We start from the raw sequence: 56,545 nt of genomic DNA, 5'->3' as shown, positions 1-56,545 counted from the left end.
GTGCCCACCGGTCGACGAGCGCGGCCGGGCACGCCTCGGCCCCGACGATCAGGGTACGCAGGTGCGGTGCGCCGCCGGTGTCCGCCGGGTCGGGCAGGGTGGCGAGGGCGGCCGGCGGTATGAGGGCGTGGGTGATGCGGTGCTCGTCCAGGACGGCGGCCAGTTCGTCGCCCAGCCAGGGCCCGTCCGGTGGCACGACCAGCAGGGCACCGGACAGGACGGAGACGCACAGCTCCAGTACGGAGGCGTCGAAGCTGGGTGAGGAGAACTGCAGCACGCGGTCGCCCGGGCCGACGGCGTACCGCTCGGCGGCGGCCGCGGCGAAGGCGCCGATGCCGCGATGGGTGACGGTGACGCCCTTGGGGGTGCCGGTGGAGCCGGAGGTGAAGATGACGTACGCCGCGTGGTCGGGGAGCACCAGTCTCCCGGGCGGGTCCGCCTCCTGGCCCCCGGCGCTCATCAGCGCGCGGACCCGGTCCGGGTCGTCCAGGACGACGGCCGGTGCGGCGTCGGCGAGCATCAGGGCACGCCGTTCGGCCGGATAGTCGGGGTCCACGGGGAGGAAGGCGGCACCGGCCAAGGCCACGGCCAGCTCGGCGGCGATCAGTTCCATCGAGCGCGGCAGGACCAGTGCCACCGTCCGCTCCGGTCCGGCGCCGCTGCCGACGAGGTGGGCGGCAAGGCGGCCGGCCCGCCGCGCGAGTTCTCCGTATGACCAGGTGCGTCGGCCGTCGGTCACCGCGGGGGCGTGCGGATCACGCGTCACCCACGCGGCGAACAGCTCACCGAGCGGGACGGGACGGGTGGCATGGTCCGCGCGGGCCGCCGGGCTCGTGTCGGCCGGGGCGGAAACGGGCGCGGCGGGGCGCTGGGCGTGCGGGTACGTCATCGGGGTGAAGTCCTTCAGCCGTGGGGCGACGCGCGGACCCGGCGCGCCGGTCTCGGGCAGCCCGCGGGCACACCGGAGCGGTGCGGGGATCCGGGCGTACGGGGCGGGTGCGTGACGCGGGCGGTCAGACGGTGCCGGTGCGGCGCGCGGTGCGCCCGGATATCTGCAGGCGGTCGATGGTCCCGGTGACGGGGTCGCGGTGGAAGCGGCCGCCGGGTTCGTGCCGGCCGGTTGCCGGGTCGACCAGATCGCAGGACAGGTCCGGGTAACACACCAGCGGTATGGGGTAGTCGCCGTCGACGGACAGGGTCGGCGTGCCGGCCCCGTCGAGCTTGACCGCGTACTCGGTGCCCCCGTTGCGGTAGGTGCCGGCGCATTCCGGCAGCGGTACGGCGTGGCCGCGGCGGGCGGTGACCGGGGAGGCCGGCACGCGTATGCCGGTGAGCCGGGTGAGGTCGGCGGCGAGGTCCCGCCACAGGGCGGTGGCGCCGCCGGCGTTGCCGGTGAAGGCGACGACGACACCGCTGTCCGGCTCGGCCCGCAGATGGCAGGAGGTGCCCTGGGCGTTGCCGTCGTGGCCGCACCACACGCGGCCGTCCTGCTGGAAGAGGGCGAGGCCCAGGCCCCAGGAGTCCGCCAGGGCACCGGGGTCGGCGGCCGGTTCGGAGCGGCGCATCCGGGCGGCGGCGGACGCGGGCAGGACGGTGGACCTGCCGATGACGGCCCTTCCCAGGGCCACCAGGTCCTCGGCGCTCGCCAGCAGGGCTCCGGCCGGAGCCTCCACCGGGGCGAGGTTCTGGTGGGCCGGGCGCACCAGGCCCGTGGCGGTGTTGAGGGCGTGGCCGGTGGCGACCGGCCGCGCGGGGGTGGCGTCGCCGAGGAGGGCGGGGACGATGCCGAGGGGTTCGAGGAGGAACGCTCGCAGCGCTTCCTGCCAGGTCATGCCCGTCACTTCGGACATGATCCGGCCGACGGCGACGTAGCCGGCGTTGGAGTAGGAGAAGCCGGTTCCCGGCGGGAACAGGGCGCTCTGCGCGGTGCAGACCGCGGAGAGGTAGCGCGTGGTGGTGGTGCCCGCGGCGCTGTCGGAGTCGGGCCCGGTGGGCAGGCCGGCGGTGTGACTGAGCAGGTGACGCACGGTCACCTCAGGCAATAACCTGAATTCGGGCAGCAGTTCGGCGGCGGGCTCGTCGAGGTCGAGGTCTCCGTCGTCGGCGAGGAGCAGTACGGCGGCGGCCGTGCCGAGCTTGGTGACGGAGCCCAGGGGTACGGCCGTGTCGGCGGTGAACGGGGTTCCCGTCAGGGCGTCGGCCGTTCCGGTGTGCACGCTGAGGGTGTGCGTGCCGGTGTGGACGGCCAGTTGGGCGCCGGGCACGCGGTGGACGCGCGCGAGGGAGTCGATGCGGCTCTGCAACTCCTGGCACAGCGGGGACGGGGTTCGGTCGGCGGCCGGAGCGGCGGCGGTGTACAGCATGAGCAGGGAACTCCTGGGGAGAGCGGGTGCGGGGAGGTGACACGGCCGGGCCCGAGGGTGAGCGGTGCGGGACCTGGGCGTGTCGACGCGCGTCACGGTCTGGTGACGGCGATCGGCAGATGGCGTACGCCGACGATGACGGCCGGGTTCTGGTACGTGACGTCGTCGTAGGAAGGGACCGTGAGGGCGGGGAAACGATCCATCAGCATGTGCAGCGCGATCCGTGCTTCCAGCCGGGCCAGCGGTGCGCCGAAGCAGAAGTGGATGCCGTGGCCGAAGGTCAGATGGGGATTCGGACTGCGGGCCACGTCGAAGACGTCCGGAGCGGTGAAGCGGGAGGGGTCACGGTTGGCGGCGCCCAGGTGCACCATCAGCAGGGTGTCGGCCGGGACCTCGTGGCCGCCGAGCACCACCGGCCGGGTGGTGCGCCGTCCCAGTTCGGGGAAGGGCGGCAGCCAGCGCAGTACCTCCTCGACGGCGTCCGGCAGCCGGCCGGGGTCCTCGCGCAGCGCGGCGAGGGTTCCGGGATGCCGGTCGAAGGTGACCACGGCGTTGCCGAGCAGCGCGGTGGTGGTGACGTGCCCGGCGACCAGCAGCAGGACGACGAATCCGACGATCTCCTCGTCCGCCAGACGCGCTCCGTCCACCTCGGCAGCGAGGAGTCTGCTGGTGAGGTCGTCCCCGGGGTGGGCGCGGCGGTGCCGGATGTGGTCCAGCACGTAGCCGTTCATCTCGCGCACGGTCGGGGCGATGGCCTCCAGAGCCCGTTCCAGGTCGGCCATGTCGAGGCTGTCGCCGAGCTGGTCGCCGCCGAAGAGGGTACCGGCCCACTCCTGGAACAGTCTGTGGTCGTCGGCGGGGATGCCGAGGAGCTCGGCGATCACGATGATCGGCAGGGGGTGGGCGAGGGTGTCGACCAGGTCGAACCGGTCCCGGTCGGCGACACCGTCGAGCAGGCTCGCGCACACGGCCTCGATGCGTGGTTCGAGCCCGTGGACCACTCTGGGAGTGAAGGCCTGGCTCACCAAGGTGCGGAGTTTGCGGTGTTCCGGCGGGTCCATGCCGACGAAGTTGCCCTGCCGGAAGGTCTCGAAGTCCTGCTGGGTGGGGGTGATCGGTGTGAGGTCGGACGAGTACGTCGCCGGGTCGGCGAGGACGGCGGAGACCCCTTGGTGGTCCACGACGCGCCACTGCTTCTGCCCTTCGTCGTAGGTCACGGGGCCCGCCTCGCGCAAGGACCGCCACCGGTCGGCCAACGCGTCCAGGGGCGATTCGGTCCCGGACAGTTGTGTGCTGGTCACCGTTCCTCCTTGGGTGAGGGCGTGCGGGCCCGGCGGTGGGTCACCGACGGCGCTGTGGGGCCGCCGGGCAGGGCGGGAAGCCGTGGCCGTCATGGGCGTGGTCAACGGGTATGGCACCGGTCGGCAGCCCTCGCTCCGCGCCGGGCGGCCGACTCGTGGTCAGGCTGGGCCGGCCGCCGCTCGGGGGCCACCCGCCCGTCCGCCCCCGCATGGAATGCGAGTGGCTTCCCGGGGCGTCAACAGACCTCGGGACAGGTTCCGTACGGCGGGGCGGCGGCTCCGAGCGGTCTGGACGTCCGCCGTGCGGCCGACAGGTCCGCACGCCCGCAGCCTGGTGACACGTGCGACGGGCACCCAACAGACATCACCGCATCCCCCCGACTTTCCTGCGCAGCGGCCCCGCGCAGAACTCCCCTGTTCCACGATTCAGTGCTTTTTTTCGTGTCAGAACACGCTTCGACCCGATACCTCCGGGCCGAATGCGCTCACAGTTTTCACGTTGGGTCACACAATGGCAACCCCCCGAAACCGGAGGGGAGATGCTCAGTCAGCGGCCCATCGCGAGGGGCGTGTACCCGTCGATCCACACTCAAACCCCTTGCACCAACGGAGAATTGACTTCCCTCGCGACAACCGGGTCAGGACCGCCGCCACCTGCACCATCCGCCTCGGACGCATGGTCACCCACCCTGTGGGTTTCGGCCAGATTCGGCAGCGGCATGTCTGAACGCCGCCCGTGCTGGGCCCCTCGGTGGGCGCCCGGCACACGGGAAACGACCCGGCGCACGAAGGAAGCCACCGGCGCTCGCGACCACCGTGCGTGCGCGGGCGTACACCAACCTGCTCGCTGCAGTACTACAAGCCCTTGCGAGCCGCGAACACGCCGCCCGTCATCGCCCGTCATCGCCCGTCATCGCCGGCGCACTCCGCGACGAGCCGCACGACGGTGCCCGGATGGTCCGCCAGGAAGAAGTGCTCCCCGGGGAGCGTTTTCAGCCGGAAACCGGCCGTGGTGTGACTCTTCCAGGCCGCGGCCTCCTCCGGTGCGACCTGCGGGTCCCGGTCCCCGGTCAGGCAGAGGACGGGCGTGTCCACCACGGCGTCGGGGACCGGCCGGTACCGGGTCACCGCCCGGTAGTCATTGCGTATGGCGGGCAGGAACAGGTCCATGAGATCCGGGCTGCGGACGATCTCCGGGTCGGTGCCGCCGAGACCGGCAAGGTGGTCGAGGATCTCCTGGTCGGAGTCGAAAGCCGGGCTCTCGCGCGGTACCGACGGGGCGGTCCGGCCGGAAACGACGAGACGGCAGTGTGCCGTCAACCGGTCGCGCCCGAGCCGGAGTACCGACTCGAAGGCAACGGACGCCCCCATGCTGTGGCCGACGAGCACGAGCGGCACGGGCTCCGCCGCCCATCGCCGCAGGGACGGCAGCAGCCGGTCGGCGAGTCCTTCGACGGTCGCCACGAACGGTTCGTCGAAGCGCTCCTGCCGCCCCGGGTACTGAACGGCCGCGATGTCGTACCCCTCGGGGAACCGCCGCGCGAACGGCGCGTAGAACGAGGCGGCGCCACCGGCGTGCGGAAAGAAGAGCACGCGCGCGCGAGGTGGCACGGCACCGCGCAGTGGTCTGATCCAGGGGTCCTTGCCCTCCATCGGAACTTCCCGCCCTTCTTCTCTTCCCTGCGGCCGGAGTCGCGCGCCCGGCAGGCCCGGTGTGACCATCGCCGACCGTACGGTGCCCGCGCGCCGACCGTCGAGGGGCACCTCACGGGGCGCGACCGCCAGGTACCCGATGCCGGGGGCGGCAGAGACCGGCCGGCCCACGGCAGGCCGACCACCAGGATCCACCTGGCGGCCGATGCCCGTTGCCGGCCCCCGCGTTCGTCCTCACCGCCGGACAGGTCGGCCGACCCCGGTCAGACCGGCCGGGCACCGGCGGCACGGCCCTCGGCGGAGGGCTGGACGACGATGACGTCGGCCTGGTCGCGGACGGCGAGGCAGGTGGAGACACGTACCGGCGCCACCGCGCGCAGGCGTCGGGTCCGGGCCGTGTGATCGACACCGGTCGCCTTGGGTCTGCCGCGGCAGCGGTCCCGGCACGACGATGCGGCACGGAACCGGTCCGGCCGCGGTTGCGCCCGCCGGCTCCTCGGTCGTCGCTCCGGTCGGCGTTGCGGACACGCCGCGCCCTTCCTCTCTCCGGTGAGATCCGCCCCGGTGGTTCGTCGAGGAGGCGACCGCGTGAGTTCCCCGACTCTCGGGTCGAGGCTCGTCCCGGCCTTCCCACCCGCCCCCGGGCAGTGGCCTGTCGGTATCCGCTCGCCGATCACAGTGGCGGGACCGCGTCGGCTTCACACCGGCTTCCTCGCTCCGCAGTCGCCCTGTCGCCGGCCTTCCTTCCACTCGGGGGGCGCCCGCACCACGGTGACCTCTGCCTCGCCCCGGGGTACGGTCCGGGGCAGGAGGGCCGGGTGCCTCACCCCCCTGCTCCGGACCGGGCGGTCATTCCGTTTCGGGGGCGTGCGGGCTGCTCACGGGAGGGTGGGCCGGGCGGTCGCGGCCGCCGTCGTGGCCGGACGCCACCACCGCGAGGAGACCGACGACGACGGCCGCGGCGGCGATCCTGCCCGCGGCCCGCAGGACCCAGCCCGGCAGGGAGCCGCTCCCGCGCCGGCCCGGCGCACCCAGCCGCTCCGCCCGTCGGGCCGGCCGCAGCAACCGGAGCAACAGCAGGACGGTGACCGGCAGTTGCAGCAGCCACAGCACGGTGCGTGGCCACTCGCCGTACCAGACGTTGGTGCCGTACAGCAGGGTGTGCCACACGCTCAGCACGTACACGACGATCACGAAGCGGTGCAGTCGGCGCCAGGCGTTCGCACCGATGCGGTGCCGGACGTAGAACAGCAGCCCCAGGGGGATCGCCAGGTACAGGGCGCCCTGCCCGAGGGGGATGGCGATGCGGCCGGTCCCGGAGTCGTACCAGCCGGGCACGAAGGCGTCCGCGAAGCCGACCCACAACCGCTTGGCCCACCCCACCTGATCTTCGTAGCGGACGAGTTCGGCCGCGAACATGAGCGCGTGCGCGAGCATCAGCGCCATCGTGGTCAGACTGGTGGTGCGGTGCCAGCGTTCCAGGACCTGCGGGGAGACCGTCAGCCGGGCCGGGCGCGGTCCCGACAGCAACAGCCCGAGCATGACCGTGCCCCACGCCCACAGCAGCCCCGACCAGCCGAACGCCTGGCTGAGCAGGTACATCCAGTACATACCGGCGTCGTCCATGAACGGCATGACCGCGACCGTCGCCGAATCGCCCGACTCCATGCGCGCCCAGAAGAACACGAACACGACCGCCGTGAGAACGACCGCCGCGGTCGCGTCGACCAGCGCGGCCCGCAGGTCGGCCCGCAGGGTGACGCGGGCCGCGGGGGGCCGGTCACGGGTGGGTGGCGCGGTCGTCCCGTCGTCCTCGGGCGTCGTCTCTGGCAGCATTTTCGGGCTCCCCGGCGCGGGCCACCGTTGAACGGTGTGCAGGTGTCGCGGAGGAACAAGTGTGGCCGGTGTGAAGGGGACTCACCGAGACGACATCCGGCCAGAGCGGTCACCGTGACCGGTGCTGTCACCTCGGGACATTTCCCGGCCACCCGTGGACCAACCGCATCGGGGCAACCGGCGGGACACCCCTGCCGCAGAATCCCGAGTTCCCCCTACGCTGATGCGTGCAGTCGGTTCGTGCCCCCTGCCCGACGGGACTTCCGGTGGCACGACGCAAAAGGGGCCCCAGTGGGAATCCGGGACTGTCCCGGAGCGGTGAGTGGGAACGAAAGCCGTCAACAGCACTGGACCCGTGTCTGCGGACGCAGAGCGGTTCCTCGCTGAGGGGGTCCACAACGGTGTTCGAGGTCTCCGTGCATCCGGACAACCCCGATGTCCCCACCGGCTCCTTCGCCGTGATCGGGACGTACGGGGAAGGATGAATGGTCCTGCGCGGGGACCGCCGGATCGAACGGGCCGGCGGAGACCCGGCGTGGCCGGGGCCGGCTTCGGGCCGGTCGGCGCGGGTGCGTCCGTCTCAGGTCGAGCCGTAGACCTCGCGCACGTTGTCGCGGGGTGCCGGCCGGGTCTTGGCGGCCGGTCCCTCCGCGAAGGCCCGGAGCAGGTTCTCGGTGGTGCGGGTCACGAAGGCCCCGGTGCGCGCGTCCATGCCGTGGTTGCGGCCGTTCTCCCCCGTCCCGGCCATGAGGCCCTCGACCCACCGCATCGTCCCGGACGCGAAGACGCCGGCCCCGCTCGGCACCGTGTAGTACGCCGAATCGGAGTGGCTCCTCCTGCCGTTGCAGACCAGGGGGGAGTGGGCGATGATCTCGATCGGCGCGTCCGGAAGCGACCCCGGGGTGACACGGTCGTACTCGACGCCGACGAGATGGGCGAAGGAGTCGCCTCGCTTGACTCCGGTGCCCGCGAAGAGCCAGTGCCCGGCGTTGCGGACGGCATAGGGGGCGTTCACGGGATAGCCCTCGTAGAGGACCCCCGTCAAGGACGATTCCGGGTCGGGATCGGGTGCCTGGCGGAAGTCGGTGGTCCCCAGGGCGCCGTGGCGGGGATACAGGGGATCGTGGCGGTAGTCGGTCTTGTAGCAGACCACGGTGCGGTCCCCGTCCTCGAGCCTGATCCGGCGGAAGCAGGTGTTGGCGCCGAGGAAGGCGAGGTTGGTTCCGGCGTCGCGGGCCCGGGTCATGGACTGCCGCTGCTGGGGTGTCCAGTATTCGTCGTGGCCGAGCGTGACCGCGGACACGGCACCCCGCAGCACCGCCGGGTCGCGGTGGATGTCGACGCCGGTGGTGTACGCCAGCGGTATGCCCAGCCGCTCCGCGAGGACGACCACGGCCCACTCGTACACCAGGAACTTCTCGGCTCCGTCGCTGTCGTAGGGCCGGGCGAAGGAGACGGCCAGGGAACGCATCCCGTACGATCCGTCGTCGCCCTCGTAAAGGCTGTAGCCGCCCCACAGGTTGTACGCCTGCCAGGTCGCCGGCGCATGGATCAGCAGGGTCCTCCCCCTGGCCGTCGCCGAGCGGACGATCAGGGGGACGTACCGCTGGTGGCCGCTCGAAGCGTCGAGACGGAGCAGGTAGGCGCCCTCCGGCCAGCCGTCGGTGGGGACGAGGACCGTACGCTTCCAGCCCGCCCGTACCGTGCGCGTCCTGGGAACCAGATCCGGCTTTCTCTGGACGCGCCCGGCCACCCTGTCGGAGCGCCAGACCAGGCGGGCCTGCGCGCCTCTGTACCAGCCCATCCGGTACGCCGAGACACGGAACCCCGGCGCAGTGGTGGACACGTACAGCCCGAAGTCCTCCCCCGGCAGGACGCTCACCTTGTCGGTGTAGCCGAGAACGGCCTCGGGCGGACCCTTTGAACGGATGCGCCAGCCGGAGTCGCCCGGACGGGAAGCCTCGGACGGGCCGGCCGGTGCGTCCGGGTCGCCGCCGGACGCCGTGTCGCAGCCGGTCAGCGCCGTGCCCGCGGTCCAGACGCCGGCCGCCGCGGTCACCCCGAGGAACCGCCTGCGGTCCAGGCCTGTCCCGTCTCCGCCGCTTCCGGAGCGTTCCCGCTCCGCGTCCATCGGACCATCCATCGAAACCGTCCCATGTGCCGAAGGTCTCGCGTGCTCTCGCCGCAATGGTGAGCGGGCATCACGTCTCCCGCCACCGGGGAGAGGCCGATGCGCGGCCGGTGGCGACGAAGGCGGTGTGAACGGAACCGCGCGGTGGGCGGCACAGGCATCCGGGGCGAGGAGACGGGCGCGGGCCTCCTGATCACGGCCTTGCCCGACCCGCCGTGCGCTGCTGGAACCGGTACGGCCCCTTGTCGAGGCGGAACCATGAGGGGACGGCCGCCAGACAGGCGTGCATGGATGTGGGAGGTCATGGTGGCGGAGCATCCGGTGATCGGTTATCTGGTCTGGGCGGTTCTGTTCGGCGCCCTGTTCGCCTGGGAGGGCGTCGGCCTGCTGCGGGCCGACGACGCGTTCCCCACCCTCAGTGACACACTGCGCGCGGTCATGCGCCATCCGGTGGGGCGGTGGGCCCTGTTCGCGCTGTGGCTGTGGTTCGGCTGGCACGCTTTCGTCCGCGGGTGGCACTTCCTGCTCCGGGACGGACACTGAGGGGTGTGAAGATCAGTCCCGCACCGGAGGGAGGGACCCGCCCTGATCCCTCTGCATCTGAACGTCGCCCTCATGCTGGCCGGCTATCTGCTGGTCATGGGGTACCTGGCCCTCGGCCTGCGGGTCCTGCGCCGAGACACGGTACGGCCCGTGCCCACCGGCAAGCGGGGCTGGCCCGGTCTGATCCGCAAGGTGGTCGGCACCGCTGTCGGCGGCTACGTGCTGCTGATGGGCGTGGTGGTCGGCTACTACCAAGGCGTGGCGCGGGTGGGCGGCCATTTCCTGGCGAGCGCGTTCACCGGCTGCGCGCTGCTGATCGGGGCGACTCTGCCGGTCTTCCTCACCGCCTCCTGGCTGGCCGAGCGGTGGCACGCGCGGCCTTCCGGACGCGTCGACCGCCGGGGCGCCAAAGGGTGAGGTGGACGTTGCCCGGCTTCCAGGCCGGGGGCAGGTGCTCATCGAGCCGGACAGGGCGGTGTTTGCCAGAAGCGGAGAGAGAACGCCTTCGCCGGCACTGCCTGCGCCCCCGTCCACTGCCGCAGACCAGGTGGGGGGCGTGCCGCGGTGAGCAACTGGCGGCGGCGTCACGGCTCCTTCCCCAGCGCGTCGGCGGCACGGACGTCGGCCCTCCGTCGTCCCTGGCCGAGGTCGGGCAATGGCTGCGGGAGAACGGCGAACTCGGCACCATCGGCGGGCCGGCCGTGCAGCGCTGCCAGGTGGAACAGCTCCTCGGGACGGGCCGGCTGCGGCACGTCGAGATCCAGGTCGTCCCGCCACGGCCGCGCGACAGCCGTCCAGGGGCCGTTCCTGCCCCCGGACAGTCACGTCGTGTGCGCCGCGAAAGCCCGTCGACCCGTCAGGCGAAGCGGCTGTCAGCCGGCGTACCCACTGGCCCGGGCCGCTCCGCTCCCGCTCCACTCGCCGTCCGCTTCCCGGTCGGCTCGGCGCAGACGCACCTCGACGTGCCCGTCGAGGACCCGGGTGTCGAAGGCGGGCTGCGGCGCGGTGGCCGGACCGCGGACGTTCCAGCCGTCCGAGAGCCGGAAGACACTGCCGTGCCACGGGCACCGGACACATCCGTCGGCGACCGTGCCCTCGGACAGCGGACCGGCGAGATGGCTGCACCGCTCGGCCAGTGCGTGGATCACCCCGCCGGACTCCCGGACCACCAGGACCGGCACATCGTCCACGACACGCCGCACGGGCTGCCCGGCCGGGAACCCGGCCACCGCACCGACCCGGTGCCAGCCCTCCCGGACCACGTGCGCCACCTCTTCCGCATGGTTGGCCCCGGACGCCTGCCGGTAGGCCAGGTGGCCGCCCAGCATGCCGCCGAGCCCCACCGCCGTCAGCCCCAGCAAGCCGTACACCCGGCCGGCCCCCGTGCGCCCCCTGAGCCGGCAGGCGAGCGAGGTCGCGTACAGGCCCACGGCCGCCCCGTTCGCCACGGCGTGCACCAGCCCCACCCGCGCCTGCTCGCGGTGCAGCTCCGCCCAGTCGACGGCGCCCGCCAGCGCGGCGGGCGCGGCCGCGGCCAGGCCGACCCCGACGAGCAGTCCCGCCTCGCGGGAGCGGCCGGGCACGGTGTCCAGCACCGCCGCGGACAGCCAGCTCCCGACCGGCACCTGCACCATCAGCGGATGGAGCGGGTGCCCCAGCCATCTGCCGTGCAGCACGTCCCGTCCACGCCCCAGCGGCAGGGAGCGGACCGCCGACCGAAGAGCGTCGATCGCCGGGTCCGCCCGGGACGCCCGTTCCAGGCGGTCCAGCAGCGACAGCACTCGGTTCTGCCGCATCCGGCGGCGACGTGGCTTTGCAGTCATGGGCTCCGGGTCCCCACCTGCGCACATGACAAACGCGGGCGGGTCCCGGTGCCCGAGGCATGAACGACGGCCCGCCGGGGCGGGTGCCTCGGCGGGCCGTCCGTGTTTCAGGGTTTCAGGGCCGCTGTCGTCCCGTCGGCCGGGATCACCTCCGTCAGCTTTTCGACCAGTTCAGTGACGAGGCGTCAAAAGCGAGTGGTTTCCAGGCAGATGACTCTTCCCGGCACGACGAAGCAAACGTGACCTGGTGGTCCGGACGGGGCACGCCGTCCCTACACTCACGATCATGACCTCTGAAGCCACCCTCTCCGGGGCACCGGCCGGCGACACCGCCGAACCGGCCCTCTTCGCGACCATGTCCACCATGCGGGCCATGCGGCGCCTGCGGCCCGACCCGGTGCCCGACGAGCTCCTGGACCGGCTGATACAGGCGGCCGTCTGGGGCCCCAGCGGCGGCAACATGCAGCGGTACGAGTACGTCGTCGTCACCGACCCCGCGGTCATGGCCGACCTCGCCCCGCTGTGGAAGCGGTGCGTGGACGCCTACCTGGCCACGACCGGCAAGTACGCCCCCGCCGGCATGGACGAGGCCGCGTACGGACGCATGGTCGCCGCCATCGAGTACCAGCGCGACCACTTCGCCGAGACCCCGGCACTGATCATCCCCTGCTACCGGTTCCCGGAGCCGAGGATCGAGGAGGAGGGCATGCGGCGCTACGCCGAGGAGCTCGGCGCCGAGGGAACGGCACGCATGGGGCGGATCCAGGAACGTTTCGCCGCCCTCGCGGAGGGTTCCTGTGTCTACCCGGGCGTGCAGAACCTGCTGCTCGCCGCGCGGGGCCTGGGCCTGGCCGCCAACATCACCATCTGGCACCTGATGCTGGAGGAGGAGTGGAAGGCGGCCCTCGGCATTCCCGAGGACATGAACACCTTCGCGGCGATCCCGGTGGGGTGGCCGCGCGGCAGGTTCGGTCCGGTGAGCCGCCGTCCGGTCGAAGAGGTCGTGCACCGCAACCGCTGGTAGGCCACGGACACCGGGCCGCCACCGGGCCGGTGGCACAAGGCGCTCCCGCACCGTCCGCTCCGGCACCCGGGGCGGACGGTGCGGGCGGGCGGTCGCCTCACGCGTCGGTTGCCTCGGCACGAAGGGCGGCGTGCGTCAGGCCCGGTCGGGCGGCACATACCGGCCCGGGAGCGCAACCGGTCGGCGCCCGACGTCACTCGCGGGACGGACAGATGTCCCGCACGCGGCGCAGGCCGTGTTTCGAAGACCGGCCGAAGGGTGACTCCGAGACTGATGTGGACACCACGGTTCCCTGGTGAGGGTGGCTGTCCACGCCCGAAGACCGTCTCCCAGCAGGCCCGCCCCCCTCCCCCCAGAGGCCCATGTCCACCTCAGCCGCCGGCGTGATCCGGACCCGCGACGCCGCCGTACCGGAGCCGTCCCCGGCGCGACTCGACGCGCTGCTGCGCGAGCTCTCGGAGCACCCGCCGGGACTGCGGCGTGCCGCCCTTCGGGACCACGTCATCCGCCTGCTGCTGCCGATGGCCCACCGCGTCACACTCCGCTTCCGACGCCAGGGGGAGGAATTCGACGATCTCCTCCAGGTCGCGTCCCTGGGACTGATCAAGGCCGTCGACGGCTACGACCCCACCCTGGGCCACGCCTTCCTGTCGTACGCGCTTCCCACGGTCACCGGTGAGCTCCGGCGGCACCTGCGCGACCGCACGACCGCCGTACGGCTGCCCCGGCCCCTCCAGGAGGCGAGCGGCCAGATCTTCCAGGCCGTCGAGGAGCTCGAACAGCGGCTCGGCGGCTGCTCGCCCACCCCGGAGCAGATCGCCGAGCACACCGGGCTCGAGCGAGGCCGCGTGCTGGCCACACTGCGGGCGGTGCACGAATGCCGTCCGCGTTCCCTCGACGAGCCCACCGGGCACGACCAGGAGGCCTCGCTCGCCTGCCTGGTCGGTGCCGAGGACCCGGCGCTCGACCGGGTCCTCGACACCGTGTCCCTGGCTTCCTTGGTGAAGCGACTGCCGGAGCGTGACCGCCGGGTCCTCTACCTGCGTTTCTACCGGGAGCGCACCCAGCAGCAGATCGCGGATGCCGTCGGCGTCTCCCAGATGCAGGTGTCGCGCATTCTGAGGCGCTGTTTCGACCGGCTCCGCGAGGCTCTCCTGGCGAGCGAGCCGGGTGCGGGAGACGGCGAGGAGACGTGGGTGCGGGTCACCGGCCGGGCGGACCGGCCGGCGCGCTCGTCGTGCGGTCCCCGTGGCGCGGCAGAGCCGGTACGGCCCACGGACTCCGCCGGTCCGGCACGTCCGGCTCCCTGTCCCGCGGCCTCCGCGTACCCGGCGGCGGGCCCGGCCCCGGGTGTCGCGGTCGGTGCGGGGCGCCCGCTCCCGCCCGGCGGTGGGCACCCGGTCCAGCGGCGGTCCGGCTGCGCGCCGTGGCTGAGATTCCGCCGAGGAAGTGACGTCGACGTCTCCTTCGGCTCGCGGCGGCGCAGGTGCGCCGGTGCTGTGCCGCGCACCAGGAGGGCGCGGTCCCCTCCTGCCGCCGCGCGTACGAAGAGACAGCACGTTTCCCGCCCTCGGCCGCTGAGGCGGCATCACCACGCTCGCCTGCGGCCCCGCCCACCACGGCGGCTTCATCCAGGTTTGTCCCGCATGCCGCCAGGTGACACAGGCGCGTGTACGCGAGCCGACGAAGGAGCGCACCGTGAGGCGTCACCTGCGCACGCTCCGGCACGGATGGGAGTGGCTGGGTGCCCACATCCTGCTGCGGCGCGGCCGTGACCTGGAGCTGATGCACCGCGCCCTGGGGTTCGCCACGCTGGCACTGGTCACGCTGGCGCCCCTGCTCATCGTGGTCGCCGCCGCCGATCCGCTCGGGCGGGGCGGCTTCGCGGCCTGGCTCGCGGACGGCATGGGCCTGTCCGGCCGGTCCGCGCGTCTCCTCGCGGAGATCATCAGCCCGCCGCGCGAGGTGGTCGGCACCACCAGCGTGTGGGGCGGGCTGGCACTCGCCGTGTTCGGTGTCCCGTTCGGTGGGAGCATCCAGAACGGCTACGAGCGGATATGGAGCCTGCCTCCCGGGCCGTGGCACCGGATCTGGCGGCAGGCGACCTGGCTGTGCGTCCTGACCGCGTTCCTCTACCAGGAAGTGCTGACCCGCCACACCTTGCAAGGGCCTGAGCGGATCATCCTCTCGCTGGTGACCGGCGTCCTGTTCTTCTGGTGGGGGCAGCGCTTCCTGCTGGGCGGCCAGGTCCGCTGGTGGCACCTGCTGCCGGGTGCGATCGCCACCATGACGGGTCTGATCGGTCTGCGGGGCTTCTCCTACTTCGTCTTCACACCGCTGATCGTCGAGAACGCGATCAGCTACGGCACGGTCGGTGTCGTCCTCATCGTCGAGTCGTGGCTCATCGGCGTGGGGTTCGTCATCTTCGGCGGCTCCCTGTTCGGCCGGTGGCTCCTCGACCACCACGGGCACCGGTTCACCGACGACCTGCCCACGAGAGCCGGGACGGGACCGGCCGGCGACGACTGACGCGTACGGCACGTCGTACAGGGCGTCGGTGTGCAGGGCGTCGTCGTCCGGGGAGTCGGTGCCTCTTCCCGGCTGTCCCGGCGGATCACACGGGGGACATGCCGGCGAGTGCGGCCACCCGTGCCAGCGCGTCCCCCCGGAAGAGCTCCCGCCCGCGGGCGATCCGGCGGTCCCGGTACGCGCCGTCCGCCGACAACCGCCGCAGGGCGCGCAGCAAGGTGGTGGCGTCCGGAGCGAGCTCCGAGACGCCGAGCGCCGCCATCCGTCGCACGCCCTCCCTCCCGTGCCCGGGCAGCGGGCGGTAGCCCACCACGGGCAACCCGGAGGCGAGAGCCTGTACGGCGGTCTGACCGGCGGCGTTGTCGACCAGGACGCGGGCCGCACGCAGCAGGCCGGGCATGTCGGTGACCCAGTCCGGTACGAGCACGCCCGGAACCCCGGCCAGGCGGGCTCGCAGGCGTTCGTTCCGGCCGCACAGCACGACGGGGAGGAAACCGGCAGCGGTGAGCAGCCGAGCCGTCCCGTCCAGCGCCGAAGCCGCGCCCCAGGCTCCGGCGGACAGCACGACGGGCGGGCGCCCGGGGGCGTACCGCTCGAAGCGCAGTCGCCATGCCGCGGCCCCGGCGGCCGGCGCGAAGAAGCCGGGTGCCACGACCGGTCCGGTCGTCTCGACGGGCACCGTGGTGCTCCGGCCCACGTCCCGCGCGGCCTCGTCGGTGAGGCAGAGGTACAGGTCGTTGCCGGGATGGAGCCACTGCCGGTGGACGGCGAAATCGATCGCGAAGACGGCGCTCGGGGGCCGCAGGCGCCCACGGGCCCTCAGGTGACCGGTCAGCTGAGCGGCCAGATGGAAGACCGGGACGACCACGTCGGCGCCCGTCCGCTCCGCGAGATCCGTCAGACGGCCGCCCGCCAGCCGGGCGAGGGGGACGCCACTGGGGCGGCGGCGCGGACCGGGGCGGAACAGCGCGTGGTAAAGGCCCTCGTACGCCCAGGGGAAGTGCCGTACCGACGACTGGTAGAAGAGGCGCACCGCGGTGCCCAGGCCGTGCGGAAGCAACCGCAGGAGGTCCACGACCTGCGCGTCGTGGCCTCGTTCCCGGGCACGGCGGGCGAGTTCGCCGGCCACCGTGTCGTGGCCGGCACCCATGCTCGCGCTGACGATCAGCAGTCGCTGCCTGCCGTCCGCCGGCGCGTACCGGCGGGGTGCCGAGGACGGTGAGTGCACGGGGTGGTGGGTCTCCTTCCGCTGCGCCGGTGAAACATGCTCCCCCGCGTTTCGGCGGCCGGGCCCGGGATACTTCTCGGGTGCCCCCGCCGAACGCCGGGGGCGGCCGCGGGCAGCGGCTTCTCCGGGCGTTCTCCCTCGCAGCCAAGGTGCAGCCCATGTCTCACGCTTCTCGTGACGGCACAGCCGACGTGTCGTTCCCCCGGGCGTCCGTCGCCCCGGCCGACGCGGTGCCGGGGTCCCCGGCCGGCGGAGCCGGGCGTCCGGGCGCGGCGCTGGTGACCGGCGCCTCCTCGGGCATCGGCGCCGCCGTGGCCCGAACGCTCTCCGCGAAAGGGTGGCGTCTCGTCCTCAACGGGCGGGACGCGACGCGCCTCCACCGGGTCGCGGAACGGGCCCCGGCCTCGGTCTTCCCGGCGGATCTGACCCGGCCCGGCGCCGAGCGGCAGCTGACCCGGTTCGCCCTCGAGCACGCCGGTCGAGTGGATCTCCTGGTGGCCGGCGCCGGTATCGGCTGGGCCGGGGACTTCGGCGCCATGCCCCCGTCCGCCCTCGAGGAGGTCGTCGAGGTCGACCTCCTGGCCACGTTGCGCCTGGTCCGGCAGCTGGTGCCGCACATGGTGGAGGCGGGCTCCGGGCGTGTGGTGCTCATCGGGTCCGTCGCGGGGATGGTGGGCGTGCCGGGAGAGGCCGTGTACTCGGCGGCCAAGGCGGCGCTGGCCGTCTTCGCCGACGCCCTGCGGTACGAGCTGCGCGGCAGCGGCGTCGCGGTCAGCCTGGTGGTGCCGGGAGTGGTGGACACGCCATTCTTCGAACGGCGCGGCGTCCCCTACCGGCGGTCGTGGCCCGGGCCGGTGCCGCCCGAGCGGGTCGCCGACGCCGTGTGGAGCGCGGTCTCCCGGGGGCGGGACGAGGTCTACGTCCCCGGCTGGCTGCGTCTGCCCGTCCGGGTGCGCGGCGCGGCACCGGCCCTGTACCGGCGGCTCGCCACCGTGTTCGGCTGAGCGGTGGTACGGCGTGCTGGTCGTCGTCCTGGCCCTGCTGGCGGCACTGTCCAACGCCTCGTCCTCGGTGCTGCAGCGGCGGGCCGCGGCGGAGGAACCGGAGGGCGGCGCGGGGCTGCGCCAGGCCGCCCGCTGGCTCGGGCGTGTGCTGCTGCGACCCCATTGGGTGGCGGGCGCCGGGCTGCTCGCGCTGTCCACCGTTCTGCAGGCGGCGGCTCTGGGCAGGGGCAGTCTCGCGCTGGTCCAGCCGCTCATGGCCACCGAGTTGCTGTTCACCCTGGTCGTCGGCAGCGTGGTCTTCCACCGTCGTCCGGACCGCGGTATCTGGCTGGCGTTCGCCGCCCTGGCCCTCGGGCTGGCGATGTTCCTGACCTCGGCCGATCCGATCGTCGGCCGGTCCACGGCCTCCGCGGGGCTGTGGACGATGGCCGCGGGGGCGGCGCTGGGTGCCGTGACGGCGCTGGTGGTGACGGCCCGTGCGGTACGGGGCGCACCGCGCGCGGCGCTGCTGGGGCTGGCGTCCGCGATCTCGTTCGCCCTGACCGCGGCACTGCTCAAGGAGATGACCGGCAGGTTCCCGGACGGGCTGGGCGCCCTGCTGGCGTCGTGGCCTCCGTACGCCACCGCCGTCGCCGGAGCCGTCGCCTTTCTGTTGCTCCAGAGCGCGTTCCGGGCCGGGACGCTGGCGGCGTCCCAGCCCGCCCTGACCCTCGGTGACGCGCTGACGAGCGTGGTGCTGGGGTGGGCGCTGTTCGGGGAACAGATCATGCTCGGCGTGCGGGCGGCGCCCGCGGTGTTCGGCGTGATGCTCATGGGGGTGGGCGCCGCCGGGCTGGCCCGCGCCCCGTCGGTCTCCGGCAGCTGGGACGCGGCGTCGCAGCGCCCGGGTACCGACTCGGTCCGGCCGGTGCCGTAGGGATCCCGACCACCCCGAACACACGGCAAGGAGGCCCAGCCGATGCCCCCCTCTCCCGGTCGCTCCCCCGCCCGGCGCGCGGCGGCCGTGCTGACTCCGCTCGCCGCCGTCGCCGCGGCGCACATCGCCCCGGCGGCCACCTGGCTGCCCGTGGTGCGCCGCTGTTCGCCTGGCCTCGCCGGCGTCGGACATCCCGCCCACGTCGCGCTGACCTTCGACGACGGGCCCGATCCCGAGTCCACCCCGTGCTTCCTCGACGCGCTGGAGGCGATCGGGGTCCGGGCGACCTTCTTCGTCCTGGGCGACAGCGTCGTACGGCACCCCTCCGTGGTGCGTGAGACCGTCCGCCGCGGGCACGAACTGGCCGTGCACGGCTGGAGCCACGAGCACCCCTGGCGGCCGGCCCCGGCGGACGACGTGCGTGCCCTGCTGCGGGCGGCCGGCGCGGTCCGGGACCTGACGGGCCGGCGCCCCCGTTGGTACCGCCCGCCCTACGGCATCCTCACCTCCGGGCGCTGGGCGGCCGCTCGTACGGCGGGCCTGCGGCCGGTGCTGTGGACCGTCTGGGGCAGGGACTGGACGGCCGAGGCCACCCCGGCGTCGGTGCGCTCGGCCGTCGCGGCCGGTCTGCGCGGCGGCGGCACCGTCCTCCTGCACGACACGGACAGGATGTCGGCCCCGGCCTGCTGGCGGGCCGCGCTCGGCGCCCTGCCCGGCATCGTGGACGACTGCCGCGACACGGGCCTGTCGGTCGGCCCGCTCGCCGAACACGGGGTGCCCCCGCCGTGCCCCGGCTCCGGTGAGCGGATGCCGGAGCCCGGGGGCTGACCGTGCGGGCAGACGGTCGCCCCCGCGTCACGGCCGTCGGCCGACTCGCCGCGACGGGCGCGGGCGCGCTGGTGCGGCCACGATCGGCCATAGAGGGACAATCGGGGCGAACCCAGGGAGGAACGATGGTGGGCACGGACGGACGGCAGGGACGGCAGGAAACAGAACGGTTGCACTGTCTGGTCACCGGGGCGTCCGGGTACATCGGCGGTCGTCTGGTACCCGAACTGCTGGAGGCCGGCCATCGCGTCCGTTGCCTGGCCCGTTCCCCGGACAAACTCCGTGACCATCCCTGGGCGGGGGACGTCGAGACGGTGCGGGGCGACGTCACGGACGCGGACTCGGTCGCCACGGCCATGCACGGGATCGACGTCGCGTACTACCTGGTGCACGCCCTCGCAGGCGGTTCCGGCTTCGAGGAGACCGACCGCCGTGCGGCCCGTGTCTTCGCCGAGCAGGCGCACGCCGCCGGCGTGCGGCGGATCGTCTACCTGGGCGGGCTCACCCCACCGGACGTGCCCGAAGGGTCGCTCTCCCCTCATCTGCGCTCGCGGGCCGAGGTCGGGCGCATCTTCCTCGACGCCCCGGTGCCCGCCACCGTGCTGCGGGCGGCGGTCGTCATCGGCTCGGGGTCGGCCTCCTTCGAGATGCTGCGCTATCTGACCGAGCGGCTGCCGGTCATGGTGACCCCCCGTTGGGTGCACACCCGGACCCAGCCCATCGGGGTACGGGACGTACTGCGCTACCTCGTCGGCTCGGCCACCATGCCGGACGACGTCGACCGGGCGTTCGACATCGGCGGGCCGGACGTCCTCACGTACCAGGAGATGATGCGCCGTTACGCCACCGTCGGCGGGCTGCGGCGGCGGCTCATCGTGCCGGTGCCGGTCCTCACCCCGAGGCTGTCCAGTCTGTGGATCGGCCTGGTCACCCCGGTGCCCGCCTCCATCGCCCGGCCGCTGACGGAGTCGCTGCGGCACGAGGTGGTCTGCCAGGAGCACGACATCGCCCGGTACGTGCCCGACACCCCGGGCCGGCCGCTGCCGTTCGGCGAGGCGCTGGCGCTGGCCCTGCGACGGGTACGGGAAGCACAGGTGGCCACCCGTTGGTCGTCGGCGTCCGTACCGGGGGCCCCGAGCGATCCGCTGCCCACCGACCCGGACTGGGCCGGCGGCAGCCTCTACCAGGACGAACGGCAACTGCCGGTCGACGCGTCACGCGAGGCGCTGTGGAAGGTGATCGAGGGCATCGGCGGCGACAACGGCTGGTACTCCTTCCCGCTCGCCTGGGCGGTCAGGGGCTGGCTGGACCGGTTCGTCGGCGGGGTCGGGCTGCGGCGCGGACGACGCGACGCCGAGCACCTGCGGGCCGGGGACTCACTGGACTTCTGGCGGGTGGAGGAGATCGAGCCCGGGCGGCTGCTGCGGCTACGGGCGGAGATGCGACTGCCGGGCCTGGCGTGGCTGGAGATGTACGCCGAGACGGACGCGGGGGGCCGCACCCGCTACCGGCAGCGCGCGCTGTTCCACCCACGCGGTCTGCCGGGCCACGCCTACTGGTGGTCCGTCGCCCCCTTCCACGCCGTCGTCTTCGGCGGCATGGCCCGCAACATCACCCAGGCCGCGGTCAAGGGCATGAGCGCGCGCGGGGCCGGATCCCCGCCGCCCGCGTCCGGCACTCCCCCGCCGGGCGGAACGTCCGGAAGCAGCACCCACAGCACCGCTTCACGACACCAGGAGTGACGCCATGACCGTCGCGGTCGTCCTGTTCACCTCGGACCTGCGTCTGCACGACCATCCCCCGCTGCGCGCCGCCCTCGCGGCGGCGGACGAGGTGGTGCCGCTGTTCGTACGCGACCCGGGTGTCCGTGCGGCCGGCTTCGACGCGCCCAACCGCAGCGCCTTCCTCGCCGACTGCCTGGCCGACCTCGACGCCTCACTGCGTCGGCGCGGCGGTCGGCTGGTGGTGCGTACGGGGCCGGTCGTGCGGGAGGTCCGCGCGCTCGCCGCGGAGTGCCGAGCCTTTGAGGTGCACATGGCCGCCGGGGTCACCGGATACGCCCAGCGCCGGGAGGAGCGGCTGCGCGAGGAACTCGGCGACCACGGCGTGGCACTGCGCGTGCACGACGGCGTGATCACCGCTGTGGGCGCGGGGACCGTGACTCCGACCGGCTCCGATCACTACGCCGTGTTCACGCCCTACTTCCGCCGCTGGTCACGAGAGCGGCTGCGGGACACCTGTCCGACGCCGCGCACCGTGCGCGTCCCGGAGGCGGTGCGCGGCGATCCGCTGCCGTCCCGTGACGGGCTGTCCGGCGTCTCCCCGGACCTGCCGTCCGGCGGGGAGAAGCGGGGGCGTGAGCGGTTCTCCCGGTGGGCCCGCGAGGACCTGTCCGGGTACGAGGACCACCACGACGACCTGGCGGGCGACGCGACCTCCCGGCTGTCGCCGTACCTGCACTTCGGAGCCCTCTCGCCGGTGGAACTCGTCCGGCGGGCCCGCGCGCACGGCGGGCCCGGGGCGGACGCGTTCGTACGCCAGTTGTGCTGGCGCGACTTCCACCACCAGGTACTGGCGGCACGGCCGGCGGCGTCCGCCCGGGACTACCGCACCCGGCACGACCGGTGGCGCACCGAGGAGGAGGCGTCCGAGGACATCGCCGCGTGGCGGGAGGGCCGTACCGGTTATCCGGTCGTCGACGCGGCGATGCGCCAACTGCGCCACGAGGGCTGGATGCACAACCGGGCACGCCTGCTGGCAGCCAGTTTTCTGGCCAAGACCCTGTATGTGGACTGGCGGATCGGCGCCCGGCACTTCCTCGACCTGCTCGTGGACGGCGACATCGTCAACAACCAGCTCAACTGGCAGTGGGTCGCCGGAACCGGCACCGACACCCGCCCCCACCGCGTGCTCAACCCGGTCGCGCAGGGCAGGCGCTTCGACCCGCGGGGAGCGTACGTACGCCGCTGGGTTCCGGAACTACGGGACGTGGCGGGCGAGCACATCCATGAACCGTGGCGGCTGCCCGGGCGTGAACGCGCGCGCCTGGACTACCCCGGGCCGCTGATCGACCTCGCGGACGGCCTGGCACGGTTCAAGCACGCACGCGGCCGGTACTGAGGAAGGAGAGGAAGGAAACGTCGTGCCCGGCTCGCACGGCCGGGATGCGAGCCGGGCACGACAGCCCATGCCGCCCCGCGGACCCGTGTCCCCGGGGCCGTGGCCCGCGGTCCTCAGCAGATCCGCGGCAGTTGCTCGCCGAGGGGCAGGTCCACCACCCTGGTGCCGCCCAGCGCGGTGCGGGCGACGACCATACCGGGGTGCGCGTCGGTCACCTCGCCGATCATCGCGGCCTCGGCGCCCAGCGGGTGTGCGCGCATGGCGGCCAGGACGGCGTCCGCGTGGGCGGGCGGCACGAACGCCACGAGCTTCCCTTCGTTGGCCACGTACATCGGGTCCAGCCCCAGGACCGCGCACGCGTTGGTCACCGCGTCGGGGACCGGCACGGCGCGTTCCCGCACCACGATGCCGGTGCCGGAGGCGGCGGCGATCTCGTTCAGCGAGGCGGCCAGTCCGCCGCGGGTGGGGTCCCGCAGGGCGTGCAGGTCGGGTGTGACGGCGAGCATCGCCTCGACGAGGCCTCCGAGCGGTGCGCAGTCGCTCAGGATCTCCACCCCGAACTCCAGCCCCTCCCGCACGCTCATGATCGCCACCCCGTGGACGCCGATCGCCCCGCTGACGAGGACGACGTCACCCGGAACCACCCGCTCCGGCCGCAGGTCCACGCCCGAGGGGATCAGTCCGATGCCGGAGGTGTTGATGTAGACGCCGTCGCCGTGCCCTGCCTCGACGACCTTGGTGTCGCCGGTGACGACTTCCACCCCCGCGGCCCGGGCGGCGGCGCCCATCGCCGCGGCGACCCGGCCGACGACGTCCGTACCGGTGCCCTCTTCCAGGATGAAACCGCAGGACAGGTAGGCGGGGCGGGCCCCGCTCATGGCGAGGTCGTTGACGGTGCCGTTGACCGCGAGGTCCCCGATGCTGCCACCGGGGAAGAACAGCGGGCGCACCACGAAGGAGTCGGTGGAGAAGGCCAGCCTGGCCCCGCCGAGTTCCAGGGCGGCGGAATCGGTCAGCGCCGCCGGTGCCGGGCCGCCGAAGGCGGGTGTGAAGAGCTGCTCGACGAGCTCGGCGGACAGGGCTCCGCCGCCGCCGTGGCCCATGACGATCCGCGGTTGGTCGCGCAGCGGTACGGGGCAGGTCCAGTTGAGCATGTCCGGGCGGGTGCCCTCGGCCTGCCGGACGGCGCCGGGGACGGTGCCGGTGGTGTCAGACAACGGGACTGCCCTCCAGGGACACGGCCGGCATCGCCGGGGTGTTCAGCTCGAGCCGCCGGTAGAGGTAGTACGCGGCGCAGGCACCCTCGCTGGAGACCATGGTGGCGCCGAGCGGTGAGCGCGGGGTGCAGGTGGTCCCGAACGCCTCGCACTCGTGCGGCTTGATCAGTCCTTGCAGCACTTCGCCGCTGCGGCAGGCGGCCGGTTCGCGGGTCGTGATGCCGTCGACGGCGAAGCGGTGCTCGGCGTCGTAGTCGCGGTAGCGCGGGGACAGCCGCCAGCCGCTGTCCGGGATGACGCCGATGCCGCGCCAGGCGCGGTCGGTGACCTCGAAGACGTCGTCGAGCATGGCCCGGGCCGCCGGGTTGCCCTCCGGGCGCACGGCGCGCGGGTAGGCGTTGTCGACGGTGTGCTCGCCGCGTTCCAGCTGGCGGACGGTACGGCGGACGCCTTCCAGGATGTCGAGCGGTTCGAACCCGGTGACGACGATGGGCACGCCGAAACGCTCGGCGAGTTCCGGGTACTCGTCCATCCCCATGACGCTGCACACGTGTCCGGCGGCGAGGAACGCCTGCACGCGGCAGTCCGGCGACTGCATGATCGCCTCGATCGCCGGCGGCACCCGTACGTGCGAGACCAGCAGACTGAAGTTGCGGATGCCGAGCTTGCGCGCCTGGTACACCGTCATCGCGTTGGGCGGAGCGGTCGTCTCGAAGCCGATGCCGAAGAAGACGACCTGCCGGTCCGGGTTCTGCTGGGCGATGCGCAGTGCGTCGAGCGGGGAGTAGACGACCCTGACGTCCCCGCCGGTGCCGCGCACCTGGAACAGGTCGCGTCCGGTGCCGGGCACGCGGAGCATGTCGCCGAAGGAGCAGAAGATGACATCGGGACGGGAGGCGATCTCCAGTGCCTTGTCGATCACCTCGAGCGGAGTGACGCAGACGGGGCACCCGGGGCCGTGGATCAGCTCGACCTCCTCGGGGAGGAGCTGGTCGATGCCGTGCCGGATGATGGTGTGGGTCTGGCCGCCGCAGACCTCCATCAGCGCCCACGGACGGGTGACGGTGGCCCGGATGTCGTCCAGCAGCCGTTCGGCGAGGCCGGGGTCCTGGAACTCCTCGATGTACTTCACTGCTGTGCCTCCCGGGCGGTGGTGTGGTCTGAGGGCTGCCGCGCGGCGCCCTGGGCTGCCGCCTGTTCCCAGGGGTCGCCGAACTCCTCCTGGAGCATGCCGAGGTTCTCGAACAGCTCCAGGGTTCTGCGGGCCGATTCCTCGTCGAGCCGCTGGAGCGCGAACCCTACGTGGACGATGGCGTACTCCCCGACCTTCAGGTCCGGCAGGTACTCCAGGCACACGTCCTTGACGACTCCTCCGAAGTCGACCGTGGCCATACGGGTTCCGTCCCGGTCCTCGACGTCCAGCACTCTGCCGGGTACCGCAAGACACATGCGTTTTCTCCTCACTGTCGCGTGTTCGGGCCCGGCTCCGTCACTCGGTGGCGGCGGCTCCGGTACGGGCGGCCACCATGAGCTGGCCCACGGCGAGTCCTCCGTCGCCCGGCGGGATGCGCCGGTGACGCAGCACGGTGAAGCCGTCGCCGCGCAGCCGTGTCGCGCACGCCGACGAGAGCAGCACGTTGGCGAACACCCCGCCGGTCAGGGCCACCGTCTCCAGGCCGAGTTCGTCGCGTGCCCGGCTGCACACCCCGTGCACGAGCCCGGCGACGGCGTGGTGGAAGCGTGCCGCGACGAGGGACGGCCGGACGCCGCCCCGCACGTCGTCGACGACCGCGGCCAGCAGGGGCGCGGGATCGGCGGCGAGGGGGATGCCGTCCCCGCCGGTGAGCCGGAAGGCGTAGCGGGCGTCGTCCGCGCAGGCGTCGGCCGTCACTGCGGCGGCCTCGAGCTCGACGGCGGCCTGTGCCTCGTAGCCCGCGTGGTGGCACACGCCGGTGAGGGAGGACACGGCGTCGAAGAGGCGGCCCATGCTCGATGTGGGCAGGCAGTTCAGTCCGCGCGTCAACTGCCGGTCGAGAAGGCGGAGTTCGTTCGGCGGACAGGCGGTCTCGCACGGCAGGTCCCCGTCCCACGGGATGCCCGCGGCGCGCAGATGGGCCAGGGCCATCCGGTACGGGCGCCGGACGGCGGCGTCCCCGCCGGGCAGCGGCACGTAGGAGAGATGCGCGAAGCGGGAGAAGCCGGCGTAGTCCGCGGCCAGGAACTCACCGCCCCACACGGCCCGGTCGTCCCCGTAGCCGGTGCCGTCGAAGGCGACCCCGAGGACGGGGCTGCTGCCGTCGAGGCCGTGCTCGGCCATGACGGACGCGACGTGGGCGTGGTGGTGCTGGACGCGCAGGACGGGCCGCCCGGCGGCGTGCCGTTCGGCCCAGCGGCCCGAGCGGTAGGCGGGGTGGCGGTCGGCGACGAGACGTTCGGGCCGTACCCCGGTGATCGCCTCCAGTTGCCGCTCGGCGCGTGCGAAGGCCTGTTGGGTGGCGAGGTCGTCCATGTCCCCGATGTGCGCCGACAGCCAGGCCTTGCGGTCCTCACCGAGGCAGAAGGCGTTCTTGAGGTCGCCGCCGACGGCGAGCGCCGGGATCACGGGGACGGGCAGGGCGAGCGGCAGCGGGGCATGGCCCCGGGAGCGGCGCAGGGTCAGCGGCTCACCGTCGCAGACCCGCATCACCGAGTCGTCGCACGGCACATGGATCGGCCGGTCGTGCAGCAGCCAGGCGTCCGCCAGGCCGGACAGCCGTTCCAGCGCCTCCGCGTCGTCGGTGACGATGGGTTCGCCGGCGAGGTTGCCGCTGGTCATGACCAGCAGCCGCGCTCGCGTGGAATCGTGGTCGTCGTCGGCTTCGAGCAGCAGGTGGTGCACGGGGGTGTACGGGAGCATGACGCCGAGGTCGGGGCTGCCGGGGGCGACCTCTCGGGCGGGCTGTGGACGGCCGGGGTCCGGGGCGCCGGTGCGGCGACGCCGCATCAGGACGATGGGCCGCTCCTTGGCGGTGAGCAGGTCGCGCTCCGCCGGTCCGGCGTGGACCAGGTGTGCGATGTCGGTGACGTCCCCGGCCATCAGGGCGAACGGCTTGTCCCCGCGGGCCTTGCGGCGGCGCAGTTCGGCCACGGCCCGGGAGTTGGTCGCGTCGCAGGCCAAGTGGTAGCCGCCCAGGCCCTTCACCGCGAGGATCGCTCCGTCGGCGAGCAGGTCACGCGCGGCGCGGATCGGGTCGGCGGGTTCGGGGCCGCCGGCCTTCCCGGGGGCCACGGTCAGCCGTAGCCGCGGCCCGCAGGCGGGGCAGGCCACGGGCTGCGCGTGGAAGCGGCGGTCGGCCGGGTCGGCGTATTCCCGGGCGCAGTCGGCGCACAGGGGGAAGCCGGCCATGGTCGTGTGGTCGCGGTCGTACGGGAGGCCGGTGACGATGGTGAACCGCGGCCCGCAGTGCGTACAGGTGATGAACGGGTGCCGGTGGCGCCGGTCCGCCGGGTCGGCGAGTTCGGCGAGGCAGTCGTCGCAGGTCGCGGTGTCCGGCGAGACGAGCGTGCGGGCGGGGCCGCCGGCGCGTGAGGGGACGATGGCGAATCCGTCGGCGCCGGTGGTGGGAACCTCGGTGGCGTCGACCGATTCGACGAGCGCCAGGGGCGGGGCGTCGGGGGCGATGCGCGCGCAGAACCGGTCCACGGACGACGGGTCGCCCTCGACCTCGACGACGACGCCGTCCGCGGTGTTGGTCACATGACCGGAGAGCCTGAGTTCGGTGGCCAGGGTGTACAGGTACGGCCGGAAGCCGACGCCCTGCACCACGCCCCGCACGACGACCCGGCTGCGCCGCGGGGCCGGCGTGCGGTCGGCCACGGGCTGGGGAGCGGTCACGCCTGTACCCGGGCCATCACCGGGGCGTGGGGCACGGTGCCCTGTGCCGCCGCGAGCGCCCGGTCGAGCAGTGTGCCCACGCCCGCTCCGGTGCGCACGGAGGTGAGGACCACCTCCACGCCCGGGTTGACCTGCTGGACGTTGGCGCGGAAGGCCGCCTCGTCGAATTCGGCGGGTGCGGCCAGGTCGGTCTTGGTGACGATCACGAGCTGGGCGAGGCCGAAGGCCGTCGGGTACTTGAGCGGCTTGTCCTCCCCCTCGGTCACGGAGGCCAGCACGACCCGCAGCGATTCACCGAGGTCGTACGAAGCCGGGCAGACCAGGTTGCCCACGTTCTCCACGAACAGCAGCCGGGTGTGCTCGGGGAGCCAGCCGTGGAGGTGCCCGGCGAGCATGTCCGCCTCCAGGTGGCACAGCCCGTCGGTGAGGACCTGTTTGACGGGGACGCCGGAGCGGGCGAGGCGTTCGGCGTCGTTCTCGGTCGCCAGGTCCGCGGTGAGCGCGGCGACGGTGACGTGGCGTTCCCGGGCCAGCAGCAGTTCGTGTTCCAGCAGGGCGGTCTTGCCGCTGCCGGGGCTGGAGAGCAGGTTGACGACCGTGGTGCCGCGGGCGGCCAGTTCGGAGCGCAGCAGCCGGGCGACGGTCGTGTTCTTGGCGAGGACTGCCTGTTGGAGATCGACGACTTTGCACATGGTTCGGCTCACCTCGAAGACGGGTTACCTCGAAGACGGGTTCACGTTGCGTCGGCCGGCCGCGGCACGGCCGGTGCGGACTGTCGTTCCGGTGCGGCCCACCGCACCTCGCTGATGCGCAGTTCGCGACCGGAGAGCAGTTCGGCCGCGGCCTGCCCGCAGACGGGGCACAGCAGGCGGGGAGGCATGCCGACCTCCCACACGTCGCCGCACCCGGTGCAGCGTGCCGTGCCGGGGACGGTCCGGGTGGTCAGTTCGGCGCCTTCCAGTACGGTGCCGGCGCAGGCCAGTTCGAAGCAGAAGGCGAGCGCGTCCGGGACGACACCGGCCAGTTCGCCCACGTCGAGGGCCACGCGTGCCACGCCCGTGGCCCCGGCGGGCCGGGCCGCCTGTTCCACCTGGTCGACGACGGCCAGCGCGATGGACATCTCGTGCATCGGTCTCCGTCCTGCGCCCGTGGCTGCCTGTCCGGCGCCCATTACAGACGCGCGCTCCCGGACCGGCCGACCGGCGCGCCGGGATCACACGCCTGCGTACGCCGTTCGGTTCACATCCTGCGCATCCGCAGGTAGCGCCTGATGTCGGGGAGGACTCCCCTGACGAGGGCGGTGGCGGCAGTGACGGCGGTGACGGCGGCAGCGCCGCCGATGAGGGTCTTCTTCACGGGGTGCTCCTTGTTCCTTCTGCGACGGCTTGTCATACGGCGGCCTCCTGCCGGACGAGGTCGGTCACCATCCGCACCGCCTCCGGTACGGCGGCGGCGACCTGGGGGCTGAGCTCGAGGGTCTCGTCGAGGCAGGCGGGTTCGCAGCCGACGACGAGGGTGCGACGCGGGGGCGTGGCGCCGGTTCCGGCGCACAGGGTGGCGAGCAGGGCGAGGACCGCGTCGGGCGACATGCGGTGCCCGTCGAGCGGGACGTCCGCCGCCGGCCCGGTGCCGTCCGGTGTCCCGGCGTCGATCAGGTACAGCGTTCCGGGTTCGCCGCCGCGTGCGGTCGCGTCGACGATGACGAGCGTGTCGTAGCCGTCGAGGAGTTGGTAGGCGAGGTGCACGCCGCGGATGCCGATGTCGGCCACCTCGACACCGGCCGGCAGTTCCTCCTGGGCGAGCCGGCGCGCGGTCTCGACGCCGAAGCCGTCGTCCCCGAGGAAGATGTTGCCGACACCGGCGACGAGGGTGCGGGCGCCGTGTGGTGCGGTGGGGGTCACGCGTCCTCCAGGGCTTCCACCTCGTCGGGCTGGAAGTAGAGGAACCGGCCCTGTTCGCGGCGGATGTCGGCGCCGGGGTCGTCCTCCACGGTCACGGCGATGTGCACGCCTCCGTCGACGTCGTGCAGTACGGCTTCGACCAGTGCGCTGCGGCCGCTCAGGAACAGGTCCTGCGCGTCGGTGTGCCGCAGCCGTGGCCGCAGGACGACGCGGCAGCCCGCGCGTACCCTTCGGCCGTCGACGGTGACGTGGTCACGGTCGGGATCGACCGCGGTGTCGCCGCCCGGGTCCCACCAGGGGCTCTCGGGGCGGAACACGCCCTGCGGGTCGTCCCCCGGGTCCGGCGGGCCGGTGACCTCCCGCAGGCTCCGCACCGCTCCGTGCAGCCGTTCGAGGACCTCCGGCGGCATGGAGTCCGCCAGTTCGATCACGGCTGCGGCACGTGCGTCCGTGCCTCTGGCCTCGCGTTTCTCCTCGTCGGTGAGGGCGATGGTGCGCAGCGCGAGGATCTCGTCGATCTCGGTGGCGTCGTAGAGCGCACCGGGGCTCTCGGGGGCGATGGCGGGGTGGTCCTCGAGGATGATCGGCGAGGACAGTACGAGGTCGGCACGGCCCGGTTCGCCGGCGAGCACGGGCCAGGTGTGCAGGTTCCGGCAGGCCGCGACGGCGCCCTTCGCCCACTCGGGCGGGTCGGTCATGGAGAGGAACGCCCCGGCGTCCAGGTGCAGGAGCACGTGGCTGGCGACCAGCGAGTACGGCAGCGCCGCGTCGCGGTCGCCGGCGTCCTCGGGCAGCCAGGGGCTGGTGTTCTCGACGACCACGCGCAGGCGCTGCGTGCGGTACGGGCCGTCCAGTTCGGTCGTGGAGAGCCGGACGACGCCGCTGATCTCTTCACGGCGGCGGACCAGGCGCCCCACGGGCCGCCCGGCGGCATCCGTGACGGGCTCGGTCTCCTCGGCGGCGGCCCGGGTGAACGGGACGGCCACCCCGTCGCCGGTCAGCTCGGCCACCGGCAGGGCGATGTCGACCTTCTCCTCCCGGCCCTCGTCCCAGGGGACCAGGACCCGGTCGTCGAGATGCAGTTCGCGCACCGTCTCGTACGTCCCGTCGGCGTGTGCCTGCTGGACGATGCGCCGTTGGGTGTGCAGGAGGCGGACCTCGACGGCGAGGGTGGCTCCGCTCTTCGGTTCCATCAGGCATTCGGTGTGCTGGAAGTCGTGTTCCTCGGTCGCCGCGCACCAGGCGGGCGGTACGAGCACGCCGAACTGCCAGCGCAGCCTGTTCTTGGCGGCCGACGCCCGGTACGGGTAGAGCACATAGCCCTCGAAGAGGACGGCGTCCGCGACGTGGCGGGCGACGGCGAGACGGGCCTCGGTGCCGGGGGTGAACGCGGTGGTGGTCATGGTGTCCTCTCCCCCGCCGCGTCGAGCAGCGTCTCGACGGTCGCCTGCCACGACGGCAGCGCGTGGCGCGACCGGTAGGCGAGCAGCGCGTCCATGGCGTCCTGCGGCAGCCGGATCCAGCCGCAGCCCGGGAAGTGCTGCTCGATCATCTCCCGCCAGGTCTTCACCGGCAGGCGGAAGGCGGTCTCCTTGTCCCAGGGGACGGGCTCCACGTGGAAGCCGCCGGCGCCGGTGAACGCGGTGCCGGAGAACAGCATCAGCAGCGGCACCTCCCCCTCGGACAGCGCCCGGAGGTACCGCGACGCCGCGATGTCCGTGTCGTACGTGCAGGGCACGACCAGGTCGGTCTCGATCTCGCCGGTGAACCCGGGGACCATCACCGAGACCTGTGCGAACTGCACGGGGTTGAGGCTGCTGCCCCATCGGGAGCGTTCACCGAAGAGGTCGGTCAGTGCCGCGGCCTCGGTGTCGTCGTAGCCGCGGCGGGCGGGTTCGATGCGGATCTGGCAGCGCAGCGCGAGCGCGTGGACGCGGGTCGCCCTGGACGTGGTGATCCGCAGCCGGAACACCAGGGTGGGGCCTGCCGCGTAGGCGTCGGCGCGCACTCCGGTGCAGCTGAAGGAGAAGCCCGAGAACCCTGAGGACTCCACGGACTCCGCGGACTCCACGGACCCCGAGGACTTTGAGAACTCCGAGAACTCGGTCACGGCTTGCTCCCCTGAGGGGCGCGGGCCCGGTCGCGGACGTGGGTGAAGAAGGCGTCGAGGTCGGCCCGGGCCTCCGCTCCTCCGTCGAAGCCCTGCCAGCGCAGGCGCATCCGGCCCACCAGTTCGTAGCAGAGGTCGATCGGCACCAGATAGCACTCGATGCGACCGTCGTGCCGGCGCAACAGCAGGGCCTCCACGTCGGGTTCGAGCAGTGCGGCGAGGCGGGTCCCGGAGAGGACGGTCCGCCAGGAGTCCGGTTCCAGTTCGCTCTCGGTCGCTCCGGCCGGACTCGGATAGAGCGCGACCAGCCGGTCGAGGGCGGAGTTGTGGAAGAAGAAGGCGACGCCGACCGGGATGCGCAGTTGGTCCCAGGCGTTGTCGTCGAGCCGGTGCTCGGGGTCGCTCAGGCAGCGGCCGGGTACCGCGCGGAAGCGGCCTCCCGAACCGCCGGAGCGGTCCAGCAACTGTGCACAGGGGCCGCACGCGCAGGCCAGCGCGCGCTTCTCGGTGTCGACCAGGTGCGGGTGGCGTTCACCGGCGAGGGGCGCTCCGCACAGTTCGCACTGTTCCTCGCGGGGCGGCCGGGGGGCGGTGAAGCGGCTCAGGCCGCGGCGGTCGGCGGTGGGCCGCGGTCCGTGCGCGCTCACGGCGCGGTGGCCGGCGGCCGGCGGCGACCGCCTGTGCCGGGGTTAGGCGGTGCGGTGCCGATCTGGAGCAGCACCGGTTCGCGGGAGGCGCCGTCGGGTTCCATCTCGACAGTGGTCACCTCGGGGGCGAAGCAGGCGAGCGAGTCGGCGGCCGCCTGCCGGACGGACTCCTGGGTGCTGGGGCAGCCGCAGCCCGTGGCGGCGGTGACCTTGAGGCGCAGCACGCCGTCCGCCGGGTCGAAGCCCGCGTTCTCGACGGCGTGCGGGAGGCCGCCGAGGGCGCGGGCGATGCGGGTGTGCACGTCGTCGGGGTGCAGCCCGTGCAGCACGAGCAGGCTCGCGACGAGTTCGTCGCCGAGCAGCGGGGCCAGCGGGTCGCCGGACCTCCCGGCGCCCAGGAGTTCGACGGCGCGGGCGAGCCCGGCGCCGTAGAACTCCATGAGGACGCGCACCAGTTCCTCGGCGGTCCGGCTCACCTGGGGGTCCCCGGCGCCGGCGAGCCGGTCGAGGATCTCCTCGACCCGCCGGCCGGCCTGCTCCGCGGTGGTGGCGGTCGTCGTGCTCATCCGGCGAGTCCGCTCAGCCCGGTGGGCACGTGCATCGACTTCACGGTCTTCCCGCCGCCGACGTACATGTGGACGCCGCAGGGCAGACAGGGGTCGAAGCTGCGCACGGTGCGCATGATGTCGATGCCCTTGAAGTTCTCGGGCGGGTTCTCCTCGAAGATCGGCGTGTTCTGCACCGCGTCCTCGTACGGGCCGGGGGTGCCGTAGGTGTCGCGGGTCGAGGCGTTCCACGGGGTCGGCGGATACGGGTGGTAGTTGGCGATCTTGCCGTCCCTGATGACCACGTGGTGCGAGAGGAGGCCGCGGACCGCCTCGGTGAAACCGACGCCGATCGATTCGTCCGGCACCTCGAACTTCTCCCACGTCTGGGTGCGCCCGGCGCGGACCTCTTCGAGGCCCCTCTCGGCGCAGTGCAGGGCGACCGCGGCCGCGTACGCCTGGAAGTACGTGCGGGCGCGGTTGCGTTCCAGCGCGTTGCTCCACTTGGGGATCTTCCACTCGAAGGTGGTCTCCGGCTTGGTCAGCGTGCGCGGCAGGTTGATCACGACGCTGTGGCCGGTGGCCTTGACGTACCCGATGTCGACGAGACCGGACAGCGCGGTGGACCACAGCCGGGCGAGGGGGCCGCCGCCGGTGTCGAGGGCGAGGTGGTCCTTGCCGTCGAACCAGCGCGGGGACATGACCCAGCTGTACTTGTCGTCGAAGTCCCGTTTCTGCGGAGCCGGGATGGTGTGCTGGTTCCAGGGGTGCCGCGGGTCGACGGGGTTGCCGAGCGGGTCGTTCGTCACGAACTGCTCCTGGCCCTGCCAGTCCTCGTAGTACGAGCTGCCCAGCAGGATGCGGATGCCGAGATTGATCTCGGTGAGGTCGTTGGTGACGAGCTTGCCGTCGACGATGACGCCGGGGGTGACGAACATCCGCCGGCCCCAGTCGGTCATGTTGGCGTAGGTGAAGTCGCAGTGCTCGGGGTCGTTGAGCGCTCCCCAGCAGCCCAGCAGCACCCGGCGGCGGCCCACTTCCTCGTATCCCGGCAGTGCCTCGTAGAAGAAGTCGAACAGGTCGTCGTGGAGCGGGACGACACGTTTCATGAACTCCACGTACCGCATGAGGCGGCTCATGTAGTCGGTGAACAGCTGCACGCTGGCGACGGTGCCGACGCCGCCGGGGTACAGGGTGGAGGGGTGCACGTGGCGGCCCTCCATCAGGCAGAACATCTCCCGGGTGTAGCGGCTGACCTGCAGCGCCTCGCGGTAGAACTCGCCTTCGAGGGGGTTGAGGGAGCGCATGATGTCGGCGATGGTGCGGTACCCGTGGTCGGCCGCGTGCGGGGCCTCGGTGCGCTCGGCGAGTTCGAGGACGCCGGGGTTGGTCTCGCGGACCATTTTTTCGCAGTAGTCGACCCCTACCAGGTTCTCCTGGAAGATGTTGTGGTCGAACATGTACTCGGCGGACTCGCCGAGGTTGATGATCCACTCCCCGAGGTGCGGAGGCTTCACGCCGTACGCCATGTTCTGCGCGTACACCGAGCAGGTGGCGTGGTTGTCACCGCAGATGCCGCAGATCCTGCTGGTGATGAAGTGTGCGTCGCGCGGGTCCTTTCCGCGCATGAAGACGCTGTAGCCGCGGAAGACCGAGGAGGTGCTGTAGCACTCCGCGATCCGCTTCTGCTTGAAGTCGATCTTCGTGTGGATGCCGAGGCTGCCCACGATCCGGGTGATCGGGTCCCAAGCCATCTCCACCAGGCCGGTTTTGTCACCGGTCGTCGTCTTTGCCATGGTACGTGCGGTGCCCTTCGTCAGCTGTTCGCGCGGGAGGTGGGTTCGGTGTGCGGTGCTGCCGCCGGCGGTGCTGTCACCACGGCGGCCGGTAGCCGGTGGTGATCTTGTCTCCCGTGTGGCGCCACCTCGGCTCCTTGTCCACGGTCCGCGCCGTGATCGTGCGGAGCCTGCGGACGAGGGCGCCGTACGCGCCGCTCCCGGTGCTGGAGACCTTGGCGCCGGGGGGTTCGTCCATGAACGGCATGAACTTGTCGGGGAAGCCCGGCATGGTGCACGCGATGCAGATGCCGCCCACGTTCGGGCAGCCGCCGATGCCGTTCATCCAGCCGCGCTTGGTCACGTTGCACTTGACGACGGGTCCCCAGCAGCCGAGCTTCACCGAGCACTTGGGCGAGTCGTAGCTGGTGGCGAACTGCCCCTGCTCGTAGTAGCCGGCCCGGTCGCAGCCCTCGTGCACGGTGGCACCGAACAGCCAGGTCGGCCGGAGCTTGTCGTCGAGCGGGATCATCGGCGCCGAACCGGCGGCCTGGTAGAGCAGGTACGTCAGCGTCTCGGCGAAGTTGTCGGGCTGGATCGGACAGCCGGGCACGCACACGATGGGGATGCCCGCCTTCGACTTCCAGTCCCATCCGAGGTAGTCGGGCACGCCCATCGCACCGGTGGGATTGCCTGCCATGGCGTGGATACCGCCGTAGGTGGCGCACGTGCCGATGGCGACGACGGCCAGGGCCTTGGGCGCCAGCCGGTCGATCCATTCGCTGGTGGTGATGGGCTGCCCGGTCTCGGGGTCGTCACCGAAGCCGCACCAGTACCCCTCCTGCTTGATGGCCTCGTTGGGGATCGAGCCCTCGACGACCAGGACGAAGGGGTCGATCTCGCCGCGTTCGCCCTTGAAGAACCATTCGATGAACGTGTCGGCTCCGCCGACCGGACCACATTCGAAGTCGATCAGCGGCCAGTGCACCGCGATCTTCGGCAGACCCGGCAGCCCTTGGAGCGCGATCTCCTCGATGCTCGGCTGCATGGCTGCGGTCAGGGAGACGGAGTCGCCGTCGCAGCTCAGCCCGGCGTTGATCCAGAGGATGTGGATCGGCTTCTCTTCGGAGTCGGACGTGCCCGTCGCGCCGGGCTCCTCGACCGTGGTCGGCGATGCTGCGTTCATGGGGAACGCCTCCTGAAGGGTGCGGCAAGACCCGCGCTCGGATCTTCGTTCTCTGCTAACAGTCGGCCCGTCCGGCGAGGGCCGCATCCGGAATGCCTCCGTCGGTGGCCGCGGATTCCTTGCGCACGAAGGCCCCGCGCAGGGCGTGGTAGGGGGCCGCCGGGTCGTCGAAGATGCTCCGCATGCGGGCGAGTTCCTGCTCCCGGTAACGGGCGAGAGGTGAAGTGGCCTCCCGGTGCTCGGCTTCCGCCTTCTTGGCCGCGAGACGCGTCTGAACGGAGGGAAGGGCCGCCAGATGTGCGGCCGTTCGGGTGACGTCGTCGGTGAAGTCCTCCGGGCCGCAGTGCAGGACCCGGTCGACGAGCCCCATGCCGAGCGCCGCCGAGGCCGTCAGCGGCGCGGCCCCGGCGGTGAGCCGTTCCGCCGTGGCGGCGCCCACCCGGCGGGGCAGGGTGTACGTCCAGTACTCGGAGCCGTACAGGCCCATGAGCCGGTAGTGCGGGTTGAGGACCGAACCGGAGCGGCACCAGACCTCGTCCGCGGCCAGGGCGAGCATGACCCCGCCGGCGGCCGCGTTGCCGCCGATCGCGCTGACGACGAACCGGTCGGTCGTGGTGAGGACGGCCTCGACGAGGTCGTCCATGGCGTTGATGTTGGCCCAGGACTCGGCAGCCGGGTCGGACGCCGCCTCGATGACGTTCAGGTGGATGCCGTTGGAGAAGAAGTCCCGGCCACCGCCCAGTACGAGGACGCCGGTGGGGCGGGAGCAGGCCGCCCGGTAGGCGTCCAGCAGACGGCGGCAGTGGTCGGTGCCCATGGCACCGCCCGGGAAGGAGAAGGTCAGGAAGCCGACCTGCCCCTCCTCCCGGTAACGGATGTCCTGCCAGGTCCGGGCTCCGGGAGGCGGCTGCGGTGCCGCGGGGACTTCGGGCAGGGCGGGCAGGCGGTCGGCGAGGGCGAGGGTGGCGGGCAGTTTGCAGGCCCGGGGACGTCCCGGGCCGGTGCGGGCCCGCAGTTCCGGGATCCAGACCGCGCCGTCCGCCGTGGCCCGGCAGATCGCGCCGGTACGGGTCGCCAGGAGTTCACCCGGGCGGCCGCGGAGCCGGTCCTCCGCATGGCCGCCGTGCAGGAACCATTCGCGGCCGAGGAGTTCGTCGCGCACGCCCGGCTGGGAGTCCGCGGCGCGCAGCTTGCGCAGGACGGTCTCGGTGGAGTCCGTGTCCCAGGAGATGCCCCGGTCCTTCTGCCGCAGCGGCGGCCGGGTCCTGGCACCCGGCAAGCGGGTGAAGTCGTCCTGCGACCGGGGCACGTACGTGCCGGAGGCGAACCGGTCGACCGCGAGCAGGACGGCTTCCAGCGCCGCGTCGGACACCTCGCCCCGGTACAGGTCGCTCTTCGCCACGTCCGGCACGGCGAAGTTCGTCGTCGCCCACACGGGGCCGGCGTCCATCTCGGCCACGGCCTCCAGCACGGTGACGCCCCACTCACCGGCTCCCTCCTGAACGGCCCAGTCGAGTGAGGACGGCCCACGGTCCCCCACGGGGCCGGGGTGGACGATCAAGCAGGTCCGCGCCGCCCAGACGTCAGGCGGCACGACGGCCTTCAGCATGGGGGCCACGACCAGCTCGGGATCGTGCCGGCGCACGGCACGGCGCACGTCCTCGCCGTGCGGCGTGACCTCCACGGCGACGGTGTGGCGGCACCCCGACAGCTCGGCCGGCTCGGCCAGCTCGGCGTGGACGCGCTGCGTGAGGCTGTTGTACGCGCTGGCGACGAGCAGAATACGCATGGCGGCTCTCCCTCGAAGGCGCGGCCGCCGTCGTACCGCGGCCGTCCGGGGATCGTCGGACCCTTGCGCCCCCCAGTGGTGGCATGACCCCCGGGCATCGCTCGCACGGGTGACACTTCGGCTCCACCTGGCCGGGAGGCGAGCTCGCCACCAGGGGTGACAATGGGTAGATATCGGGCACTCGACGGAGTGGCCGACACGACAACCGACAGGCAGGCCCGCACATGTCCAGGAAAGAGAAGTCGTCGCAGCCCTCGCACGGCGAAGGCCCGAGCCGCCACAAGGGCACCGAGCAGCACGGCTGGGCTCCCGACGTCGACGAGACACGCCAGCAGGACAACCCGAGCGCCCGGCGCTCCTTCCACACGGACGAGCACGCCCCGCCCCCCGGCAAGGGACGCAGGAAGTCCAAGCAGGAACGTGGATCCGTCCCCGGGGACACGGTCGAGAGCGGCACGAAGAGCGGCGAGGAGTACGGCGGCGACGCGGAGAAAGGAATGCGCGACACCGGACGCCGAGGTCGCTCCCGGCGCCCGAGCGGCACCAGGGACGACTCCGCCTTCACCGGCGTCGACCCGGGCAAGGACAAGGACCAGCGCCGTCCCGGCTGACGCCGGGCGTGTGGTGCGCGCCCGCGCCGGACGCGCACCACCGGGGACGGCCGGGAAACGGTCACCGGCCGTTCAGGCCGCGCCGTGCCGGGACCGGGGTCACCTCCGGGCGGCGCGGCGGGCCGCCCGGGCCGTGGGCAGGTAGCCCAGGCGCTCGGGCAGGAGCGGGACCACCGTGCGGACGACGGCGCCCAGGCGGCGCAGTCGTCGTTCGTCACGTGCCGTCCAGGCCAGGCCCAGGTGGTCACGGACGGTGGGCGGAAGCAGGCCGGTCGTGACGAAGACGTGCAGTCGCGCCAGGGGCGGACGGAGCACCGGCCAGAGTCGGCGCAGGAGCGTGCCCGCGCCGTCCGGCGGCGGGATCGGCCGCCGCGGGTCGAGCAGTTCCGTCACGACGGCCGTCTTCTCCAGTTCCTCCCGCACCATCGCGTCGAAGTACGGCCAGAACTCCTCCGGGGTGCGCGGCATGTCGCGCTGCTTGATGCCGAGGATGGCCCCGAGGTTGAGGAGTTCGTCGTAGAGGCGGCGTTCGTCCGGTTCGTCGAGCGGGCGGGACAGGTACTGCGCGGCCCTCAGGAAGACGGGGTAGGCGGTGGCGTGCACCCAGGCGTAGTAGGCGGGAGTGAGTGCGTGGTAAGCGCGGCCGCGGGTGTCGGTGCCGCTGATGCCCTTGTGCAGTTCACGGAGCCTGCGACCCTCCTCGAGGGCCTGTTCGCCGCCGTAGACCCACAGTTGCAGGGAGTTCAGCGAGCGCTCGGCCCGGCCCCAGGGGTCGGTGCGGAACACGGAGTGGTCGTCGACGCCCGCGCCGACCGCCGGGTGGGCGACCTGGAGCACCAGGGCCGCCGGCAGGGAGAGCAGGATCCGGACGTCGCCGACGATGTCCCAGAGGAGGGAGCCCGGCGCGAACGGGACGGGCTCGGAGCGGGTGTCCGGACCGGGTGCGGGACCCGTGCCCGGGCCGGTGTGTGCGTGGTCGTAGGCCATGTCACCACGCTCCCAGAGACCGTCGTGCTCGTCCCCTGCGCCCTGGCCGTGGGGCTGTGGGGCCGTGGGCATCTCCCTCCGCCCGGGGGGCGATCGCCGCCTCCTTCGCGGTGTCCGGCACCGCGTTCGAGGTGCACACCGAGGAGAGCACCCCGAACGGCGTGTCCTCCTTCCCATCCTCCATCGGCTCCGGCCGCGACGCCAAGCCCGTCCTGCCGACCGTCGTCGAGGGCGGCGCGGAGGAGGTCCTTCCCGGCGCCGGGTGAGTCCCCCGAGGGGGCGTGACGAGCGCGGAGGCCCTCCGGGCGTTCCGCCGGAAGACCTCCGCACTCCGCCGCCCCACAGGGCGTGCGCGCCTCAGCCGACGCCGGCCGTCGATGCCGCCGTACCGGCGGAGTCCGCGGTGAGCCGCTCCATGCCGCTGGTGTCCTTCAGCGGCTTCTCCCTGATGAACAGCACGGCGATCACGGCGAGGGCCGCGACGGGCGTGGCCACGAGGAAGAGCTCCGCGGTGGCGACCCCGTAGGCGCGCTCCACGATCTCCCGCATCGGCCCGGGCAACGTCGCCATGTCGGGCACTCCGCCTCCGCCGGACTCGTTCGCACCGGCCGGGATGCCCGCTTCCGTCAGGCTCTTGGTCATCTCGGTGGCGACCCGGTTGGCGAGGATCGCCCCGAGCACACTGGTGCCGATGGTGCCGCCCATGCTCCGGAAGAAGGACAACACCGAGGTGGCGGCGCCCAGTTCGGTGGCGGGAACGTCGTTCTGGGCGGCCAGCACCAGGTTCTGCATCAGCATGCCGACGCCGATGCCCATGATCGCCATGTAGGTGCCGAGCAGGCCGAAGTGGGTGTCGACGTCGATGGTGGACAGCAGCCCGAGGCCCGCCGTCATGATGATGGAGCCCGCGACCAGGTACACCTTCCACCGGCCGGTCTTGGTGATGATCTGCCCGGCGACGGTCGAGGAGACGAGCAGGCCCAGGATCATGGGCAGGCTCATCAGACCCGCGATCGTCGGGGACTTGCCCAGGGAGATCTGGAAGTACTGCGAGAGGAAGACGGTGCCGCCGAACATGGCCACACCGACGAGGAGACTGGCGACGGTGGTGAGCGTCACGGTGCGGTTGCGGAAGATGCCCAGGGGGATGATCGGTTCCGGCACGCGCGACTCGACGACGACCGCGGCGATCAGCAGCAGCACTCCCCCGCCGGTCAGAGCGGCGGTCTGCCACGAGACCCAGTCGAACTCGGTCCCCGCGAGCGAGACCCAGATGAGCAGGGCGCAGACACCCGCGACGATCAGGAAGGCGCCCAGGAAGTCGATCCTCGCCTCACGGCGAATGGTGGGCAGCTTCAGGGTGCGCTGCAGCAGCGCGATGGCGAGCAGCGCGAACGGCACCCCGATGAAGAAGCACCAGCGCCAGCCGAGCCAGGACGTGTCCACCAGGACACCTCCGATGAGCGGTCCGGCCACGGTGCCGACCGCGAAGACGGCACCGAAGATGCCCGCGTACTTGCCGAGCCGGCGCGGCGGGATGATGGCCGCCATCACGACCTGCGCCAGAGCCGTGAGACCGCCCGCGCCGATGCCCTGCACCACGCGGCTGAAGATCAGCAGTCCCACTTCCTGCGAGAAGCCCGCGAGCAGCGAGCCGACGATGAAGAGGGACAGGGACAGCTGGAGCAGCAGCTTCTGGTTGAACAGGTCCGACAGCTTGCCCCACAGGGGCACCGTCGCCGTCATCGCCAGCAGTTCGGCGGTGATGACCCAGGTGTAGGAGGACTGGCTGGCCTCCAGATCGGCGATGATGCGCGGGAGCGCGTTGGCGACCACGGTGCCGGCCAGGATGGCGACGAACATGCCCGCCATCAGCCCCGACATGGCCTGGAGTATCTGCCGGTGGGTCATGGCGGTGGGTGACGCCTCCACGGGCGCCGGTGTTGAGTTCACTTCGGTTCTTTCGCAGCGGTCAAGAGTGTGAGAGGGAAGAGCGAGAGGGACGGATCACGCGTGCCGGGGACGACGCGCAGCCGTTCCGTGAGAGACGGAGGGAGTCAGGTCCCTTCGACGGGCTCGGCGGGTTCGACCGGTTTCGGAAGTCCGGCGGCCACGTGGTCGAACACCGATCGGAAGACCGCCTCGAAGGGAGCCTCGTCCTGCCGCACGCACCAGTGCTCCACGGCCACGCGGACGGCCGTGGTGCCGACGGCGGCCAGCAGCCTCGGATACAGCCCCAGGGCCTGCCTGCGCAGTTCGCCCTCGGCCGACCCGAGAGGGGGGCGGTCCCCTGTGAACAGCGGCGATCCGGCGCCGATGCGCTCCGCGAGCGTCTCGGCCAGAAGGAACTCGTCCTCGACGTGGGCGCTGAGACTCCGCACCAGCAGGTGCGGCGATCTGCGCAGCACCTCGGAATGCAGGCGCCACAGCTCGTGCTGTTGCTCCACTTCCCCCAGCTCCGCGGCCAGCGCGTCCCGCAGCGCCGTCAGCGGGGGCGTGCCTGCGGGCGCGGCGAGCACCGCCTGCCGGACCCGCACGCCCGACTCCGCGCCCACCATCACGAACGCCTCGTCACGGGAGTCGAAGTAGTTGAAGAACGTGCGGGGTGAGACACCGACCGCCTCGCTGATCGCGTCGACGGTGACGTTCTCCGCGCCGTGCTCGGCCGCCAGCCGCACCGCGGCCGCCACCAGGGCGGCACGGGTGGCCCGCTTCTTGCGTTCCCGAAGCCCACCGTCCGCGGGGTCTCTGTCACTCACGTCGTGCAGGATACGCAAATATGCAGAGCCTGCAAAAATAAAAAAGGTCTCGACCGACGTCGTGACCTGAGCCCACGTACTGTCACAGCCGTCGGTCGCGCGGTGTCTCCATGCCATGACGGGATACGCCGGGACACCCCGAGATACAACGCGACACGACGAAATGCGATGGAGTGCGACGGAGAGGGGTCGCGACATGAACGACGGCGACCACGCCACCGACCCGGCGACCGAGGCGTTCGTCGCCCACCGCAACCTGCTTTTCACCGTCGCGTACGAGATGCTCGGCTCGGCCGCCGACGCCGAGGACGTCCTCCAGGAGACCTGGCTGAGGTGGGTCAGGGTCGACCTGGCGCAGGTGCGCGACCGGCGCGCCTACCTGGTCCGGATCACCACCCGGCAGTCACTCAACCGGCTGCGCACCATGAAGCGCCGCAAGGAGGCGTACGTCGGCCCCTGGCTGCCCGAGCCGCTGCTCACCGCGCCGGACGTGGCCGAGGACGTCGAGCTCGCCGAGAGCGTGTCGATGGCGCTCCTGCTCGTCCTCGAGACGCTCTCACCGACCGAGCGGGCCGTCTTCGTGCTGCGCGAGGTCTTCGACGTCGGGTACGACGAGATCGCGGCCGCCGTCGACAAGAGCCCCGCGGCCGTCCGCCAGATCGCTCACCGTGCCCGTCGGCACGTCGCTGCCCGCCGTCCACGCCGGACGGTCTCCCCGAGCGAGACCCGGGCGGCTCTGGAGTCGTTCCGGCGTGCGCTCGAGAGCGGGGACCTGCAGGCACTCCTCGACGTGCTCGCCCCGGAGGCCGTCCTGCTGAGCGACGGCGGCGGCATCAAGCAGGCCGCGCTGCGGCCGGTCAGCGGGGCCGGCAAGGTCGCCCGCTTCATGATCGGTGGCCTCGGCAGGAACCGGCTCCCGATCACCGTCGGGCCCACCGTGGTCAACGGCGGCCCGGCCCTCGTCGTGCACCTGGACGGCGGGCTCGACGGCGTCCTGGCGGTCCGGGTCGAGGACGCCCGCATCACCGGCCTCTACTACGTCCGCAACCCGGAGAAACTCTCCCGCGCCGAAGCCGAGACCCCTCTCACCCTGCGCTGACCCACCGGCGGACGCGACGGAGCCCGGTCACCCGCGGGGTGACCGGGCTCCGCTGTCGGGGCCGGGGACGTCAGTCGGTGATGTCGACCTTGCCGCCTGCGGGATCCACGGAGGTGTGCTCCGCGGGAGCCGGTACCGTCGGCGTGCCGCGCCGGGCGATCCCCTGGAGGAGTTCACCGAGGTCGACGCCGGTGGTGGAACTGAGGAGTTCCATGCCCTGCGCGACGTTGTCGGCGACGGTGCGCGGGAGCTGTCCCGCGCCGTCCGTGGAGATGACCGTCAGCTTGTCCACGGCGGCCAGCGGCTCGGCGGCCTTGCCGACGACCTGCGGCAGCACCTCGACCAGCATCTGGAGCACGGCCGCGTCGCCGTAGCGTTCGAAGGCGTCGGCCTTCTTGTGCATGGCTTCGGCCTCCGCCGCACCCTTCGCGGAGATCGCGGCGGCTTCGGCGTCACCCTCGATGCGTACGGCGTCGGCGAGCGCCGCGCGGTGGGCCTTCTCGCCCTCACCGGTGAGCCTGGCCCGCTCGGCGGCCGCCTCGGCCTCCTTGACCGCGGCGATACGGCGGGCCTCGGCCTCCTGCTCGGCCTGGTAGCGGGCGGCGTCGGCGGGCTTGCGGACCCGGGTGTCGAGTTCACGGTCGGTCAGCGCGGCCTGCCGGGTGGCGACCTTCTCCTGCTCCTGCAGGACCTCCTGCTGCCGGGCGGCCTCGGCGAGCGGACCGGCGGCGTTGGCGCGGGCGGCGGCCTCGTCCGTCTCGGCCTTGATCTCGGCCTGCTTCAGCGCGAAGGTGCGCTGGGCGATCGCGATCTCCTCCTCCGCCTTGAGGCGGGCCTGCTCGGAGGCGCGCCGGGCGACGGCCTCGGCGATGTCGGCCTCCTGCTTGGCGCGGGCCGCCTCGGGCCGGCCCAGGTCCTCGAGGTAGGAGCCCTCGGTGGTGATGTCCTGGATCTGGAAGGCGTCCAGCACGAGGCCCTGCCCGGAGAGGCTGGCCTCGGCCTCCTCCGCGACCTGTCCGGCGAAGGCGGCGCGGTCACGGATGATGTCCTCGACGGACATGCGCCCGACGATGGAGCGCAGCGCGCCGGACAGCACTTCCTGGGTGAACCCGACGATGCCGTCCTGCTGGTCGAGGAAGCGCTGGGCCGCGGCGCGGATCGAGTCCTCCGTGCCGCCGACCTTGACGATGGCGACACCCTCCAGGTTCGCCTTCACTCCGCGCAGGGTGACCGCGCCCCGGACGGCGACCGGGATGTGCCGGCTGGAGAGTTCGAGGGTGAACTTCTGCTGGACGAACGGGACCACGAAGACACCGCCGCCGACCACGACCTTCTGGCCGCTGTTGTCGGTGAAGATCCGGCCGGTCTCGGGGTCGGTGGACTTCTTGCCGCGCCGGCCGGTGACGATGAACGCCTCGCTGGGGCCGGCGACCTTGTAGCGGGTGACCACCACCAGGCCCAGCAGGACCAGGAGTACGACGACTCCCACCACGGCGATCAGTACAGGACTCATAGGTGTGGAATCCCCTCAGCCTTCCCCGGGGGACGGCGATGTGGTTCGGATGGGACGGGAACGCGGGTACTGCGGGAGGTGTCGGCATCCCGGCGGGCCTCGACGGGTGACGTGTCGTTCCGCGGGGACGTGCCGGTCGGCACCGGTCAGCGCTCGACCGGGCGGACCGCCACCGAGGTCGCGGACAGTGCCGACTCCACCCAGACCTCGGCGCCCCGCGCGACGGGCACGGCGCTCTTCGCGGACAGCTTCAGCGGCTGCCCGGCGAGATACACCAGCACCTCGCCGTAGCCCTCGGCCGGGATGGCGGTCACCACCGAGCCGGAGGTGCCGACGAGGTCGCCGCCCCGCGGGGTGGCAGCGGTCTGCTCCCGCATCAGGGCCCGGCTGAACTTCCAGGTCAGCCACCCCGCGGCAACTCCCGCCAGCACGCCTGCCACCGTAGCGCCGGTGACCCCGACGCCCGTCGTACCGAGGACGATCGCGCCGCCGAAGCCGAGCATGGACACGAACCCGGCGATCACCGGCAGTGACAGCAGCCCGTCGAACATGCCGTCCAGCACACCGCCGAAGACGCCTTCCAGGAGTCCGTCGAAGATCAGTGAGAACAGCAGCAGAAGCAGTCCCGCGATACCGAGACCCACAAACCACTCCATTCGGGCCTCACTTTCGCCGACCGACCCCCCGCACGCGGATGCTCTCACACACCCGGACTCGAACACATTGCCAGAACTCGGCAATCTTCACGCTCCCTTCATGCCGCCTTCCGACGGAGCCCGCCGTTCCGCTCCTGCACGGGCCGCGGTACGGGTCACGGGGCACACGGCGGACGTGTCCCCGCCGCCACCGGTGCCCTTCCGGGAGCCTCCGCACGGAAGCGCGAGGGCCGGGACCCTTGCCCGCCTCCGGCAGTTCATCCGGGTGCCGTCCAGCGGGGGGACGTCTCGGCCCAGGCTCTGTCCCAGTCGGCGAGGTTCCGGCGGCGTACGACGAGACGGGTCACGCCGTGGGCGGCGGCGCCGGTGAGGGCGACGCCGGTGCCGGAGAGGAGGGCCCAGCCCATGCTGCGGCTGCGGATCTCCTCACGCGTCAGCGGTGGCTCGGTGGCCTCGCCGTCGGTGGTCACCCAGATGCGGACCGGGCTGCCCGCGGGCAGGCTCGGCCGCACCTCGGCCCGGGTGGTGCCGGTCCGTCCCTCGTGGGTGGTGAAGCGGACCTCGACCGGGTAGCGGGCCAGCTCCTCCTCGTCCGATCCCGGCTCCGGATGGCGCGGGGCGTCCTCGGTGAGGGTCGCGGTCGTCTCGTACCGGGTCAGGTTCTGGTGGCGGGCCGTGTCCTCGTAGTGGCGGTGGGCGAGTTGTGAGACGACGACGGCGACCACGGGCGCCACCGCCAGGACGGCGAGCAGGATGCCGAGACCGATCCAGACCCGGAGTACGTCGGTGCGGCGGCGCAGGGGGTTGCGCCGGCGGTGCCACGGCGAAGGACGGTCGGACGGTCCGAGAGGGGGACCCGGGGGCGGTTGCGCGGGAGGAACGGTGCCCGCCACGTCGTGACTCCTTCGGATGTCGGGGCGCGGAGGAAGTGGAGGAAGGGCAGTGCGGGCGGCGGGTCAGCCGGGTCCGGTGGCCAGGGGGTGGTGGTGCGCCGCGGCGAGCAGGCCGGCGGCGCCCCGGACCGCGGCGGTGTGCGGCGACGGCACGGGCTGGACCGGACAGCCGAGCCGGTCGGGCAGGCCGTGGGTGATCTCCGGGCGCAGGGCGCCCCCGCCGGACAGGAGGATGCCCCGGCGCAGGGCGGTGCGGGTGGTGGCGCTGCGGTCCTGCCGCAGCATCGCCGTCACCATGTCGACCACCGCGTCGGTGAGGTCTCCGGGCGGGGTGCCGTAGTCACCCAGGTCACCGACGCCCAGCGCGGTGCGCCGGGCGTCGGTGACGGCTCCCTCGGCGAGCAGCACCACCTCGGTGAGGTGCGCACCGAGGTCCACCACCAGGAGCGGGCTGGAGTGGTCGGCGCCCGCGGCGAGGGCAACCGCCCGCGCGCCCGGGACAGTGTGTACAGCGCGCGGGCGGAGGATTTCGACGGCCGTGCGGGCCGCTTCCCGGAAGGCGGGACCGTCCAGGACCGGCGTCGTGACGACGACCAGGGGGCGGCCGAAGCGGGGCAGCCGGTGGCCGAGCAGCCGGTCGAGCATCCGGGCGGTGCCGGAGGCGTCGACGATGGCGCCGCGCTGGATGGGGTGGATGGCGCCGCTGCCCGGGAAGGTCACCGTGGGTACGTCGAGGACCATGCCCCGTCCGGCGATCCACGCGCGCGTGCGGGAGCTGCCCAGGTCGAGCGCGATGCCGGAGCACCGGCGGCACCGCGGCCAGGGGCTGTGCCGCACGGCCGCCGTCCTGCGTGGACGCCGGATCACGGTCATCGTCCGCTCCTTCGGCCCGTGCTCATCGCGCGGCCTCCCTCACCTGCTGGCAGCGGGCGCAGTAGCGGGCCTGGGGGACCACCAGCAGCCGGTCCCGTTCGACCGGGCCGCGGCACAGGTGGCAGCGGCCGTAGCCGCCGGTGTCCATCCGGGCGAGCGCCGCCTCGACGTCGGCGAGCACCATCCGGGCGGACGCGGCGAGCCTGACGTGCACCTCGAGCCGGCCGGCTCCCTCCTCCCCGAGCGGCTCGCCGGGACCCGACCCGGCGTCGGCGGCGAACTGCCGCAGCTGCTCCTGGCGGAACAGCAGTTGCTCGCGCAGGTTCGCTCGCAACGCCGCGAGGTCCTCGGATGTGAGGACCTCGTCGTGCTCGTCGATGGTCTGGTGGGTCACCACTTCACCCCCTTGGGCGGAGCAGGAGAAGCAGAGCGGGATGGGAGTACGGACGGGGTACGGGTCAGGCCGCGCGGCTCTGGCAGGTGACGCAGTACGGGGTGTGCGGAAGGATCTCGAGGCGCTCCGCCGGGACGGGCTTGGAGCAGCCCAGGCAGGTGCCGTAGCTTCCGTCCTCGACGCGGGCGAACGCCGCTTCGATCTCCGTGAGGGCACGCTTGATGCCGTCCTTCTGGTTGGACATCAGGTGGTCGTCGGGACTCCCTCCTGTTTCGTCCAGGGCCTTGAGCTGGGCCAACCGCGTGGTGCGCGCGTGTTCGAGGCGCTGACGGATCTCGTCGGCGGCGGTGTGGGCGGAACGCGGTTCGGTGCGCGGCAGGTCGATCGACACGGAGAGTCTCCTCTGTTGGCAGACGGGTGATCTCCCACCGTCTCCCTTTCCGCGCCTGGCGCCCATTGGGCGCGGGACCCATTTCTGTCCGTCCGAGGACCCACCCCGCCCGGGGTGGGTCCTCGGACGGACAGAAATGGGGTGCGGGGCCCATCGACGGAAGGGGGCCGGCTCGTGCACTCTGTTTCGCCGTTCACCGTTCGCCGTGAGACAACGTGGGACAAGGGGCATGCCTTCGGGAGGCCGCTGCCGCATCGGTCGCTGTGGTGTCCGACAGTAGAGGCAGACGAGAAAGAGGAAGGCGTGACCCCCGTGTCCCTGTACTGGCGGATCTTCGGGCTCAACGCGGTGGTGCTGGGCGCGGCGACCGCGCTGTTGCTGTGGGCTCCGGTGACCGTGTCCGTTCCTGTGCTGCTGACCGAGGCGGTGATCCTGGTGGGCGGCATGGCGGTGATGCTCGTGGCCAACGCGGCCCTGTTGCGGGTCGGGCTCGCGCCGCTGGACCGGGTGACCCGGCTGATGACCACCGTCGACCTGCTGCGGCCCGGCCAGCGGCTTCCGGTGCGCGGCGGCGACGAGATCTCCGAGCTCGTCAGCGCTTTCAACGCCATGCTGGAGCGGCTGGAGAAGGAGCGCGCCGCGAGCAGCGCCCGCGCCCTGCTCGCCCAGGAGGCCGAGCGGCGCCGGATCGCCGTCGAGCTGCACGACGAGGTCGGGCAGAGCATGACCGCGATCCTGCTGGCCCTGAAGCAGGCCGCCGACGAGGCGCCCGATCCGCTGCGCGGCGAGCTGCGTCAGGTGCAGGAGATCACCCGGGAGAGCCTGGACGAGGTCCGCCGGCTGGTGCGCCGGCTGCGTCCGGGTGTGCTGGACGATCTCGGTCTGGTCAGCGCGGTCACCTCGCTCGCCACCGAGTTCGCCACCCACACCGGACTGCGGGTGAAGCGCAGCTTCGACCCCGATCTGCCCACCCTCGACAACGGCACCGAGCTCGTGATCTACCGTGTGGCGCAGGAGAGTCTGACCAACGCCGCCCGGCACGCCGAGGCGCGGAACGTCAAAGTGAGCCTGTACCGGGAGGACGACCATGTGGTCCTCGAGGTGAGCGACGACGGCCGTGGCATCGGCGCCGCCCACGAGGGCGCCGGAATTCGCGGTATGCGTGAACGGGCCCTGCTCATCGGGGCCACACTGGACATCTCTCCCGTCACCCGGACCGGTACCCGGATCCGGTTGGCCGTGCCCGCCGTCAGGAAGCAGTCATGACCCACCAGGCCCCACCGACCACGATCCGGATCCTGCTCGCCGACGACCATGCCCTGGTGCGCCGCGGCGTCCGGCTGATCCTCGACCGGGAGCCGGACCTGGAGGTCGTCGCCGAGGCCGGTGACGGCGCGGAGGCGATCTCGATGGCCCGCGCCCAGGAGGTCGACCTGGCCGTCCTGGACATCGCCATGCCCAGGATGACCGGTCTGCAGGCCGCCCGCGAGTTGTCCGCGCTCAAGCCGGGATTGCGTATCCTCATGCTGACGATGCACGACAACGAGCAGTATCTGTTCCAGGCGCTCAAGGCCGGGGCCAGCGGATACGTCCTGAAATCGGTTGCAGACCGCGACCTGGTCGCCGCCTGCCGGGCCGCGATGCGGGACGAGCCGTTCCTCTACCCGGGGGCGGTCACCGCGCTGATCCGCAACTACCTCGACCGGGTCCAGCACGGTGAGGAGGCCTCCGAGCAGGTGCTGACGCCGCGCGAGGAGGAAGTGCTGAAGCTCGTGGCCGAGGGGCACTCCTCGAAGGAGATCGCCGAGCTGCTCTTCATCAGCGTCAAGACGGTGCAGCGGCACCGCGAGAACCTGCTGAGCAAGCTGGGTCTGCGGGACCGTCTGGATCTGACCCGGTACGCGATCCGTGCGGGGCTCGTCGAGCCTTGAGCCATGTCCTGCCGGGACCTGCCGCCCGCCTCCCACTCCGTGTCGCCGCGCTTCTCACCGCGCTGGCCTCCGTGCTGCTGACCTTCGGGTTCGGCATCCCGGACGGCCCGCGGCCCGCTCTCGCGGCGCAGTCGCCCTCCGTCGGCGCCCCCGTGGCCTTCGGTCCCTCCGTCCCGGGGCCGGCGGCGCCCGGCGGGCCGGACCGGTCCGCGCCGGATCCCGCCGCGGCTCCCGGGACCCACTCGTCCGACGTGGGTCCGCACGCCGACGACTGCACCGCCCGCACCGTGCCCTTCCGGCCGCAGCGCGACGCCGGGGAGCGCACGGTGCCGGCCGGTCATCTGCTGTTCACCCCCGAGCACACCCCCCGTGTGCCGCCCCGGCCGGCCCGGCCCGCCCCGGCGGCCGGGCACGCGCCGCCCGCCGCCGCGCACATGCCGGCGGACCTCGGCCGGGCGCCTCCTATATCGTCCAGCGCCTGAGAGTCCTGTCACCCATCTCTCCGCCGTGCCGTAGTCGGCCACGGCGTGCCTGCTGGAGTCATACGTGAAAAGTTCCGCCCGCTTCCGGGCGTTGTTCGCGCTCGTCGTGATCGCCCTGTCCGTGTACATCGCCGCCACGGTCCCCGTCCGTCTGGGCCTCGACCTGCGCGGCGGCACCCAGATCGTGCTGGAGACCCGCTCCACCGAGACCATCAAGGCCGACGGTGAGGCGACCGAGCGGACCCTCGAGGTCCTGCGCGGCCGTATCGACGCGCTCGGTGTCGCCGAACCCACCATCGTCCGCTCCGGTGACAACCGGATCATCGTCGAGCTGCCCGGTGTGCAGGACCCGCGGAAGGCAGCCGACGTGCTGGGCCGTACCGCGCAGCTCTCCGTCCACTCGGTGCTCGGCCCGGGCGCCGAGTCCGACAAGTCCCTGCCGAAGGGGGAACGCGTCCTGGCCGACGAGGCCGGTGAGCGGCTCCACCTGGCCGCCGCCTCGCTCTCCGGTCAGGATGTGAAGGACGCCGAGGCCACCTTCGACCAGCAGAGCGGTGCCGGCTGGCTCGTCACCGTGGACTTCGAGGACGACAAGGGCTGGGCCAAGCTGACCGGCCAGGCGGCCTGCAACCCCGCCGGTGACCCCAAGCGCCGGGTCGCGATCGTGCTGGACAACAAGATCATCTCGTCGCCGCAGGTCGACCCGTCCGTGGCCTGTGGGGGCGGCATCACCGGCGGGTCCACCCAGATCACCGGTTCCTTCACCAGTGAGGACTCCAAGGAGCTCGCCCTGCTCATCAGCGGCGGTGCCCTCCCGGTGCCGGTCGAGACGGTGGAGCAGCGGACCGTGGGCCCGACGCTGGGCGCCGAGGCCATCGAGTCGAGCGCCTGGGCCGCCGCCCTGGGCACCGCCCTCACCGCGATGTTCATCATCGTCGTCTACCGGCTGATGGGTTTCCTGGCCATCGTGGCCCTGGCCTGCTACGGCGTGATCTCCTACGCCGCTCTCGCGGGCCTCGGCGCGACCCTGACCCTGCCGGGTCTGGCCGGTTTCGTCCTGGCGATCGGCATGGCCGTCGACGCCAACGTGCTGGTCTTCGAACGAGCGCGCGAGGAGTACGGCAAACGCAACCGGCCCAGCAGCCGCTCGGCCCTGACCGCCGGCTTCAAGGGCGCCTTCAGCGCGATCGCCGACTCCAACATCACCACGCTCATCGCGGCGGGGCTGCTGTTCCTGCTCGCCTCCGGTCCGGTGAAGGGCTTCGGCGTCACCCTGGCCATCGGTGTCCTCGCCTCCATGATCAGCGCACTGGTGATCACGCGGGTACTGGCCGAGTTCGCCGTGGAGCGCCGCTGGGTGCACCGCCGTCCCAAGCTCACCGGTCTGGCCTCCATCGGGCGGGTCCGTGAGTACCTCACCCGTCGCGACCCGCAGCTGATGCGCCGCCCGCGCCGCTGGCTGGTGGTGTCCCTCATCGTGCTGATCGTCACCGGTGCCGGCATCGTGGTGCGCGGGCTGAACTTCGGTGTCGAGTTCACCGGCGGCCGGCTGATCGAGTACTCGACCACCAAGACCGTCGATCCGGACCAGGCCCGCACGGTCCTGGCCGACGCTGGCTTCCCGCAGGCCGTCGTGCAGTCCTCCGGGGACAACGGGCTGACGGTGCGTACCGATGAGCTGAGCAACGCCGAGGCGGTCAAGGTCGCCGAGGCCATCGACGAGGTCGGCGGCGGGGCGGAGAAGGTCCGCGACGAGCTGATCGGCCCGAGCCTCGGCGACGAACTGCGCCGCAACGCGCTGATCGCGCTCGGCCTGGCCCTCGGCGCCCAGCTCCTGTACCTCGCCTTCCGGTTCCGCTGGATGTTCGGTACGGCGGCGGTCAGCACCCTGGCCCACGACGTGGTGATCCTGACCGGCATCTTCGCGTGGCTGGGCAAGCCGATCGACGGGGTCTTCCTGGCCGCACTGCTCACCGTGGTCGGTTACTCGGTGAACGACTCCGTCGTGGTCTTCGACCGCGTCCGGGAACTGTGGCAGAAGAATCCCAAGGCGCCCCTGGCCCAGTCCACCAACCTGGCGGTCCTGCAGACGGTGCCCCGTACGGTGAACACCGGTATCGGTGTGATCTTCATCCTGGCCTCGCTGGCTCTGCTGGGCGGTGACTCGCTGACCGACTTCGCACTCGCCCTGCTGATCGGCATGCTGGTGGGCACGTACTCGTCGGTCCTGACCGCGTCGCCGCTCGCCATCGAGCTCGACGCGTACGCGAGCGACGGCAGCGGCCGTGGTCGCGGGCGTGGTCGCGGCCGTGGCCGTGGCCGGAGCGATTCCGGGCGCGAGAAGTCCGGCGCCGAGGAGAGCTCGAGCCTGGCGAAGGCCACCAGCCAGGGATCCTGACGCCGAGCGGCTCCCCCGAGGGGAGCCGCCGTGCGCACGCGAGCGCCGCCGCCGACCCCGATCCCGGGGTCGGCGGCGGCGCTGTGTGGCGGGCCGGGCGGGCCCTACACCGCCGCCGGTGCGCTGCGGTCGTGGTCCGGGTCGCGGTCCCGGTCGTGGCCGGGGTCCGCCGGCCGGGGAGCGGACCGGGCATGGTGCAGTGCGGCGTAACGGCCGCCGGTCTCCAGCAGTTCCTCGTGCGTGCCCCGTTCCACGATCCGGCCGGCTTCGACGACCAGGATCCGGTCCGCGGTCCGGACGGTGGACAGCCGGTGGGCGATGACGATGGCCGTCCTGCCCTCCAGTGCCTCCGCGAGCGCCTCCTGGACGGCCGCCTCGGAGGTGTTGTCCAGGTGGGCGGTGGCCTCGTCGAGGAGGACGACCCGCTGCCGGGCCAGCAGCAGCCGGGCGATCGTCATGCGCTGGCGTTCCCCGCCGGAGAACCGGTAGCCGCGTTCTCCGACCACCGTGTCCAAGCCCTCGGGCAGGGACCGTACGAGGTCGTCCAGGCGGGCGCGGCGCAGCGCGTCCCAGAGTTCGGGCTCGCTCGCCCCGGGCCCGGCCAGGAGCAGGTTGGCGCGGACCGTGTCGTGGAAGAGGTGGCCGTCCTGGGTGACCATGCCGAGGGTGTCGCGCAGCGACCGCGCGGTGAGGTCCCGGACGTCGACGCCACCCACGCGCACCGCGCCCGAGTCGACGTCGTAGAGGCGCGGCAGCAGCTGCGCGATGGTCGACTTCCCGGCGCCGGAGGAGCCGACGAGGGCCACGGTCTGTCCGGGTTCGACGCGGAAGGAGATGCCGTGCAGGACCTCGGTGCCCCCGTTCGGGTCCAGGGTGGCGACCTCCTCCAGGGAGGCGAGGGAGACCTTGTCGGCGGACGGGTAGCCGAAGCGGACGTCGTCGAACTCGACGGACACCGGCCCGGCCGGGACGTCGCGGGCGTCCGGCTTCTCCTCGATGAGCGGCCGCAGATCCAGCACCTCGAAGACCCGTTCGAAGCTGACCAGGGCGCTCATCACCTCCACCCGCGCCCCCGCGAGCGAGGTCAGCGGCGCGTACAGGCGGGTGAGCAGCAGCGCCAGCGACACGACCGCGCCGGGCTCCAGCGCGCCGCGCAGCGCGAGGTGGCCGCCCACTCCGTAGACGAGGGCCAGGGCGAGGGCGGAGACGAGGGTCAGCGCGGTGATGAACACGGTCTGGGCGGTGGCCGTCCGTACGCCGATGTCCCGCACCCGGCGGGCGCGCTCCGCGAACGCCTCCGACTCCTCCTCGGGACGGCCGAAGAGCTTGACCAGGGTGGCTCCGGGCGCAGAGAAGCGCTCGGTCATCCGGGTGCCCATGGCCGCGTTCAGGGCGGCGGCCTCGCGCTGCATACGGGCCATGCGGCGGCCCATGCGCCGGGCGGGGATCACGAACACCGGCAGCAGGACCAGCGCGAGCAGGGTGATCCGCCAGGACAGGGTGAGCATCACGGCCAGAGCGAGGACCAGCGTCACCACGTTGCCGACCACGGTGGACAGGGTGTTGCTGAAGGCCCGCTGGGCGCCGATCACGTCGTTGTTGAGACGGGAGACGAGCGCGCCCGTACGCGTGCGGGTGAAGAACGCGACCGGCATCCGCTGCACATGGTCGAACACGGCGGTCCGCAGATCGAGGATGAGTTCCTCCCCGAGGGAGGCCGACAGTCTGCGGCCGAGGATGCCGAGCGCGGCCTCCGTCACCGCGATCAGCGCGATGAGCAGGGCCAGCCGGACGACCGTGCCCGAGTCGCCGCCGGTCACGATGGTGTCGACGACGCGCCCGGCCAGCAGGGGGGTGGCGACGGCGAGCAGTGCGGTCGCCGATCCGAGCAGGACGAAGAGGGTCAGGCGGCGGCGGTGCGGGCGGGCGAACCCTCCGATCCGGCGCAGCGTGTCCCGCGCGAAGGGACGGCGCTCCTCCTCCGCGGTCATGACGCTGTGCAACTGGGTCCAGGCTGTGGTCTCCATGCTCATGTGGGAGAACATAGAACCTCAAGCTTCATTGAGGTCAAGGCACACCGCTCGAACGGCTCCCCCGTCCGTGATCCGCCGCCCTCGAACGGCCACTCGGCCGACGGATGCCGAGCGTGCCACTCGGCGCGGTGCGAACTCCCCCTGCCGATACGGCAAGATGAGCGACTGTGCCGACCGCGGGCCAGGCCGATCCGGCACGGCACACCTCCCGGCCCGCACCCTCCCGGGCATCCCCGAATTCGAGCAGGTGACGAGACGTGACACGACATCACATACGGTCGACGGCCAGGACGTTCGCCGGAGGTGAGCGGTGACGCGCGCGCTCACTCTGGACGACCTGCTGTACGCCGGTATCGCGATCGTCGCGGGCCTGCTGGCGGCGTTCCTGCTGCGGATGCTGCTGCGCTGGCTCGGCCGGCACGCCGAGCGCACCAGCTGGCGCGGGGACGACGTCCTCGTGGACGCCCTGCGCATGATCGCGCCGTGGGCGGCGGTCGCCGGCGGCGCTGCCTCCGCCGCGGCGGCGCTGCCGCTGACCCGGACCGTGCAGCACAACGTCAACCAGATGCTGACGGTCCTGGTCATCGCCGCTGCGACCGTGTCGGCGGCCCGGGTGGTGGCCGGTCTGGTGCGTTCGGTGACCCAGTCCCGTTCCGGTGTCGCCGGATCGGCCACCATTTTCACGAACATCACCAGGATCCTGGTCCTGGCGATCGGGTTCATGGTGGTGCTCCAGACCCTCGGCATCCCCATCGCCCCGATGATCACCGCCCTCGGCGTCGGCGGCCTGGCGGTCGCGCTGGCCCTTCAGGACACGCTCGCCAACCTGTTCGCGGGCATCCACATCCTCGCCTCCAAGACCGTCCAGCCCGGCGACTACATCCGGCTGAGCAGCGGCGAGGAGGGCTATGTCGAGGACATCAACTGGCGCCAGACGACGGTCCGCGAACTCTCCAACAACCTGGTGGTCATCCCCAACGGGCAGCTCGCGAAGACGAACATGACCAACTTCATGCGTCCCGAGCAGAAGCTGACCATCCTGGTGCAGGCCGGGGTGTCCTACGACAGCGACCTGGAGCAGGTGGAAGAGGTGACCAAGGAGGTCGTCGCCGCGGTGATGACGGAGATCACCGGCGCGATCCCGGAGCACGAGCCGGCGGTGCGGTTCCACACCTTCGGCGACTCCCGGATCGGGTTCACCGTGATTCTGGGCGTCGGCGAGTTCAGCGACCAGTACCGGATCAAGCACGAGTTCATCAAGCGCCTGCACCGGCGCTACCGCGAGGAGGGCATCCGCATCCCGTCACCCGCGCGGACGGTGGCGCTGCAGCAGGGCACGGTGGTGTTCCCGCAGCAGCGCGACGCCGAGCCCGAGCCGAGCGACATGACGGTGACCCGGCCGATCTGACCGGCTGCAGCGGACCCCGGTGGACCCCGGCCGACGAGGCGCGGCCGGGGATGGGGAGGGCCGGCCAGCGCAGACGGGTTCGAACCCGCGAGGACATCCTGCGCGCCACCGATCTCGCGTCGACACCGGTGTGTTCATCGAGACGGGACCGCGCAAGCACGCCATTCAGCGGACGTTCTTCCTCCAGGCCTGCGAACCGGGCAGCGACCGCGTCGAGTTGTGCGACCCGCTCAGCCGCCCGGTGTTCGCCCTCGCACACCCACGGCACGCCGCCGGTCGACGGACCACACTCCGCATGAGGTAGGGTTGACCTGCGAGATCACGCGGTTCGCCGCGCGGAACGCAGCGGGACGTGGCGCAGCTTGGTAGCGCACTTGACTGGGGGTCAAGGGGTCGCAGGTTCAAATCCTGTCGTCCCGACAGAGCAGAAGGTCCTCACGGGCAAAAGCCCAAGGCCGTGAAGTTTACGGTCCGGGAGCCGACGTCAAGATGTCGATGCTGACGGTGGCCTTGTAGGTGTGGCGGTCGACCTTGAGGCTCTTGTAGGCGTATCGGGACAGAGGCCGTTTGACCGCGCGAGGGCCGAGGCGGGTTCGCCGTGCGGGCATGAGGGTGCCCAGGACCGCGTGCCCGATCGTGCCGACGAGGTCGATGACGGTGTCGGCGATCACGCCCTGGGCCTGGACGATCTGGTCGCGGGCGGCGTTCAGGGCGACGGAGAAGCTGCAGCGGTCGGGATCGGTGCCGGATGCCTGGGCCGCGTCGGCTATGGCG

At 72.4% G+C, this 56,545-nt stretch carries 51 protein-coding genes, 1 tRNA gene, 3 pseudogenes and 1 riboswitch (1 of these 56 cut by a window edge); of the genes and pseudogenes, 19 read left to right on the top strand and 36 right to left on the bottom strand.

Annotation, left to right across the window (positions count from 1 at the left end; translation table 11 throughout):
* From DIZ27_RS10885 to DIZ27_RS10855, 7 genes and pseudogenes are all read right to left on the bottom strand, one after another.
* Positions 1–889, bottom strand: the start of a protein-coding gene (locus DIZ27_RS10885) for a non-ribosomal peptide synthetase (protein WP_109378145.1). 17,711 nt of this gene lie to the left of the window's left edge; the window shows 889 of its 18,600 coding nt (coding positions 1–889); its start codon is at positions 887–889; its stop codon lies beyond the left edge, outside the window.
* Positions 890–1,013: 124 nt separating this feature from the next.
* Complete coding sequence (locus DIZ27_RS10880; protein WP_109378144.1) at positions 1,014–2,363, bottom strand: serine hydrolase; 1,350 nt, start codon at positions 2,361–2,363, stop codon at positions 1,014–1,016.
* A gap of 92 nt (positions 2,364–2,455) precedes the next feature.
* Positions 2,456–3,664 carry a cytochrome P450 gene (locus tag DIZ27_RS10875; RefSeq protein WP_258308326.1) on the bottom strand — a complete coding sequence of 403 codons (1,209 nt, stop codon included), beginning with the start codon at positions 3,662–3,664 and terminating at the stop codon, positions 2,456–2,458.
* A 900-nt stretch (positions 3,665–4,564) separates the two neighbouring features.
* Entirely contained in the window at positions 4,565–5,317 is a 753-nt protein-coding gene (locus DIZ27_RS10870) for a thioesterase II family protein (RefSeq protein WP_109378142.1), read from the bottom strand.
* 266 nt (positions 5,318–5,583) lie between these two features.
* Positions 5,584–5,770 (bottom strand): annotated as a pseudogene (locus DIZ27_RS10865) ((2Fe-2S) ferredoxin domain-containing protein); the annotation flags it as partial.
* 137 nt (positions 5,771–5,907) lie between these two features.
* Positions 5,908–6,031: riboswitch (cobalamin riboswitch) on the bottom strand.
* A gap of 135 nt (positions 6,032–6,166) precedes the next feature.
* A complete protein-coding gene (locus DIZ27_RS10860) occupies positions 6,167–7,153 on the bottom strand; it encodes a ferric reductase-like transmembrane domain-containing protein (RefSeq protein WP_109378141.1) in 987 nt (328 codons plus the stop codon).
* Between the two features lie 580 nt (positions 7,154–7,733).
* Positions 7,734–9,284, bottom strand: a complete 1,551-nt coding sequence (locus DIZ27_RS10855) for a N,N-dimethylformamidase beta subunit family domain-containing protein (RefSeq protein ID WP_258308325.1) — start codon at positions 9,282–9,284, stop codon at positions 7,734–7,736.
* Between the two features lie 291 nt (positions 9,285–9,575).
* Between DIZ27_RS10855 and DIZ27_RS10850 the strand changes: the two genes are divergently transcribed.
* A complete protein-coding gene (locus DIZ27_RS10850) occupies positions 9,576–9,827 on the top strand; it encodes a DUF6186 family protein (protein ID WP_109378140.1) in 252 nt (83 codons plus the stop codon).
* Between the two features lie 72 nt (positions 9,828–9,899).
* Positions 9,900–10,244 (top strand): DUF6256 family protein, encoded by a 345-nt coding sequence (locus DIZ27_RS10845; RefSeq protein WP_109378139.1) that lies wholly within the window; start codon positions 9,900–9,902, stop codon positions 10,242–10,244.
* Between the two features lie 167 nt (positions 10,245–10,411).
* Here DIZ27_RS10845 and DIZ27_RS45650 read toward each other — a convergent pair whose 3' ends face one another.
* Positions 10,412–10,579 carry a hypothetical protein gene (locus DIZ27_RS45650; RefSeq protein ID WP_181383475.1) on the bottom strand — a complete coding sequence of 56 codons (168 nt, stop codon included), beginning with the start codon at positions 10,577–10,579 and terminating at the stop codon, positions 10,412–10,414.
* Between the two features lie 120 nt (positions 10,580–10,699).
* Positions 10,700–11,650 carry a Rieske (2Fe-2S) protein gene (locus tag DIZ27_RS10840; protein WP_258308324.1) on the bottom strand — a complete coding sequence of 317 codons (951 nt, stop codon included), beginning with the start codon at positions 11,648–11,650 and terminating at the stop codon, positions 10,700–10,702.
* Positions 11,651–11,936: 286 nt separating this feature from the next.
* Here DIZ27_RS10840 and DIZ27_RS10835 point away from each other — a divergent pair, with 286 nt between their 5' ends.
* The 3 genes from DIZ27_RS10835 (at position 11,937) to DIZ27_RS10825 (ending at position 15,203) form a co-directional block, all read left to right on the top strand.
* On the top strand, positions 11,937–12,674 hold the full coding sequence (locus DIZ27_RS10835) for a nitroreductase family protein (RefSeq protein WP_109378137.1): 738 nt from the start codon (positions 11,937–11,939) through the stop codon (positions 12,672–12,674).
* Positions 12,675–13,036: 362 nt separating this feature from the next.
* Positions 13,037–14,449: a sigma-70 family RNA polymerase sigma factor gene (locus DIZ27_RS48415; protein ID WP_109378136.1), complete on the top strand. Its 1,413-nt coding sequence runs from the start codon at positions 13,037–13,039 to the stop codon at positions 14,447–14,449.
* Positions 14,373–15,203 carry a ribonuclease BN gene (locus tag DIZ27_RS10825; RefSeq protein ID WP_109378135.1) on the top strand — a complete coding sequence of 277 codons (831 nt, stop codon included), beginning with the start codon at positions 14,373–14,375 and terminating at the stop codon, positions 15,201–15,203. Before DIZ27_RS48415 ends, DIZ27_RS10825 begins: the two co-directional genes overlap by 77 nt.
* An 85-nt stretch (positions 15,204–15,288) precedes the next feature.
* Here the strand turns inward: DIZ27_RS10825 and DIZ27_RS10820 are convergent, their stop codons facing one another.
* On the bottom strand, positions 15,289–16,353 hold the full coding sequence (locus tag DIZ27_RS10820) for a galactosyldiacylglycerol synthase (RefSeq protein WP_109378258.1): 1,065 nt from the start codon (positions 16,351–16,353) through the stop codon (positions 15,289–15,291).
* A 236-nt stretch (positions 16,354–16,589) separates the two neighbouring features.
* Here DIZ27_RS10820 and DIZ27_RS10815 point away from each other — a divergent pair, with 236 nt between their 5' ends.
* From DIZ27_RS10815 to DIZ27_RS10795, 5 genes are all read left to right on the top strand, one after another.
* Complete coding sequence (locus tag DIZ27_RS10815; RefSeq protein ID WP_109378257.1) at positions 16,590–17,435, top strand: SDR family oxidoreductase; 846 nt, start codon at positions 16,590–16,592, stop codon at positions 17,433–17,435.
* A 13-nt stretch (positions 17,436–17,448) separates the two neighbouring features.
* The gene (locus tag DIZ27_RS10810; RefSeq protein WP_109378134.1) at positions 17,449–18,351 is read left to right on the top strand and encodes a DMT family transporter; all 903 of its coding nucleotides are present in this window, start codon (positions 17,449–17,451) and stop codon (positions 18,349–18,351) included.
* 42 nt (positions 18,352–18,393) lie between these two features.
* On the top strand, positions 18,394–19,179 hold the full coding sequence (locus DIZ27_RS10805; protein ID WP_109378133.1) for a polysaccharide deacetylase family protein: 786 nt from the start codon (positions 18,394–18,396) through the stop codon (positions 19,177–19,179).
* 125 nt (positions 19,180–19,304) lie between these two features.
* Positions 19,305–20,921 carry an SDR family oxidoreductase gene (locus DIZ27_RS10800; protein ID WP_109378132.1) on the top strand — a complete coding sequence of 539 codons (1,617 nt, stop codon included), beginning with the start codon at positions 19,305–19,307 and terminating at the stop codon, positions 20,919–20,921.
* A 4-nt stretch (positions 20,922–20,925) separates the two neighbouring features.
* On the top strand, positions 20,926–22,299 hold the full coding sequence (locus DIZ27_RS10795) for a deoxyribodipyrimidine photo-lyase (RefSeq protein WP_109378131.1): 1,374 nt from the start codon (positions 20,926–20,928) through the stop codon (positions 22,297–22,299).
* A 113-nt stretch (positions 22,300–22,412) separates the two neighbouring features.
* On the opposite strand, the gene hypE is transcribed toward DIZ27_RS10795, so the two are convergent.
* From hypE to DIZ27_RS10725, 15 genes are all read right to left on the bottom strand, one after another.
* Positions 22,413–23,516, bottom strand: coding sequence for a hydrogenase expression/formation protein HypE (gene hypE, locus DIZ27_RS10790; protein WP_375231952.1), 1,104 nt, complete (start codon positions 23,514–23,516; stop codon positions 22,413–22,415).
* Entirely contained in the window at positions 23,509–24,648 is a 1,140-nt protein-coding gene (gene hypD / locus DIZ27_RS10785; protein WP_109378130.1) for a hydrogenase formation protein HypD, read from the bottom strand. The genes hypE and hypD overlap by 8 nt, the downstream gene beginning before the upstream one ends.
* Positions 24,645–24,965, bottom strand: a complete 321-nt coding sequence (locus DIZ27_RS10780; protein ID WP_109378129.1) for a HypC/HybG/HupF family hydrogenase formation chaperone — start codon at positions 24,963–24,965, stop codon at positions 24,645–24,647. The genes hypD and DIZ27_RS10780 overlap by 4 nt, the downstream gene beginning before the upstream one ends.
* Before the next feature lie 40 nt (positions 24,966–25,005).
* Positions 25,006–27,390 (bottom strand): carbamoyltransferase HypF, encoded by a 2,385-nt coding sequence (gene hypF, locus DIZ27_RS10775; RefSeq protein WP_258308323.1) that lies wholly within the window; start codon positions 27,388–27,390, stop codon positions 25,006–25,008.
* The gene (gene hypB, locus DIZ27_RS10770; RefSeq protein ID WP_109378128.1) at positions 27,387–28,082 is read right to left on the bottom strand and encodes a hydrogenase nickel incorporation protein HypB; all 696 of its coding nucleotides are present in this window, start codon (positions 28,080–28,082) and stop codon (positions 27,387–27,389) included. Before hypB ends, hypF begins: the two co-directional genes overlap by 4 nt.
* Before the next feature lie 41 nt (positions 28,083–28,123).
* Entirely contained in the window at positions 28,124–28,519 is a 396-nt protein-coding gene (locus tag DIZ27_RS10765) for a hydrogenase maturation nickel metallochaperone HypA (protein ID WP_109378127.1), read from the bottom strand.
* 110 nt (positions 28,520–28,629) lie between these two features.
* Entirely contained in the window at positions 28,630–28,746 is a 117-nt protein-coding gene (locus DIZ27_RS48705) for a hypothetical protein (protein WP_375231951.1), read from the bottom strand.
* Between the two features lie 32 nt (positions 28,747–28,778).
* Positions 28,779–29,291 (bottom strand): hydrogenase maturation protease, encoded by a 513-nt coding sequence (locus DIZ27_RS10760; protein WP_109378126.1) that lies wholly within the window; start codon positions 29,289–29,291, stop codon positions 28,779–28,781.
* Entirely contained in the window at positions 29,288–30,694 is a 1,407-nt protein-coding gene (locus DIZ27_RS10755) for a hypothetical protein (protein ID WP_109378125.1), read from the bottom strand. The genes DIZ27_RS10760 and DIZ27_RS10755 overlap by 4 nt, the downstream gene beginning before the upstream one ends.
* Positions 30,691–31,344 (bottom strand): DUF6084 family protein, encoded by a 654-nt coding sequence (locus DIZ27_RS10750; RefSeq protein WP_109378254.1) that lies wholly within the window; start codon positions 31,342–31,344, stop codon positions 30,691–30,693. Before DIZ27_RS10750 ends, DIZ27_RS10755 begins: the two co-directional genes overlap by 4 nt.
* Before the next feature lie 53 nt (positions 31,345–31,397).
* Complete coding sequence (locus DIZ27_RS10745; RefSeq protein ID WP_109378124.1) at positions 31,398–32,048, bottom strand: DUF5947 family protein; 651 nt, start codon at positions 32,046–32,048, stop codon at positions 31,398–31,400.
* Positions 32,045–32,614 carry a hypothetical protein gene (locus tag DIZ27_RS10740; RefSeq protein WP_109378123.1) on the bottom strand — a complete coding sequence of 190 codons (570 nt, stop codon included), beginning with the start codon at positions 32,612–32,614 and terminating at the stop codon, positions 32,045–32,047. Before DIZ27_RS10740 ends, DIZ27_RS10745 begins: the two co-directional genes overlap by 4 nt.
* Entirely contained in the window at positions 32,611–34,389 is a 1,779-nt protein-coding gene (locus tag DIZ27_RS10735) for a nickel-dependent hydrogenase large subunit (RefSeq protein WP_109378122.1), read from the bottom strand. Before DIZ27_RS10735 ends, DIZ27_RS10740 begins: the two co-directional genes overlap by 4 nt.
* A gap of 76 nt (positions 34,390–34,465) precedes the next feature.
* Positions 34,466–35,554 carry a hydrogenase expression protein HypE gene (locus DIZ27_RS10730; RefSeq protein WP_109378121.1) on the bottom strand — a complete coding sequence of 363 codons (1,089 nt, stop codon included), beginning with the start codon at positions 35,552–35,554 and terminating at the stop codon, positions 34,466–34,468.
* Positions 35,555–35,609: 55 nt separating this feature from the next.
* Positions 35,610–37,343 carry a hydrogenase maturation protein gene (locus DIZ27_RS10725; protein ID WP_109378120.1) on the bottom strand — a complete coding sequence of 578 codons (1,734 nt, stop codon included), beginning with the start codon at positions 37,341–37,343 and terminating at the stop codon, positions 35,610–35,612.
* 224 nt (positions 37,344–37,567) lie between these two features.
* Here DIZ27_RS10725 and DIZ27_RS10720 point away from each other — a divergent pair, with 224 nt between their 5' ends.
* Positions 37,568–37,954 (top strand): hypothetical protein, encoded by a 387-nt coding sequence (locus tag DIZ27_RS10720; RefSeq protein ID WP_109378119.1) that lies wholly within the window; start codon positions 37,568–37,570, stop codon positions 37,952–37,954.
* 99 nt (positions 37,955–38,053) lie between these two features.
* On the opposite strand, the gene DIZ27_RS10715 is transcribed toward DIZ27_RS10720, so the two are convergent.
* Positions 38,054–38,941: an oxygenase MpaB family protein gene (locus tag DIZ27_RS10715; RefSeq protein WP_109378253.1), complete on the bottom strand. Its 888-nt coding sequence runs from the start codon at positions 38,939–38,941 to the stop codon at positions 38,054–38,056.
* 110 nt (positions 38,942–39,051) lie between these two features.
* Between DIZ27_RS10715 and DIZ27_RS45645 the strand changes: the two genes are divergently transcribed.
* Positions 39,052–39,207, top strand: a complete 156-nt coding sequence (locus tag DIZ27_RS45645) for a hypothetical protein (protein WP_181383474.1) — start codon at positions 39,052–39,054, stop codon at positions 39,205–39,207.
* Between the two features lie 91 nt (positions 39,208–39,298).
* On the opposite strand, the gene DIZ27_RS10705 is transcribed toward DIZ27_RS45645, so the two are convergent.
* Together DIZ27_RS10705 and DIZ27_RS10700 are read right to left on the bottom strand one after the other, a co-directional pair.
* Positions 39,299–40,894: an MDR family MFS transporter gene (locus tag DIZ27_RS10705; protein WP_109378118.1), complete on the bottom strand. Its 1,596-nt coding sequence runs from the start codon at positions 40,892–40,894 to the stop codon at positions 39,299–39,301.
* A gap of 104 nt (positions 40,895–40,998) precedes the next feature.
* Complete coding sequence (locus DIZ27_RS10700; protein WP_375231950.1) at positions 40,999–41,700, bottom strand: TetR/AcrR family transcriptional regulator; 702 nt, start codon at positions 41,698–41,700, stop codon at positions 40,999–41,001.
* Between the two features lie 196 nt (positions 41,701–41,896).
* On the opposite strand from DIZ27_RS10700, the gene DIZ27_RS10695 reads away from it, so the two are divergent.
* Positions 41,897–42,799, top strand: coding sequence for an RNA polymerase sigma-70 factor (locus DIZ27_RS10695; protein ID WP_109378117.1), 903 nt, complete (start codon positions 41,897–41,899; stop codon positions 42,797–42,799).
* A 70-nt stretch (positions 42,800–42,869) separates the two neighbouring features.
* On the opposite strand, the gene DIZ27_RS10690 is transcribed toward DIZ27_RS10695, so the two are convergent.
* The 6 genes from DIZ27_RS10690 to DIZ27_RS10665 form a co-directional block, all read right to left on the bottom strand.
* Positions 42,870–44,312, bottom strand: a complete 1,443-nt coding sequence (locus DIZ27_RS10690; RefSeq protein ID WP_109378116.1) for a flotillin family protein — start codon at positions 44,310–44,312, stop codon at positions 42,870–42,872.
* 146 nt (positions 44,313–44,458) lie between these two features.
* On the bottom strand, positions 44,459–44,968 hold the full coding sequence (locus DIZ27_RS10685; protein WP_109378115.1) for a hypothetical protein: 510 nt from the start codon (positions 44,966–44,968) through the stop codon (positions 44,459–44,461).
* A 257-nt stretch (positions 44,969–45,225) separates the two neighbouring features.
* Complete coding sequence (locus DIZ27_RS10680) at positions 45,226–45,861, bottom strand: hypothetical protein (RefSeq protein ID WP_109378114.1); 636 nt, start codon at positions 45,859–45,861, stop codon at positions 45,226–45,228.
* Between the two features lie 63 nt (positions 45,862–45,924).
* Entirely contained in the window at positions 45,925–46,734 is an 810-nt protein-coding gene (locus tag DIZ27_RS10675) for a rod shape-determining protein (RefSeq protein WP_109378113.1), read from the bottom strand.
* A 22-nt stretch (positions 46,735–46,756) separates the two neighbouring features.
* The gene (locus DIZ27_RS10670; RefSeq protein WP_109378112.1) at positions 46,757–47,128 is read right to left on the bottom strand and encodes a TraR/DksA C4-type zinc finger protein; all 372 of its coding nucleotides are present in this window, start codon (positions 47,126–47,128) and stop codon (positions 46,757–46,759) included.
* A gap of 64 nt (positions 47,129–47,192) precedes the next feature.
* Positions 47,193–47,519 carry a TraR/DksA C4-type zinc finger protein gene (locus tag DIZ27_RS10665; protein ID WP_109378111.1) on the bottom strand — a complete coding sequence of 109 codons (327 nt, stop codon included), beginning with the start codon at positions 47,517–47,519 and terminating at the stop codon, positions 47,193–47,195.
* Between the two features lie 303 nt (positions 47,520–47,822).
* Here DIZ27_RS10665 and DIZ27_RS10660 point away from each other — a divergent pair, with 303 nt between their 5' ends.
* The 3 genes from DIZ27_RS10660 to secD all read left to right on the top strand — a co-directional run bounded on the left by DIZ27_RS10660 (position 47,823) and on the right by secD (position 52,330).
* Positions 47,823–48,785 carry a sensor histidine kinase gene (locus tag DIZ27_RS10660; protein WP_258308322.1) on the top strand — a complete coding sequence of 321 codons (963 nt, stop codon included), beginning with the start codon at positions 47,823–47,825 and terminating at the stop codon, positions 48,783–48,785.
* On the top strand, positions 48,782–49,450 hold the full coding sequence (locus DIZ27_RS10655) for a response regulator transcription factor (protein ID WP_109378110.1): 669 nt from the start codon (positions 48,782–48,784) through the stop codon (positions 49,448–49,450). Before DIZ27_RS10660 ends, DIZ27_RS10655 begins: the two co-directional genes overlap by 4 nt.
* Positions 49,451–49,996: 546 nt before the next feature.
* Positions 49,997–52,330: a protein translocase subunit SecD gene (gene secD / locus DIZ27_RS10645; protein ID WP_181383473.1), complete on the top strand. Its 2,334-nt coding sequence runs from the start codon at positions 49,997–49,999 to the stop codon at positions 52,328–52,330.
* A 104-nt stretch (positions 52,331–52,434) separates the two neighbouring features.
* On the opposite strand, the gene DIZ27_RS10640 is transcribed toward secD, so the two are convergent.
* Positions 52,435–54,363, bottom strand: a complete 1,929-nt coding sequence (locus DIZ27_RS10640; protein WP_181383472.1) for an ABC transporter ATP-binding protein — start codon at positions 54,361–54,363, stop codon at positions 52,435–52,437.
* 310 nt (positions 54,364–54,673) lie between these two features.
* Between DIZ27_RS10640 and DIZ27_RS10635 the strand changes: the two genes are divergently transcribed.
* The 3 genes and pseudogenes from DIZ27_RS10635 to DIZ27_RS10625 all read left to right on the top strand — a co-directional run bounded on the left by DIZ27_RS10635 (position 54,674) and on the right by DIZ27_RS10625 (position 56,191).
* Positions 54,674–55,771: a mechanosensitive ion channel family protein gene (locus tag DIZ27_RS10635; protein ID WP_109378108.1), complete on the top strand. Its 1,098-nt coding sequence runs from the start codon at positions 54,674–54,676 to the stop codon at positions 55,769–55,771.
* Between the two features lie 83 nt (positions 55,772–55,854).
* A pseudogene (locus tag DIZ27_RS46960) lies at positions 55,855–56,021 on the top strand (catechol 2,3-dioxygenase); the annotation flags it as partial.
* A 96-nt stretch (positions 56,022–56,117) separates the two neighbouring features.
* Positions 56,118–56,191, top strand: a tRNA-Pro gene (locus tag DIZ27_RS10625).
* Positions 56,192–56,235: 44 nt separating this feature from the next.
* Here DIZ27_RS10625 and DIZ27_RS45640 read toward each other — a convergent pair.
* A pseudogene (locus DIZ27_RS45640) lies at positions 56,236–56,545 on the bottom strand (transposase); the annotation flags it as partial.

It is taken from the genome of Streptomyces sp. NWU339 (genome assembly GCF_003143855.1).
GTDB lineage: Bacteria > Actinomycetota > Actinomycetes > Streptomycetales > Streptomycetaceae > Streptomyces.
The sequence above is the reverse complement of the archived record's forward strand: the minus strand, read 5'-3'. Positions and strand labels throughout refer to the sequence as shown.

Bases quoted from the DNA above. Each gene is read 5' to 3' on its own strand.
- DIZ27_RS10835 (WP_109378137.1), top strand. From the start codon at position 11,937: ATGACCTCTGAAGCCACCCTCTCCGGGGCACCGGCCGGCGACACCGCC.
- DIZ27_RS10765 (WP_109378127.1), bottom strand. From the start codon at position 28,519: ATGCACGAGATGTCCATCGCGCTGGCCGTCGTCGACCAGGTGGAACAG.
- DIZ27_RS10855 (WP_258308325.1), bottom strand. From the start codon at position 9,284: ATGGACGCGGAGCGGGAACGCTCCGGAAGCGGCGGAGACGGGACAGGC.
- DIZ27_RS10730 (WP_109378121.1), bottom strand. From the start codon at position 35,554: ATGAACGCAGCATCGCCGACCACGGTCGAGGAGCCCGGCGCGACGGGC.
- DIZ27_RS48415 (WP_109378136.1), top strand. From the start codon at position 13,037: ATGTCCACCTCAGCCGCCGGCGTGATCCGGACCCGCGACGCCGCCGTA.
- DIZ27_RS10695 (WP_109378117.1), top strand. From the start codon at position 41,897: ATGAACGACGGCGACCACGCCACCGACCCGGCGACCGAGGCGTTCGTC.
- DIZ27_RS10840 (WP_258308324.1), bottom strand. From the start codon at position 11,650: ATGACTGCAAAGCCACGTCGCCGCCGGATGCGGCAGAACCGAGTGCTG.
- DIZ27_RS10845 (WP_109378139.1), top strand. From the start codon at position 9,900: ATGCTGGCCGGCTATCTGCTGGTCATGGGGTACCTGGCCCTCGGCCTG.
- hypB (WP_109378128.1), bottom strand. From the start codon at position 28,082: ATGTGCAAAGTCGTCGATCTCCAACAGGCAGTCCTCGCCAAGAACACG.
- DIZ27_RS10820 (WP_109378258.1), bottom strand. From the start codon at position 16,353: ATGGGTGCCGGCCACGACACGGTGGCCGGCGAACTCGCCCGCCGTGCC.
- DIZ27_RS10780 (WP_109378129.1), bottom strand. From the start codon at position 24,965: ATGTGTCTTGCGGTACCCGGCAGAGTGCTGGACGTCGAGGACCGGGAC.
- DIZ27_RS10675 (WP_109378113.1), bottom strand. From the start codon at position 46,734: ATGACCGTGATCCGGCGTCCACGCAGGACGGCGGCCGTGCGGCACAGC.
- DIZ27_RS10720 (WP_109378119.1), top strand. From the start codon at position 37,568: ATGTCCAGGAAAGAGAAGTCGTCGCAGCCCTCGCACGGCGAAGGCCCG.
- DIZ27_RS10685 (WP_109378115.1), bottom strand. From the start codon at position 44,968: ATGGAGTGGTTTGTGGGTCTCGGTATCGCGGGACTGCTTCTGCTGCTG.
- DIZ27_RS10795 (WP_109378131.1), top strand. From the start codon at position 20,926: ATGACCGTCGCGGTCGTCCTGTTCACCTCGGACCTGCGTCTGCACGAC.
- DIZ27_RS10800 (WP_109378132.1), top strand. From the start codon at position 19,305: ATGGTGGGCACGGACGGACGGCAGGGACGGCAGGAAACAGAACGGTTG.
- DIZ27_RS10870 (WP_109378142.1), bottom strand. From the start codon at position 5,317: ATGGAGGGCAAGGACCCCTGGATCAGACCACTGCGCGGTGCCGTGCCA.
- DIZ27_RS10690 (WP_109378116.1), bottom strand. From the start codon at position 44,312: ATGAGTCCTGTACTGATCGCCGTGGTGGGAGTCGTCGTACTCCTGGTC.
- DIZ27_RS10805 (WP_109378133.1), top strand. From the start codon at position 18,394: ATGCCCCCCTCTCCCGGTCGCTCCCCCGCCCGGCGCGCGGCGGCCGTG.
- DIZ27_RS10755 (WP_109378125.1), bottom strand. From the start codon at position 30,694: ATGACCACCACCGCGTTCACCCCCGGCACCGAGGCCCGTCTCGCCGTC.
- DIZ27_RS10655 (WP_109378110.1), top strand. From the start codon at position 48,782: ATGACCCACCAGGCCCCACCGACCACGATCCGGATCCTGCTCGCCGAC.
- DIZ27_RS10850 (WP_109378140.1), top strand. From the start codon at position 9,576: ATGTGGGAGGTCATGGTGGCGGAGCATCCGGTGATCGGTTATCTGGTC.
- DIZ27_RS10715 (WP_109378253.1), bottom strand. From the start codon at position 38,941: ATGGCCTACGACCACGCACACACCGGCCCGGGCACGGGTCCCGCACCC.
- DIZ27_RS10815 (WP_109378257.1), top strand. From the start codon at position 16,590: ATGTCTCACGCTTCTCGTGACGGCACAGCCGACGTGTCGTTCCCCCGG.
- DIZ27_RS10640 (WP_181383472.1), bottom strand. From the start codon at position 54,363: ATGAGCATGGAGACCACAGCCTGGACCCAGTTGCACAGCGTCATGACC.
- DIZ27_RS10725 (WP_109378120.1), bottom strand. From the start codon at position 37,343: ATGCGTATTCTGCTCGTCGCCAGCGCGTACAACAGCCTCACGCAGCGC.
- DIZ27_RS10880 (WP_109378144.1), bottom strand. From the start codon at position 2,363: ATGCTGTACACCGCCGCCGCTCCGGCCGCCGACCGAACCCCGTCCCCG.
- DIZ27_RS10740 (WP_109378123.1), bottom strand. From the start codon at position 32,614: ATGAGCACGACGACCGCCACCACCGCGGAGCAGGCCGGCCGGCGGGTC.
- DIZ27_RS10860 (WP_109378141.1), bottom strand. From the start codon at position 7,153: ATGCTGCCAGAGACGACGCCCGAGGACGACGGGACGACCGCGCCACCC.
- DIZ27_RS10735 (WP_109378122.1), bottom strand. From the start codon at position 34,389: ATGGCAAAGACGACGACCGGTGACAAAACCGGCCTGGTGGAGATGGCT.